63 protein-coding genes (2 of these 63 running past the window's edge) are annotated in these 56,208 nt (G+C 46.8%); 26 read left to right on the top strand and 37 right to left on the bottom strand.

Annotation, left to right across the window (positions count from 1 at the left end; translation table 11 throughout):
• The 5 genes from BUC01_RS03515 to BUC01_RS03480 form a co-directional block, all read left to right on the top strand.
• A protein-coding gene (locus BUC01_RS03515) for an alpha-L-arabinofuranosidase C-terminal domain-containing protein (protein ID WP_073312736.1) crosses the window boundary here: on the top strand, positions 1-521 show its end. The gene continues 1,960 nt to the left of window position 1, outside the view; the window shows 521 of its 2,481 coding nt (coding positions 1,961-2,481); the start codon falls outside the window, past its left edge; the stop codon is at positions 519-521.
• 76 nt (positions 522-597) lie between these two features.
• Positions 598-3,171, top strand: a complete 2,574-nt coding sequence (locus tag BUC01_RS03510; protein WP_083595429.1) for a ligand-binding sensor domain-containing protein — start codon at positions 598-600, stop codon at positions 3,169-3,171.
• 934 nt (positions 3,172-4,105) lie between these two features.
• Entirely contained in the window at positions 4,106-4,690 is a 585-nt protein-coding gene (locus BUC01_RS03500) for a hypothetical protein (RefSeq protein ID WP_025830715.1), read from the top strand.
• Between the two features lie 15 nt (positions 4,691-4,705).
• Complete coding sequence (locus BUC01_RS03495) at positions 4,706-4,888, top strand: hypothetical protein (RefSeq protein ID WP_025830716.1); 183 nt, start codon at positions 4,706-4,708, stop codon at positions 4,886-4,888.
• A gap of 907 nt (positions 4,889-5,795) precedes the next feature.
• Positions 5,796-6,182, top strand: coding sequence for a single-stranded DNA-binding protein (locus BUC01_RS03480; RefSeq protein WP_004319910.1), 387 nt, complete (start codon positions 5,796-5,798; stop codon positions 6,180-6,182).
• Between the two features lie 68 nt (positions 6,183-6,250).
• Here the strand turns inward: BUC01_RS03480 and BUC01_RS25375 are convergent, their stop codons facing one another.
• Positions 6,251-6,463: a hypothetical protein gene (locus tag BUC01_RS25375; RefSeq protein WP_175560859.1), complete on the bottom strand. Its 213-nt coding sequence runs from the start codon at positions 6,461-6,463 to the stop codon at positions 6,251-6,253.
• A 178-nt stretch (positions 6,464-6,641) separates the two neighbouring features.
• Positions 6,642-6,854, bottom strand: coding sequence for a hypothetical protein (locus BUC01_RS25745; protein ID WP_243462264.1), 213 nt, complete (start codon positions 6,852-6,854; stop codon positions 6,642-6,644).
• Positions 6,855-7,670: 816 nt separating this feature from the next.
• Here BUC01_RS25745 and BUC01_RS03465 point away from each other — a divergent pair.
• The 7 genes from BUC01_RS03465 (at position 7,671) to BUC01_RS03430 (ending at position 11,725) form a co-directional block, all read left to right on the top strand.
• Positions 7,671-8,237 (top strand): hypothetical protein, encoded by a 567-nt coding sequence (locus BUC01_RS03465; RefSeq protein ID WP_025830717.1) that lies wholly within the window; start codon positions 7,671-7,673, stop codon positions 8,235-8,237.
• Positions 8,234-8,464, top strand: coding sequence for a hypothetical protein (locus tag BUC01_RS03460; protein ID WP_243462265.1), 231 nt, complete (start codon positions 8,234-8,236; stop codon positions 8,462-8,464). The genes BUC01_RS03465 and BUC01_RS03460 overlap by 4 nt, the downstream gene beginning before the upstream one ends.
• Before the next feature lie 52 nt (positions 8,465-8,516).
• Entirely contained in the window at positions 8,517-8,942 is a 426-nt protein-coding gene (locus BUC01_RS03455) for a single-stranded DNA-binding protein (protein WP_073312733.1), read from the top strand.
• A 119-nt stretch (positions 8,943-9,061) separates the two neighbouring features.
• Positions 9,062-9,817 (top strand): ParA family protein, encoded by a 756-nt coding sequence (locus BUC01_RS03450; RefSeq protein WP_025830719.1) that lies wholly within the window; start codon positions 9,062-9,064, stop codon positions 9,815-9,817.
• A gap of 7 nt (positions 9,818-9,824) precedes the next feature.
• Positions 9,825-10,103: a plasmid partition protein ParG gene (locus BUC01_RS03445; protein WP_025830720.1), complete on the top strand. Its 279-nt coding sequence runs from the start codon at positions 9,825-9,827 to the stop codon at positions 10,101-10,103.
• Between the two features lie 560 nt (positions 10,104-10,663).
• A complete protein-coding gene (locus tag BUC01_RS03435) occupies positions 10,664-11,230 on the top strand; it encodes a ribonucleotide-diphosphate reductase subunit alpha (protein WP_025830721.1) in 567 nt (188 codons plus the stop codon).
• A gap of 3 nt (positions 11,231-11,233) precedes the next feature.
• Positions 11,234-11,725 carry an SLOG family protein gene (locus BUC01_RS03430; RefSeq protein WP_025830722.1) on the top strand — a complete coding sequence of 164 codons (492 nt, stop codon included), beginning with the start codon at positions 11,234-11,236 and terminating at the stop codon, positions 11,723-11,725.
• A gap of 164 nt (positions 11,726-11,889) precedes the next feature.
• Here BUC01_RS03430 and recD2 read toward each other — a convergent pair whose 3' ends face one another.
• The 11 genes from recD2 to BUC01_RS03375 all read right to left on the bottom strand — a co-directional run bounded on the left by recD2 (position 11,890) and on the right by BUC01_RS03375 (position 18,684).
• Positions 11,890-14,133: an SF1B family DNA helicase RecD2 gene (gene recD2, locus BUC01_RS03425; protein WP_025830723.1), complete on the bottom strand. Its 2,244-nt coding sequence runs from the start codon at positions 14,131-14,133 to the stop codon at positions 11,890-11,892.
• A gap of 12 nt (positions 14,134-14,145) precedes the next feature.
• Positions 14,146-14,709: a flavin reductase family protein gene (locus tag BUC01_RS03420; RefSeq protein ID WP_025830724.1), complete on the bottom strand. Its 564-nt coding sequence runs from the start codon at positions 14,707-14,709 to the stop codon at positions 14,146-14,148.
• Between the two features lie 8 nt (positions 14,710-14,717).
• Positions 14,718-14,921, bottom strand: a complete 204-nt coding sequence (locus tag BUC01_RS03415) for a hypothetical protein (protein WP_025830725.1) — start codon at positions 14,919-14,921, stop codon at positions 14,718-14,720.
• A 29-nt stretch (positions 14,922-14,950) separates the two neighbouring features.
• The gene (locus BUC01_RS03410; protein WP_025830726.1) at positions 14,951-15,349 is read right to left on the bottom strand and encodes a BamJ family beta-barrel-assembly machinery protein; all 399 of its coding nucleotides are present in this window, start codon (positions 15,347-15,349) and stop codon (positions 14,951-14,953) included.
• Positions 15,350-15,351: 2 nt separating this feature from the next.
• Positions 15,352-15,621 (bottom strand): DUF1294 domain-containing protein, encoded by a 270-nt coding sequence (locus tag BUC01_RS03405; protein WP_025830727.1) that lies wholly within the window; start codon positions 15,619-15,621, stop codon positions 15,352-15,354.
• A 35-nt stretch (positions 15,622-15,656) separates the two neighbouring features.
• The gene (locus tag BUC01_RS03400; RefSeq protein ID WP_073312809.1) at positions 15,657-16,214 is read right to left on the bottom strand and encodes an NADPH-dependent FMN reductase; all 558 of its coding nucleotides are present in this window, start codon (positions 16,212-16,214) and stop codon (positions 15,657-15,659) included.
• Between the two features lie 7 nt (positions 16,215-16,221).
• Positions 16,222-16,569: a TIGR04076 family protein gene (locus tag BUC01_RS03395; RefSeq protein WP_025830728.1), complete on the bottom strand. Its 348-nt coding sequence runs from the start codon at positions 16,567-16,569 to the stop codon at positions 16,222-16,224.
• A gap of 84 nt (positions 16,570-16,653) precedes the next feature.
• On the bottom strand, positions 16,654-17,361 hold the full coding sequence (locus BUC01_RS03390; RefSeq protein ID WP_025830729.1) for an SDR family NAD(P)-dependent oxidoreductase: 708 nt from the start codon (positions 17,359-17,361) through the stop codon (positions 16,654-16,656).
• Positions 17,362-17,366: 5 nt separating this feature from the next.
• Entirely contained in the window at positions 17,367-17,666 is a 300-nt protein-coding gene (gene trxA / locus BUC01_RS03385; RefSeq protein ID WP_025830730.1) for a thioredoxin, read from the bottom strand.
• Positions 17,667-17,672: 6 nt separating this feature from the next.
• The gene (locus BUC01_RS03380) at positions 17,673-18,050 is read right to left on the bottom strand and encodes a YccF domain-containing protein (RefSeq protein WP_025830731.1); all 378 of its coding nucleotides are present in this window, start codon (positions 18,048-18,050) and stop codon (positions 17,673-17,675) included.
• 4 nt (positions 18,051-18,054) lie between these two features.
• Positions 18,055-18,684 carry a recombinase family protein gene (locus BUC01_RS03375; RefSeq protein WP_004319940.1) on the bottom strand — a complete coding sequence of 210 codons (630 nt, stop codon included), beginning with the start codon at positions 18,682-18,684 and terminating at the stop codon, positions 18,055-18,057.
• 254 nt (positions 18,685-18,938) lie between these two features.
• On the opposite strand from BUC01_RS03375, the gene BUC01_RS03370 reads away from it, so the two are divergent.
• The 7 genes from BUC01_RS03370 (at position 18,939) to BUC01_RS03340 (ending at position 25,584) form a co-directional block, all read left to right on the top strand.
• On the top strand, positions 18,939-20,051 hold the full coding sequence (locus BUC01_RS03370) for a hypothetical protein (protein ID WP_025830732.1): 1,113 nt from the start codon (positions 18,939-18,941) through the stop codon (positions 20,049-20,051).
• Between the two features lie 24 nt (positions 20,052-20,075).
• Entirely contained in the window at positions 20,076-20,522 is a 447-nt protein-coding gene (locus tag BUC01_RS03365; protein WP_025830733.1) for a hypothetical protein, read from the top strand.
• A gap of 54 nt (positions 20,523-20,576) precedes the next feature.
• Entirely contained in the window at positions 20,577-21,014 is a 438-nt protein-coding gene (locus tag BUC01_RS03360) for a hypothetical protein (RefSeq protein WP_243462268.1), read from the top strand.
• A 43-nt stretch (positions 21,015-21,057) separates the two neighbouring features.
• Complete coding sequence (locus tag BUC01_RS03355; RefSeq protein ID WP_244895726.1) at positions 21,058-21,498, top strand: hypothetical protein; 441 nt, start codon at positions 21,058-21,060, stop codon at positions 21,496-21,498.
• A 79-nt stretch (positions 21,499-21,577) separates the two neighbouring features.
• Complete coding sequence (locus BUC01_RS03350) at positions 21,578-22,462, top strand: hypothetical protein (protein WP_073312732.1); 885 nt, start codon at positions 21,578-21,580, stop codon at positions 22,460-22,462.
• A gap of 209 nt (positions 22,463-22,671) precedes the next feature.
• Entirely contained in the window at positions 22,672-24,123 is a 1,452-nt protein-coding gene (gene mobV, locus BUC01_RS03345; RefSeq protein WP_025830736.1) for a MobV family relaxase, read from the top strand.
• 54 nt (positions 24,124-24,177) lie between these two features.
• Entirely contained in the window at positions 24,178-25,584 is a 1,407-nt protein-coding gene (locus tag BUC01_RS03340) for an OmpA family protein (RefSeq protein WP_025830737.1), read from the top strand.
• Positions 25,585-25,724: 140 nt separating this feature from the next.
• Here the strand turns inward: BUC01_RS03340 and BUC01_RS03335 are convergent, their stop codons facing one another.
• Positions 25,725-26,987: an ATP-binding protein gene (locus BUC01_RS03335; protein WP_025830738.1), complete on the bottom strand. Its 1,263-nt coding sequence runs from the start codon at positions 26,985-26,987 to the stop codon at positions 25,725-25,727.
• Positions 26,988-27,452: 465 nt separating this feature from the next.
• Between BUC01_RS03335 and BUC01_RS25370 the strand changes: the two genes are divergently transcribed.
• The 6 genes from BUC01_RS25370 to BUC01_RS03305 all read left to right on the top strand — a co-directional run bounded on the left by BUC01_RS25370 (position 27,453) and on the right by BUC01_RS03305 (position 31,841).
• Complete coding sequence (locus BUC01_RS25370) at positions 27,453-27,602, top strand: hypothetical protein (protein WP_175560858.1); 150 nt, start codon at positions 27,453-27,455, stop codon at positions 27,600-27,602.
• A gap of 132 nt (positions 27,603-27,734) precedes the next feature.
• On the top strand, positions 27,735-28,967 hold the full coding sequence (locus BUC01_RS03325) for a site-specific integrase (protein WP_025830739.1): 1,233 nt from the start codon (positions 27,735-27,737) through the stop codon (positions 28,965-28,967).
• Positions 28,960-29,949 (top strand): tyrosine-type recombinase/integrase, encoded by a 990-nt coding sequence (locus tag BUC01_RS03320; RefSeq protein ID WP_025830740.1) that lies wholly within the window; start codon positions 28,960-28,962, stop codon positions 29,947-29,949. Before BUC01_RS03325 ends, BUC01_RS03320 begins: the two co-directional genes overlap by 8 nt.
• Positions 29,946-30,968: a site-specific integrase gene (locus BUC01_RS03315; RefSeq protein ID WP_073312724.1), complete on the top strand. Its 1,023-nt coding sequence runs from the start codon at positions 29,946-29,948 to the stop codon at positions 30,966-30,968. The genes BUC01_RS03320 and BUC01_RS03315 overlap by 4 nt, the downstream gene beginning before the upstream one ends.
• Before the next feature lie 208 nt (positions 30,969-31,176).
• Complete coding sequence (locus tag BUC01_RS03310) at positions 31,177-31,467, top strand: hypothetical protein (RefSeq protein ID WP_025830741.1); 291 nt, start codon at positions 31,177-31,179, stop codon at positions 31,465-31,467.
• A gap of 2 nt (positions 31,468-31,469) precedes the next feature.
• The gene (locus BUC01_RS03305) at positions 31,470-31,841 is read left to right on the top strand and encodes a DUF2958 domain-containing protein (RefSeq protein ID WP_025830742.1); all 372 of its coding nucleotides are present in this window, start codon (positions 31,470-31,472) and stop codon (positions 31,839-31,841) included.
• Positions 31,842-32,242: 401 nt separating this feature from the next.
• On the opposite strand, the gene BUC01_RS03295 is transcribed toward BUC01_RS03305, so the two are convergent.
• From BUC01_RS03295 to BUC01_RS03220, 16 genes are all read right to left on the bottom strand, one after another.
• Positions 32,243-33,967: a zincin-like metallopeptidase domain-containing protein gene (locus BUC01_RS03295; protein WP_073312719.1), complete on the bottom strand. Its 1,725-nt coding sequence runs from the start codon at positions 33,965-33,967 to the stop codon at positions 32,243-32,245.
• Positions 33,968-33,972: 5 nt separating this feature from the next.
• Positions 33,973-34,578: a hypothetical protein gene (locus BUC01_RS03290; protein WP_025830743.1), complete on the bottom strand. Its 606-nt coding sequence runs from the start codon at positions 34,576-34,578 to the stop codon at positions 33,973-33,975.
• Between the two features lie 72 nt (positions 34,579-34,650).
• Complete coding sequence (locus BUC01_RS03285; RefSeq protein ID WP_025830744.1) at positions 34,651-34,833, bottom strand: hypothetical protein; 183 nt, start codon at positions 34,831-34,833, stop codon at positions 34,651-34,653.
• Complete coding sequence (locus BUC01_RS03280; RefSeq protein WP_025830745.1) at positions 34,830-36,386, bottom strand: glucosaminidase domain-containing protein; 1,557 nt, start codon at positions 36,384-36,386, stop codon at positions 34,830-34,832. Before BUC01_RS03280 ends, BUC01_RS03285 begins: the two co-directional genes overlap by 4 nt.
• A 4-nt stretch (positions 36,387-36,390) precedes the next feature.
• On the bottom strand, positions 36,391-38,841 hold the full coding sequence (locus BUC01_RS03275; RefSeq protein ID WP_025830746.1) for a MutS N-terminal domain-containing protein: 2,451 nt from the start codon (positions 38,839-38,841) through the stop codon (positions 36,391-36,393).
• 14 nt (positions 38,842-38,855) lie between these two features.
• Positions 38,856-40,658: a hypothetical protein gene (locus BUC01_RS03270; RefSeq protein WP_073312717.1), complete on the bottom strand. Its 1,803-nt coding sequence runs from the start codon at positions 40,656-40,658 to the stop codon at positions 38,856-38,858.
• A gap of 8 nt (positions 40,659-40,666) precedes the next feature.
• Positions 40,667-40,903, bottom strand: a complete 237-nt coding sequence (locus tag BUC01_RS03265; RefSeq protein ID WP_073312807.1) for a hypothetical protein — start codon at positions 40,901-40,903, stop codon at positions 40,667-40,669.
• Between the two features lie 68 nt (positions 40,904-40,971).
• Complete coding sequence (locus tag BUC01_RS03260; protein ID WP_025830748.1) at positions 40,972-41,793, bottom strand: M23 family metallopeptidase; 822 nt, start codon at positions 41,791-41,793, stop codon at positions 40,972-40,974.
• 15 nt (positions 41,794-41,808) lie between these two features.
• Positions 41,809-42,471 carry a hypothetical protein gene (locus BUC01_RS03255; protein ID WP_073312715.1) on the bottom strand — a complete coding sequence of 221 codons (663 nt, stop codon included), beginning with the start codon at positions 42,469-42,471 and terminating at the stop codon, positions 41,809-41,811.
• A 102-nt stretch (positions 42,472-42,573) separates the two neighbouring features.
• Positions 42,574-43,260: a hypothetical protein gene (locus tag BUC01_RS03250; protein WP_025830750.1), complete on the bottom strand. Its 687-nt coding sequence runs from the start codon at positions 43,258-43,260 to the stop codon at positions 42,574-42,576.
• A gap of 17 nt (positions 43,261-43,277) precedes the next feature.
• Positions 43,278-43,979: a hypothetical protein gene (locus BUC01_RS03245; RefSeq protein WP_073312713.1), complete on the bottom strand. Its 702-nt coding sequence runs from the start codon at positions 43,977-43,979 to the stop codon at positions 43,278-43,280.
• Positions 43,960-44,445, bottom strand: coding sequence for a PH domain-containing protein (locus tag BUC01_RS03240; RefSeq protein ID WP_025830751.1), 486 nt, complete (start codon positions 44,443-44,445; stop codon positions 43,960-43,962). The genes BUC01_RS03245 and BUC01_RS03240 overlap by 20 nt, the downstream gene beginning before the upstream one ends.
• The gene (locus BUC01_RS03235; protein ID WP_034523978.1) at positions 44,442-45,584 is read right to left on the bottom strand and encodes a toprim domain-containing protein; all 1,143 of its coding nucleotides are present in this window, start codon (positions 45,582-45,584) and stop codon (positions 44,442-44,444) included. The genes BUC01_RS03240 and BUC01_RS03235 overlap by 4 nt, the downstream gene beginning before the upstream one ends.
• 23 nt (positions 45,585-45,607) lie before the next feature.
• Positions 45,608-47,203: a hypothetical protein gene (locus BUC01_RS03230; protein WP_025830753.1), complete on the bottom strand. Its 1,596-nt coding sequence runs from the start codon at positions 47,201-47,203 to the stop codon at positions 45,608-45,610.
• 37 nt (positions 47,204-47,240) lie between these two features.
• Entirely contained in the window at positions 47,241-47,465 is a 225-nt protein-coding gene (locus BUC01_RS03225; protein ID WP_025830754.1) for a hypothetical protein, read from the bottom strand.
• Positions 47,466-47,488: 23 nt separating this feature from the next.
• Positions 47,489-48,250 (bottom strand): DUF4099 domain-containing protein, encoded by a 762-nt coding sequence (locus tag BUC01_RS03220; RefSeq protein ID WP_025830755.1) that lies wholly within the window; start codon positions 48,248-48,250, stop codon positions 47,489-47,491.
• 376 nt (positions 48,251-48,626) lie between these two features.
• On the opposite strand from BUC01_RS03220, the gene BUC01_RS03210 reads away from it, so the two are divergent.
• On the top strand, positions 48,627-49,112 hold the full coding sequence (locus BUC01_RS03210) for a M23 family metallopeptidase (protein WP_243462273.1): 486 nt from the start codon (positions 48,627-48,629) through the stop codon (positions 49,110-49,112).
• Positions 49,113-49,179: 67 nt separating this feature from the next.
• Here BUC01_RS03210 and BUC01_RS03205 read toward each other — a convergent pair whose 3' ends face one another.
• The 7 genes in view from BUC01_RS03205 to BUC01_RS03175 are tightly spaced (at most 25 nt apart) and all read right to left on the bottom strand, a layout consistent with a single transcriptional unit that may run on beyond the window.
• Entirely contained in the window at positions 49,180-49,362 is a 183-nt protein-coding gene (locus BUC01_RS03205) for a hypothetical protein (RefSeq protein WP_025830757.1), read from the bottom strand.
• Between the two features lie 18 nt (positions 49,363-49,380).
• On the bottom strand, positions 49,381-51,099 hold the full coding sequence (locus tag BUC01_RS03200) for a hypothetical protein (protein WP_139261791.1): 1,719 nt from the start codon (positions 51,097-51,099) through the stop codon (positions 49,381-49,383).
• Positions 51,100-51,124: 25 nt separating this feature from the next.
• Positions 51,125-52,699 carry a hypothetical protein gene (locus BUC01_RS03195; RefSeq protein ID WP_139261790.1) on the bottom strand — a complete coding sequence of 525 codons (1,575 nt, stop codon included), beginning with the start codon at positions 52,697-52,699 and terminating at the stop codon, positions 51,125-51,127.
• A complete protein-coding gene (locus tag BUC01_RS03190) occupies positions 52,674-54,188 on the bottom strand; it encodes a BACON domain-containing protein (protein WP_034523981.1) in 1,515 nt (504 codons plus the stop codon). Before BUC01_RS03190 ends, BUC01_RS03195 begins: the two co-directional genes overlap by 26 nt.
• Before the next feature lie 2 nt (positions 54,189-54,190).
• Positions 54,191-54,883, bottom strand: coding sequence for a hypothetical protein (locus BUC01_RS03185; protein ID WP_034523982.1), 693 nt, complete (start codon positions 54,881-54,883; stop codon positions 54,191-54,193).
• A 2-nt stretch (positions 54,884-54,885) separates the two neighbouring features.
• On the bottom strand, positions 54,886-55,734 hold the full coding sequence (locus BUC01_RS03180) for a hypothetical protein (protein ID WP_025830763.1): 849 nt from the start codon (positions 55,732-55,734) through the stop codon (positions 54,886-54,888).
• A gap of 2 nt (positions 55,735-55,736) precedes the next feature.
• On the bottom strand, positions 55,737-56,208 hold the final stretch of the coding sequence (locus BUC01_RS03175; RefSeq protein ID WP_025830764.1) for a hypothetical protein. The gene runs 1,460 nt beyond the window's last position; the window shows 472 of its 1,932 coding nt (coding positions 1,461-1,932); its start codon lies off the right edge, out of view; its stop codon occupies positions 55,737-55,739.

Genomic DNA, 56,208 nt, shown 5'->3' with positions numbered 1-56,208 from the left:
ACGGAAAAACAGGATATCGCTACAACATCGGCATGTGGAGCAGTAATGACCGTGCTGAATTATTACGCCTGGAAGACGATAAAGAGCGTGGGGTTCTGGTCGAACACTCAGGAATGTTGATAGAGAAAGACAAATGGTATGACGTGAAGATTGTGGTATCTCCCACCAAGAGCGAGCTCTATATGGACGGAAAATCTCTTCTGACATACACAGTACAGACAATGCCGCTACAATTTATTCATTCCGGCTATGACGAAACGAATGGTGAACTGGTCATCAAGGTAGTGAATGCAGCTGCATCCGTTTATTCTACCGCCATCCATGTAGAAGGTGCCCAAAATATAGCCAAAGAAGGCAAAGTCATTTCATTAACGGCTACCAGTGGTACGGAAGAAAATTCCTATGACGAACCGAAGAAGATTTATCCGCAGGAAAATTCTTATAATGGTTTCGGAAAGGCGTTTGACTATGATTTTCCACCGTTTTCTTACACGGTATTGCGGATAAAGGCAAAAACATAAACTGGGAAATACCATAACAAGTAACCATTTTTTCATTATCTTTGTCTCTCAAGCAAGAAAATGAAGTTGCCTATTTATGAAAAACAGTATTCTTCAACTTATAGTATTTTTGTTCTTTACCATATTGATAGCCGAAAGCATACATGCTTCTTCGGCTATCAACTATTATAGTATTACCACTTCTGAAGGACTCCCAAGCAATACGGTCGGAGCCATAAAGAAAGACTCGTCTGGTTTTATCTGGCTGGGAACCAGACAGGGGCTTTGCCGTTTTGACGGATGTGAAATCAAAACATATCCGGCGTTGTCGGAGGATGATATATGGTCTATAGAAGAATTGGACAGTGATACTTTGTTGATCGGTACAGTTTCCAGTCTGAAATATTTTAGCCGAAAAGCGAATACGACAGTAAAGCTGGAACTTCCAGCCACCATTGTCAAAACAATCCAAAAGATTTCCGAAAACCAATTTCTGGCAGGCACGGAAGCCGGACTATATTTAATAAGTAACCATACTCCCCGCCAGATACTTCTGGAGACAGGGCTCTCCTCTTGTAATCACATCACCTCTATTATTCGTGAAGACAAAAATATCTATTGGTTCTCCACAGCCGACGGATTGGGACGGATTGACATCCGCACGATGAAACCCGTCATCTACCGAATGCCGGAAAACATATCAAACAGTAATTTCTTCATTTGCCTGACACGGATCGGTAACCATATCTATTTAGGTAGTTTTAATAAAGGAATATTCCGGTTCGATATGTCCGAGAAAAAATTCTCTAAAGTAGACGGCTTCGAACATAATCTGATAATGACTATAGATTGGCAGGATAATAAATTATTTGTAGGAACCAACGGACAGGGACTAAAAATAATGTCTCTGGAAGATGGAAGTATTAAGGTCGTTTCGCACAAAGAGAAAGCAAAAAATTCTATCAGTTCAAACACTATTACTTCATTTCTGTATGATAATGGTATCTGCTGGGTAGGTACCCAGTTTGGCGGAGTTAGTTATACACCGCGTATCGGTGCTAAATTTTCCTTTTACAACAAAAGTGACTTTTACTCTACGGATTACCGAGTGCGAAGTTTCTATATGTTTCCTAATAGTGATAAGCTAATCGGCACAAGGACAGGACTTTTCTACGTTCAAGAGAAAACAGGAAAAGTCAGACAATATACAATCGAGAACCGTACGTCCAACTTACGCTCAGACATTATTTTATATATAAACCGGATATCCGATAAAGTGTTGGTCGCTACGTATGGAGGAGGCATACACATCTTCGATGAAAAAAGTCTTTCCTTGAAAGATTTGTCACAGGAAGAACTCTTTCTTTATGGCTGCATCTTCCATTTCACTCAAGATGCAAAAGGTAATTTATGGTTTGCGTCCCAAAACGGACTTTATCAAAGTACTCCCGACGGGCATATTTTAAAAAGATATGATACCATGAATTCCATTTTGCCTACCAATGCCATATTCTATTTATGTTTTGACTCCATGGGACGGCTATGGATAGGCACCAAATTCGGTTTACTTTTACTGGATATTTCTACAGGAAAAATGCGGAATGACTGTTTCGGAATTCCCATTAAAAGTGAAATCAAATACATCATGGAAGACTCCCGGAAAGATATATGGGTTTGTACGGACGCCGGATTATATAAAATAGGGACAGATCTAACTGTCACTGAACATTTTACAGTCAATGACATATTACCGGACAATCAGGTAGTAAGTATTCAGGAAGACAGTCAGGGAGTTTATTGGATTGCTGCCCGGAAGGAAATTGTCCGATATGACCCTGTCGAAAAAAGGCATTATACGTATCAACGACAAGACGGATTAAGCGATATGGATTTTAATAATGATGTTTTCGTATCTAATGATAGTGTTATCTGGTGGCCCAATGAAGGTGGTTTGATTTGTACTTCAGAAAAAAACATTGATACGGGACATCCTTATATGGGGAAGCCCATTATTACTTCTTATTCCATTTCAGATGTAGAATATGATTTTCCGTATCTGGATATGTCAAACGGTATTCTCCTTCCCTCTTCTGAAAATAGTATCCGCTTCAAATTCTCTAATATGGACTACGCCCTGCCCTATGCTAACTTTTATGAGTATAAATTAGAAGGTTACGACGCTGACTGGGTGAAGCAAACTGGCATCAACGAAGTAATTTATAAAGATCTGCCCGGCGGACATTATACCTTTAAATTGCGCGATTTGAATAGTGGAGATCAAGTAGAGTCAATAGATATTCAGGTCAGAAAGTCATATTGGGTGATAGCAAGTGTACTGTTAGTAGTTATTATAATCAGTTGCCTGATCGTTTATTTCTGCTATCGGATATGGAAACTCAAGAAACGAATGAACAATGAACGCCTGATTTTAACTGCTGCCCAGGAACAAGGTAAAACTAGAAAAGTGGCATTACCTGAAACAAAAATCAGTGGAATACTCGATAATCTGCTCTCATATATGGAGCTTGATAAACCATATCTCAATGCGAAATTGGGTATAGGTGAGGTTGCTACAAAATTAGAGTGTACAGAGACTGAACTCTCCCAGTTACTTAACAATCATATGAACGTGAACTTCGCAAGTCTAACTACATATTTTATAAATATCTGATATTCATATAATTATATCTAATCATAAACTTTTGAGAAACAAAACAGAAACAAAAGTGGCAAGAACCACGATTTTGTTCCTTTACCTGTTTCCCTTGCTTTCTTTCCTGTCAGATACCTTCATTTTTGTGTTTGGATGAAAAAACGATTATTCGTTTTGTGGGCTTGATATGTTTCTTGCGGACTACTTGACTCGGTGTTTCTTTTCCCTATGATCAATCTGGTTGTCGAAATCCAAGTGTGAAATTGGCGATAGCCTTATCACTGGTGCGAAGATTTTTTGCAGTCAAAGGAAGAAAGACTTCCTGCTCCTCTTCTACGGTTCTTTGCTTCTTTGCTTCTGTTACTGACGTAAGCGACTCATGCGGTTTTCGAGTTTTAGACGGACATATATACAGTTTACTTTAGGTTAGCATATATATAAGAGCTAACCAAGGTAAACTAAAGTGTTTTTCGACCTCTTGTTTCACCTCTTTTTCGATATGGTAAGCAGACGTTGTTTCTGCCTACCTATATACAGTTTACTTTAGGTTAGCATATATATAAAAGCTAACCAAGGTAAACTAAAGTGTTTTTGCCCTGTCGATACTGCACTTCGTGGACTCTTTTCTCCTTTGACTGCAAAAACCTCTTATAGCCTTATCTCCACCTGTAACGTTCAGTCACACTGCTGTACCATGCTGTCTGCCATGTACCACCCCATCGGGCTTTGACAAGAATTGTGTTGCAAAGGTACCTGTCATGGCGTTCATCCTGCAAGGTCGGTGCCTGTGGTTTGTCCGTGAAATCTCCACGCTCTGATCATGTCAGAGGTAGTATTTGACGGCAAAACCTTGCATTGATGAGCCATAACACCTTTTGTGGCAACATAATTCTTTAATCAATCCCGATGGTAGTTGGTTCTACATAAGGGAAGAAAATAAAAATTTTATCTTATGGCTAACATTTGCGACACTCAGTACAAGGTGACAGGCTCACGCAAAGCCGTGGCTGACCTTTGGAACACACTCCAAGAGTTGGAGGTGAACAGTAAGAATGTGTATCTGTATCTCTTGGAAGAACACTATGGCATTGACTACGAGAAGAAAGGTATCTCGGTGAGAGGACACATCTATTGGGCAGAGTATGAGGAGAACGTGGAAGACGATTATGCTCTCTTGTCCTTTGACACCGAAAGTGCTTGGTCTTCCTGCGACTTGTTCTTTGAGGAGGTGAACAAGGCACTTGGCGACGAACTTTCAATCAGTTGGCGAGAGGTTGAGCCTGGTTGCGACATCTTCTATACGCACGATGAAAACGATTTCTTCCCCGAAGAGTGTTACGTCACTGCATACGGAGAACTCTTTGAGGATTGTGAGGGTGCTTACTCCACCTTTGGCGATGCTATCAAGTTGTGGTGTGAGAAGACAGGTATCTCACAGGACGGAAGAAGCGAACAGAAGATGATTGACTTCATCAATGAATACGAGTATGAGGCAGAGGACACGAACTTCTGCATCAATCCAATAACATTCGGCTAACAAGGAGGAACGGATATGGCAGCGATAGACATGGAGCAGTTGGACGGCGTTGTAGGGTGTTTCTGCACCTTGCTTTATCCCCGAAGAGGTCAGACAGAGGGAACGATTGTCGAGGACTTGGGTTGTGAGGTCATTGTCCAGCTCATCAACGGCAAGGAGGTGACAGAGTACAAGGATGACGTTGTCATCTGTGAATAATCAAGAGAAAGAGTCTGTTGGCTATGTGGCTTGCAGACTCTTTCTTCCTTTGACTGCAAAAAACTCTTTTAGGACAATCCTCAAATGAGGTTATGGCTGTTGTAACTGAAACACCTTGGGAGCAAGTTGTTCGGTTTGCTCACTTGCTCCAGTCCTGTTATAGAAGCGATGCTTCGACACCTGTATAGCGACACGCCGCAAAAGTCCCTTCGCCATTTTAAGCGACCCGTCACCTTGTTAGAGGAATGGTCATTTCGCCTCTTGGTTTTACTCGTCTGTCTTTGGCGACTCTTCCTTGTCGGACACAGAACTTGGTCTTGTCATGATGACAATGCTATCGGCAATCCTCTGATGTCTGTCCTCCTTTGGCTTGTTGCCTCTGTTGGTAAGCTGACCCTTTGGCTTGTCGTTCGTAGTGCATCAACGTTCATGCTCCTCCATCTTCTGTAGATACAGCTGTAAGGTCGGATTTCCAGCTTCGTTTCTTCAGGCAAACCGCCATAGCAGTGCCCCTGTCAGTTGGCTTCGCCTTCTTCCGTCACGACTCGGGATAGCCCAAGCAAGCTTGGGTCTCTCCTCTCGCTGCTCCGTCAGTTGCATACGGATTGCCTCCTTGCTTACAACCTTTGTTCCATTGTTTTGCCCCGTCTTTTTCTGAATTGAGCTATTTGAAAGCCACTTATTTTTACCATGCAAAGGTAGCGTGATGCTGCGAAGGACTTCCTCCTTCTTGTGTGGCCGCTGTCGCTGTGACCAATAAAATAGTGCGTAATCTTCCTTTTTCTCCCTTACCGCCAACGACAAAAAGAGTATTGCGAACGATTTTCATGGTGCTTCCCACATGATGCCACATCCCTGCTTTTGAATGCATGTAAAAATTAAGTTTCACTTTTAAATTCAATTCAAAATGAAAAAGATCGAGAACAACTTCACAGTATCAGGTTTCGTAGGTAAGGATGCAGAAATCCGTCAGTTCGCAAACGCCAGCGTAGCACGCTTCTCATTGGCAGTAGGCCGTCAGGAGAAGAACGGCGAGGAAACCAACCGCGTATCGGCTTTCATGAATATGGAGGCATGGCGCAAGAACGAGCACACCGAATCATTCGACAAGCTCACAAAAGGCACATTGCTCACCGTCGAGGGTTTCTTCAAGCCAGAGGAATGGACAGACAAGGATGGCGTGAAGCACTCCAGAATCATCATGGTTGCAACCAAGTTCTACGAGTGTCCCGACAAGGAGGAGACTCCTGCGGAAGAGCCGGCCAAGCCAGCAACCAAGAAAGGCAAGAAATAGCCTTTCCTCTCCATAACAAGGCGACCTTCGGGTCGCTTTTGTTTTGCTCAGGGACAACATTCTGGCTGTTATAGCGTTTTTCTCTTCTCAGATAACAACCGTTTTCTGTTATTGGCTATATCGGCAATGCCGTCTTCCCTTATTCTAACCACTTCGTCCCTCTCCATTTGCGAAGCGTCACCAAGATGGTTGACATACAGACATTCCTGGCTGATGGCAACAAGGTTGCTATTAGCCAAGAAAGACAGTATGCCAAGGTCTGAACGCAAGAGGACTGCCATCTATGCCACAAGCTGTCGAAGCCAGGGCTTCTAAGAATTGTGTCCTTTGCTGGCAATCCACTCGCTTTGATGTTCAGACTGGCAATCTTGCGACAGCTTCACTACCCACCCACACCAGCTTTACTATTCTTCTTCTCTTTGACTGCAAAATATCTTCTGTTATAAGCGGTGGTTCCGTCTATGAATTGAGTTTTACCGCTTCGCCCCACACCTTCAGAACGGCATTACTGTACGGACACCGCACGAATCCCATGTGACAGGCAGCCAACAATGGCACTATCAGAAACTGCCACTTCTGATAACTGCCTTTATTGCTGTCTGGCTGTCCCATTATCGGGCTTCGGCAATGACCGTGTAATGCCATTCTGCCCACCCATACCACTTTTACCACTAATCAACTGTTTTACAATATTTCTTCTGCTATACAAGAGCCACTTCTTGTCCACTCAGGCATATTGAATGTGGCAGACATGTCTGCTACGTCCAATCTGCCTCAGTGTCCTGCGGCAAGGACAAGGCACATTTGTCATGCTGACAAGAGTGCCCGATTTGTCCGTTGCGCAACTGTCTCGTCTTACCTGATATACGTTACTATCTACCTCTAAATTATACTGCTTTGCCCCACACCTTTGCGAAGCGTTACATGGTCTGTCGTCATACAGACACCCTTGGCTGATGGCAACACGTTGCTATTAGCCAAAGCTGACAGTATGCCGAAGTACCGACGCGAGAGAATTGTCTGTCCGTGCTACAAGCTATCAAGGCTGAAGCTTTGATGACTTGCATCCCGGTCAGCCAACACACTCGCTTTATGTCGGTACAGCAGACCTGCAAACGCTTCACAGCCCACCCTGTTCCTGTTTAACTCTTTCTTCTCACCTCATTATATTAGATAATGTTGCCACTCTTACAAATAGCATCAAAGATCTTCTTCCAATCAGCGCAGTGGTTGGCATATTTCCTGCAAAGTTAGCCGCCTCTGAGACAATCGTCAAATTCTGCTTGAGGTCTTGTGACTGTGAACAATCTTCCTTTTCCTCGGAAAAGAGTATTCTTCACACATAATTTGTCTTTATGTCTTTTTTGCGGCTTGTGGAAGCAGAAAATATCCCTCCACAGGCTGAAAGGCCTCGAAAGGAGGGAAGAGAAACAAGTCCAGCGACATGGGCGACAACAAAATGATTGTATCACTAAAATTTGAAAGGCAATGAAGATTATCATCCTGCATGATGCTGACGCACGCATCGAGTATCTTGACGTAGCCGACCATCTTATCGGCTCTGACATCGAGGAGTTCCTCACCAGACAGGGCTTCTCAGTGAACAACATCACATGGCTTGTCACATCGGCAGACCATATCCCAGTGGTTTACCACAAGTATGACATCGACCGCAAGACCGGCGAGGCAACCCACACCCAACGAGAGGCAGAACTGCAAGACCTCACTATCCACGGACAACTCCAGGCATTGAAGCACCGGGAGCAGGACGAACTAAAAGCGGCTCTTCGCAAGTACGGCACGGAAGTGGACGGAGGCTTTGAGGTGCATTTCGAGGGAGAGCAGCCCATCGTGGCAGGTTATCTCTTTGACGAGCCTCGTGATATAGTCATAGATGCAGCACGTTTGGATGCTGACGGCAACTTGTCGCTTCTCGGAGAGGACAAGGAAGTGAGGGATGGACAATACGACATAGAGGCAAGCGAAATCTTTGGCGGACAATTAAGCTATGTCACGTCGAGTATCGGAGCATGGATGAAGGAGGAGCAGTTATGACCGAGTGCATCGTATATGACGAGACCACCAAGGAGAGCGAGACCTTTTGCTCATTGACCGCAGCCAAGAAGTGGATGCGAGAGCGCATCAAACAGAAGCATGAGGTAAGCGGACAGAAGTACAGGGTATATTCCGACGGAGAGTTTGTTAATTGCGGCTCTATCAGTCTCACAGGCAGCAACAAGTCTTTTGTCGCCAATACAAGGCAGACGAAGAAAGGATATTAATAACAAGGTAACGGCAAGCCTAACCAACTTGCCACTATAACATTTTTACATTATGATTTACACTCACACTATCGGACGCATCGGAGCAAAGGATTGCCGCGTCATCACAGGTACACACGGAACATTCATGGCTGTTGACATCGCAGTGGACGACTACAGCAAGGGCAAGCAAATCACCACTTGGGTAAGGGTGAAGAGCAGCAAGGAGAACCATATCCGCTTGGCAGAATACCTTACCAAGGGTCGTATGGTGCTTGTGGAAGGCACACTGACTTCTTCCATTTGGACAGACCGCAACGGAGAGAACCACATACAGCATAGCATCATAGCTGACTCCATCGCCTTTGTCAATGCAGGGAAGAAGGATGCAGCCGACACCCCAGCAACAAAGGCACGTAAGGCAGCCAAGGCAGAGGGCGAGGCTCCCGTACCGCCAGCCGATGCACCGCAGGACAAGAGCGAAGACCTTCCCTTCTGAGGGTAGTATCAACTGAGAGTAGTACGTACTAATCGTAGTAAATCCGCTTTTACTATGGTTAGTATGTACTATCAGTAGTAGAATAGTAAAGTAGTATTCACTAATAGTAGTATCATGTTATGACACAGATAATTGCAGTATTAAATCACAAAGGTGGCGTAGGGAAAAGTACGACCGCAGTAAGCCTTGCGGCAGCTCTGCAACTGAGTAAGAAGAACGTCTTGGCTATTGACATGGATGGACAAGCTAACCTCACAGAAGCCTTGGGATTGTCCATCGAGGAAGAACAGACAGTCTATGGCGCAATGTGTGGACAGTACACCTTGCCGTTGGTCAAGTTGCACAATGGCATCACGGTTGTTCCTTCTTGCCTTGACCTTTCAGCGGCTGAGTCAGAGCTTATCAGTGAGCCGGGACGGGAGCTTATCTTGAAGGGACTTATCACCAAAGCCATCGCCAAAGAGCATTTCGACTACATCATCATCGACTGCCCACCATCATTGGGCTTGCTGACCTTGAATGCCCTCACCGCAGCAGACTACATCATCATCCCTGTTCAAGCACAATACCTTGCCATGAGTGGTATGGCAAAGTTAATGGATATTATCCGCATCGTTCAGGAGCGGCTTAATCCCAACCTCAAAGTGGGCGGTATCGTCATCACCCAGTTCGACCGCCGGAAGACATTGAACCGCAGCGTGAGGGAAATCGTCAATGACAGTTTTCACGAGAAAGTCTTCAAGACCGTCATCCGTGACAATGTGGCTTTGGCAGAAGCCCCCATCAACGGCAAGACTATCTTTGAGTATAACCCCAAGTCCAATGGTGCCAATGATTATATGTCTTTGGCAAAAGAAGTGTTGAAACTAAAATAGTATTCCCATGAGCAAGAGCAGTATGTTGAAAGAGGGAATGAAAGGTGGTCTGAACGGACTCCTTTCTTCCACAAAGAAGCCGAGTAAAGAGCAGATAGTCACAGAAACCACACAAGCCCCACCAGTGTCTGTTTCTGAGGCTACAGAAGTGCCAGTACATTGCAACTTCCTTATCAACAAGAGCATCCATACGAGGATGAAGTACCTCGCCATCAAGAAAGGAATGTCCTTGCGTGATATTGTCAATGAGGCAATGACCGAATACCTAAAGCGGCATGACACATGAGTGCCGCGCGGTATCATCGCCGGACAGACGATGATACCGCTATCTCTTCTATGAACAGGCTTTACTATCTGTAGTATGGTAGTAAACACTATTCGGCTATTGTACTATTCTACTACTCGTAGTCGATACTACTTTTAGGAAATACTATCCGAACCTAATATAAGACATTGGTGCTTGACATTTATAAATATGCATCTTGCCCGATATACGTTTTTTGTCCCATCACTTTCAAACAATTTCCTCTTTTCCCTTATATCAACTATCGTTCATACCCATATACAGCCTCACCCCACGCCATCCCGCCCGTTTTCTCTTTTACATAACAGATTTCTTTTCGCCTGCCTTGCCGCTGCGGATATTGTTTTGCAAAGGTAATGCTGGCGATTGTTCAAACACCAAATCGTCCATTGCATTGACCGAAAAATCTTCCTCTGCTTGCAGAGCGTATTTTTCGCTCCCGATTTGGTTTATTGACCGCCATCACTCTTGAAAAGCAAAAAATATCCCTTGGACAGGCAGGAAAAACCTCCGAAATAAGGGAAGAAAAAAACATCAGAGAAATGGCACATAAGAATGACTATCAAATCCAAAAGCAGTTGGACAAGCCTCAGACTTGGTTCTGCAAATACTATCCCGCACGCATCCGCAATGTGGGTGAGAAAGAGATTGCCGACAGACAATTAGTGTTCGACTTCAAGGACGGAAGAGCCTATGAGGAAGTGGCGCAGCGCACCGCAGAGAATATGCTGACACTCTATGGCAAGGGTTGCGTGAACATCGTCTTTGCCCCCGTTCCGGCATCCACAAGCGAGAGCAACGAACTCCGCTACAAGGCTTTCTGCCACAGGGTTTGTGAACTGACAGGAGCGGAAAACGGCTACGAGCACGTGAGAGTATGCGGAGAGCGCAAGACCATCCACGACAACCGCAAGAACGAGGATGAAGTCCGCAAGGCGAATGTCGTTGAGTTTGATGAGCCGTTTTTCGACAACAAGATGGTGTTGGTCTTTGACGATGTGATAACCAAGGGTCTCAGCTATGCCAAGTATGCCAACCAACTCGAAAGTCTCGGTGCATGTGTCATTGGTGGCATGTTCCTCGCACGCACACATTATAAAGTAAGGTAAAGTATGACAAAGTACGACAAGGCAGTGTCCGTATGCTTCAGCGGACACCGCAGCGTACCCTTCGCCAAGCGGAGGGAGTTGAAGCAATGTCTGAAATCGGAGATAGCCAAGACGTATGCCGACGGCTACCGGTGTTTCTATTGTGGTATGGCAATGGGATTTGACCTGCTGGCGGCAGAAGCCGCCCTTTCGTTGCAAAGCGAGTTGAAGGACTTGCAGGTGATAGCCGTTGTGCCGTTCCGTGGTCAGTCTGACAGGTGGAGCAGAGAAGCGCAAGCCAAGTACGATGCCATCCTACGCATCGTGGATGACGTTGTCGTATTGAGCGAGCGATACTACAACGGCTGCCTTCTGAGGCGCAACGACTACATGGTCAACCGCAGTTCAAGGCTCATAGCCTACTTCGATGGCAATCCCAAGGGCGGCACGTTCTACACCGTCAGAGAAGCCAAGCGGCAGGGATTGGACATAGTGAACCTATATCAGAGTGTATAACCCATAAAACAGAAAATGCTTATGGACGATATTGTTGCAATCATCGTTTGCTACTTCGTGTTCGGAGCTTTGGGCAATGTGCTCAGAGCTTTGTTCGGTGGAGAGAGACGAAACGACTTCCGCAGAGACAGATGAGCAACTCTGTATATATTTCATAGAGTGTACTACGACTTGCCTTTGTCGCCGTATTGTACCCTCTCTTCCGCTGCCATCTGAATTTCCTCAGTAGGCAGTGCGTATTGCCGTGCGCTGTTCGGGGCAGTGAAGGTGGAACCAGTGGCGGTGGGAGCAAGACGTTCCTTCAGACGGGTGTTGCGCTTCAGCACCTTCATGTTATGAATGGCGTAGGCAAGGGCTTTGGTCTGACCCACCAATACGCAAATCTTCTTGGCACGGGTGATACCTGTATAGATAAGGTTGCGCTGAAGCATCACATAGTGAGTCATCAGCACCGGCATCACTACGATGGGATATTCCGACCCTTGCGACTTGTGGATGGTGGTGGCGTAGGCAAGGGTCAGCTCGTCGAGTTCCGACGCTTCATATTCCACCATCTGACCGTCGAAATCCACCGTCAGCGTGCGCTCCTCCATATCCACGGAGCGCACATAGCCGAGGTCGCCGTTATATACATCCTTGTCGTAGTTGTTGCGCAACTGCATCACACGGTCGCCCTCCTTGAATGTGTAGCCGCCACGGGCGAGTGCCGCCGTGTTGTGGTTCAGTGCCTGTTGCAGAGCCATGTTCAGGTTGGCTGCCCCCACCACGCCGCGCTGCATGGGCGTGAGCACCTGTATGTTCGCCGTCGGCTGGCGGTAAGCCTTGGGCAGTCGGTCGCGCACCAACGAGACGATGGTCTCCGCCACCTTCTCCGGCTCTTCCTGCTTCATGAAGAAGAAGTCGGTGTGCTGACCGTTGCTGATGTCGGGAAAGCAGCCACGGTTGATGGCATGGGCACTCATTACGATGCGGCTCGACTGTGCCTGCCGGAAGATGCGTGTCAGCCTTACCACAGGGATGACTCCCGAATCGATGATGTTGCGCAGCACATTGCCGGCTCCCACACTGGGCAATTGGTCGATGTCGCCCACAAGCACTAAGCGCATCGTCGTGGGCAGTGCCTTCGTGAGGTTGTTCATCAGGATGATGTCTATCATAGAGCACTCATCCACTATCAGTGTATCCCCCTCCAAGGGGTTCTCGTCATTACGCTTGTAGCCATCCTGCGGATTGTATTCCAATAGTCTGTGAATGGTCTTCGCCTCCATACCCGTTGCCTCACTCATCCGCTTGGCGGCACGCCCTGTGGGAGCGGCAAGCAATATGCGCATACCTGCCGACTGCAGGGCGGCGATGATGGCTTTGGTCGTGGTGGTCTTTCCTGTGCCAGGACCACCAGTGAGCACCATCACTTTCGAGGCGATGGCCTGTCGGATGGCTTCCACCTGCACCTCGTCGTATTCAATACCAGTTTCCCTTTGCAACTTGGCGAGGTCGAAGCGAGCAGTGAAGATGGAACCAGTCTCTTTTGTATGAACCAAGGTGCTCAGACGGTTTGCCGTGCCGCACTCGGCATAGTAGAACGGCGGCAGGTAGATTGCAGTGTCATCGAGCATCAAGTCCTCCGTCTCGATGGCGTGGGTCATGGCGTTGCGGATGCATTCCTCGTCGGCTTCAAGCAACTGCCTTGCCGTGGCTATCAATTGCTCCTCCTCTGCATAGCAATGTCCCTCGTCAGCCAGTTGGTTGAGCGTGTAGATGAGTCCGCTGCGCAACCGCCTTTCGTCGTTCATCTCATATCCCATCTTGCGGGCGATGCCGTCGGCGGTCTTGAAACCGATGCCCCAGATGTCGTCAGCCAGTCTGTAGGGATTCTCCTTCACCTTGTCGATGCTCTCCTTGCCATACTGACGGTAGATTTTCGCCGCGTATGCCGTGCTCACTCCGAAGCCCTGCAGAAAGAGCATCACGTTCTTGATGTCCTTCTGCTTCTCCCAGCTCTCGCGTATCTTCTCCACCCGCTTCTTGCCGATGCCCGGCACCTCGTAGAGCCGCTCGATGTCTGTCTCGATCACCTCGATGGTGTCCGTTCCGAAATGCCCCACGATAAGTTTGGCGAACTTAGGACCGATGCCTTTCACCAGTCCGCTGCCCAAGTATTTCTCAATGCCGTAAGCCGTGGCAGGCATCACCTCCTCCCACGTCTCGCACTGAAACTGCTGTCCGTACCGCTTATCCACCCTCCATTCGCCTTCGCACAGCAACACCGACCCTGCCGGCACTTCCAGCAGGTTGCCCACCAAGGTGACGAGGTCATCGTACCCCTTCACCTTGACTTTCATCACCGAATAGCCATTCTCGGCATTCTGGTATGTGATGCGCTCTACGACGCAACGGAGTTTGGTCATGCTTTTCAATCCTTATTTCAACTGCTTGCCGTCTGCAAACGCATTGCCCACACGCTGCCCCAAGGCGATGTAGCCGTGATGAACAGGGTCGTAGGTGACGAGCTGCATCTTCTCCACATCAGGCTTGCCATCCTCGGCAAGATACTTTTCATCTACAAGGATGTTCACTATCTCAGCAACGATGTAATAGCCTTCCGCAGACTCGTCGATTTTCTCTTTTATACGACACTCCAATGTCATGGGAAAGTCTGTAAAGACTGGAGCGTTGACATTCTCTGCCTTCTCGATGTTCCAACCTGTCTTCGCCATCTTATCCACATCGTTCTTGGCAGATACGATGCCCACGAAATCGGCTGCCACCATGGTCTGCTTTGTAGCAAATGCCACGGTGAAGTCGGGGCAGTTGTTCAAGTTCTCCGTAGTGGCGTGTGCGCCCATGGCAATCATAATCTCCTTTGCGTCCCATTGACCGCCCCAAGCAGCGTTCATAGCATTGGGTTTGCCGTTCTTGTCGTATGTGCCGATAATCAATACCGGCTGTGGAAGCATCCACGATTTTTGTCCAAATGATTTCATTATTCTTTCTATTTGTTGTTTCTGATTTCCAGTGTTATATCCATATATGACCGCTTGCCATCAATATAATCGGCATAGAGCATTTCTTCGCTTCTGCCTTTCAGAACATGGCACTTGCCGCACAACTCACAGTTGTGCAGACATCTCCATTCATTCAGAACATAATCCAAACGTTCCTCTCGTGTCGATGATTCTATATTAGGTGCAGTCATTATTGTCCAAATCTACTACTATCCTTTATTTACGCAATCCCAAGCAGTTCTATCTCAAAGATAAGTGTGGAACCTCCGGGAATGCCTGGTTGCGAGAACTTACCATAACCCATTTCGGCAGGGATATATACCTCCCATTTGTCACCCACACACATCTGCTGCATTGCGATGATCCATCCTTCAATGAGGTCGCATAGACGGATAGCCAAAGGAGCACCTCCACGGCTGCTGTCAAACTGCTTGCCGTCGATGGTACGTCCTGTGTAATGTGCAGTGACGATGCTTCGGGGCGTAGGATGCTCTCCATCAGCCTTGCCTTCTGCCAATACCTTATAATATATATCCTTGGGGAGCTGTTTCACTCCCTCTTCCCGTGCTTTATTTACAAGCCATTCTTTGTTAGCTTGTGCGTATTCTCTTTTATTCATGTTCATTCAATATTTGTTAGCAGATAGACCGCTAAGGCAACCTGCAAGATGATTATTATGGGTATGCCATACTTAAATTTCTTGTGCATCGTCTTGTGATGCAAAAGCCTCATACCAGCCCATGCTCCTATACTGCCGCCAATGACAGCCATCATCAGCAGCGTAGCCTCTGATATGCGCCATCTTCCTTTCTTTGCCTTGTACTTGTCAATGCCGTACAAGAAGAATGTGGCTATGTTGACGGCAAGGAGATAACCAAGAATGATGTTCATAACCTCAATGCCCTTTCCGCTTCCAGTATTATCCTTTATCCAATATATTCAAGGAAAGCATCCACCTGCAATCTCAGATTCTCCCTCTGTGCTTCGGTCAGCATCATGCGCCCTTCCGTCCAAGCCTCCATGTTCAGTTGGATGCCAGTCTGCGGTTCCGTCATCACGTCTGCCTTAATGAACGGCAGCGTGAGCAGTTCGGTCAGTTTCTCACGGCACTTGGCTGTTGCAGCCGCACCTCCCGCACCGCTCAGGGCCACCTTCTTGCCGTTGATGGCAAGCGGAGTTTGACGGTCGCCAGCCACGAGCGGACGTGACAGCCAGTCAATGAGATTCTTCAAATGACCGGGATAACTGTAATTGTATTCAGGAGAAAATATCCAAAGCGCATCTACCTCTGCCACTTTTTCCCTCACCCTCTTGACTGCTTCGGGCGCAGGAAACTCGATGTCCTGATTCATCAGTGGCACATCCGAATAGTCGAGATATTCCACCGTAGCACGCCCGGCGAGCATCTGCTCCACCTCTTCAGCGAGCTTCTTGTTGAACGATTCCTTGCGCAAGGAACCGATGATGAACAGAATCTTCTTCATTGTCATATTATTCTTTTATCGGTTCATAGTCAATATGGCTCTCTTCATCGGTCGCTTCCAATTTGAAAATGACAGGACGCAGACCGTCGTTGCAACTGCATATAGCCACTCCCGGCTTGCGAATCCAATCGCCATAGTAAAACACCTGTTTCTCAGCTCCATGTGCCAAGGCAAACACATACTGATAAATGGCTTTCCATGCTTCGTCACACATTCCTTCTGGTTTTGCATAATCAGCATAGAACACTTGGCCTTCTTTTAGCATCGGACATGCAGTAAGTCCTTCAGCACCAAATTCTTTCACGAGGTCGGCATTGAATGTTTTCCTCAAAACGGTTATCTTTACTTTCTTCATTGTTATATTGTTTTAATTATTATTTGTTATCAATCAAATTATTCGCAGATGTCTGTACGCTCTGCCATACCTTTGTCTTGTTGTTTATTCCGTCAGAGACCAACCATGATCGCCATGATAAATCATCTGTCGGGTCATGCCGCCGTCGATGCAGATGTTCTCGCCTGTAATGAATCCTGCCTTGTCCGAGCAGAGGAATAGCACCATGTTGGCGATGTCCATCGGGTTGCCCACACGTCCTGCCGGCTGTTGCCTTGCATCAGAGCCATCGTATTCCTTGAAATCAGTGTCAATCCATCCCAGAGAAATGGAGTTGACCCTTGCCTTGCCCCTTAGTGTGATGGCAAGGGCATGAGTGAGGGCGGCAATGCCTCCCTTGGCTGCCGTGTAGCTCTCTGTCTGCGGCTGACTCATGCGGTCTCGCGAGGACGATATGTTTACTATCGATGCTCCTTCGGCAAGATACGGAGCAAGTAGCTTGACAAGATAGAAAGGCGCGGTCACCCCGACTGCCAAGGCATACTGAAACTCCTCCCAAGTACATTCATCCAGCCCCTTCATCAGAGGCAGGGCATTGTTGATGATGAAATCCACCTTGCCATACTTCCCGATTACTTCATCGGCAAAGGCTTCCAAAACCTCCTTCTTGGAAATGTCCCCAACAAAGTGGTCGCCCTCACGCACATCAATGACCGCAACAGAAGCCCCTCTCTTTCGGAACTCCTCTGCGACACATTTGCCGATGCCATGCGCACCGCCTGTCACTACTGCTACCTTGTCCTTATATTCCATAGCGCTTATCTTAAAAACGGGTCAATCGTTGCCAATAACTCTGATTTCTGCACCACGCCGCTCGTCCTCCACAGCACTTCGCCGCATCTGAACAACATTAATGTAGGCACTGATTGTATGCCATACTGGCTTGCAGTCACCCCATACTTGTCCACATCCACCTTGATGATGCGGATTCTGTCACCCAACACTTCCTTCACTTGCTCCAGGATGGGGTGCATCATCTTGCATGGCTGGCACCATGTGGCGAAGAAATCAACCAAGACCAGTTGGTCGCCTGATATAACGTCTTTGAATGTTTCCATTGTCATTTATATATGTAGTTCTACGTCCTTTCCAAATGGCGCGAGCGACAGCCCTGCCATCTTGAAGTGCTGTTTGGCGAAGGGAATGCCGATGATGGTGATGAACAGCAGCACTCCGAAGAAGACGTGCATCAGCCATGCCCACAGACCACCAAAGACAATCCATAGGATATTCAGCGGTATGCGGATGCAGCCGGTGGGACTCTTCGTGTCCTTCACCTCTGCTCCGAACGGCCACAGGCACAACAAGCCAATCTTGAATGTCTGCAATGCAACAGGGATGCCTATGATGGTGATGGCCATTGCCAGACTTCCCGTGAAATAACCAATGGCGGCTTCCAGTCCACCGAAAAGCCACCACAACAAATTGCCAATTATACGCATATTCTTATTCCTCTCTTTTATTCCTTTTCTTCAGCGGCCCACTATGCGGTCCGCGGTTCAGCGTCACACCATGTTTGTTGAGTATGCGGAACACGGAACTTCGGCTTGTGAAACCGCTGATGGCGAAGATGTCATCTATGCTATGCCCCTCGTTGTACATGTTCACGATGTTCTTCTCACGCTCCAGCTTCGACAGTGCCCTTTCCGACTTCTTGGGCGGACGGATATTCTGTTGCAGATGGATGATATGAGCCGATGCCTTGCGTAGCACGGCACATTCCTCAGACAGTGACCCGAACATACGGATGACCTGCGAGGGCTTGGTGTCGGGAAATAGTTCGTCAAACGTATCGATGCGGTCTTGGATGGAAATGATGCGAACCACCTTCACGCGGCAGTATTCTATGAATGTAGCCAGCTCGCGGGTGCCACGCAGTGCGTTGCTGAACCTCGACACCACCAGCTCGTCGCCACGCTCCAAACTCGATATTAGCTGCTTCCACATCGGGCGCAGCCTCTCGTGTTCGGACAGTTCCTCTATCACCTGTACACAGCCGTATTGCTGCATCCAAGCCTTGTCTTCCGCATACTCTTCGCCATTGGTGGCGATGAAGATGTAACCTACTTTTGCCATACTGTTGTACGCTATTAAATGAAATCAAGTGCAAAGGTACACTATTTTTTCGAGAAACAATCATACTTGAACGAAAAATCATACTTAAACACGATAATTTGCCATTTTCTTTTCACTTGATTTCATTGAAAATCATACTCGCAAGTATGATGTGCAAATAAGATTAAACTTAATGTCATTCTTGCAAATATATCGCTGAAACGCATTAACTTTGCACCGTCAATTTCAAAATCAGACTCAAAATAATGACAACAATGAAATATGAAACTCAACTTTTCGGAGGACAAACCTGCCTCCATTGCATGAGGCAATTATTGCTAAATGCAAAATCAAACTCGCATGGCGGTATCAGACTTGCCGTATTTATTGCCACTGTGTTTGCCGTAATCATGCTGACAGCATGTTCAGACGGAAACTCCACGAAGTCGTTCCGTTCAAGTGATGAAGCCATCAAAGAGTATCATGGCTTTCTGACCAATCTTCGACAGAGCGACAAGGTCTCAATTCAGACATTAGTTAAGATTGTCAACGAATGGCGCGTGTTGGACGATTCCGTGACATCGTGCATCTCACGTGATACTGTCAGGAAAGCCCACTCATACCCGTTCACGGTATATCATGAGTTGAACGACTCCATCCACATCGAGCTGTGCCGTATGGCGATGTCCAAGCAGCGCACCTTTCACGACCTGCTCTATCTCAAAGAACAGACCTCTTCCCATGTTGGTGATGAGGAACTACAGCAAGCCGTGAAGGAAGCACATCCGTTTTTCGCTTCCTTGGACAGCCTGCCTATATATCAGAAAGGTGGCAAACAGGCGGTACTGAAGCGTTACCTGCTGTTCCTGCAAAAATCCGCCAAGCAAGGCATCCACGACAAGGAAGACCTGCTCGCTTTCATCAAGGAGGAGCATCTGCATTTCAGAGCCTTCCTGCAATACCTGCCGGATTTTGCCGACGATGACATCGGCGACATCAGACGGATTACTGAACAATGCTGTCGGGAGATACTCCGTGCCGCCGACCGCAAGGAACTGTCCCACAAGGATGCAATGATATACCTCTCCATGCGTACCAATCTGCGTCTGCTGCGCAACGCACAAGCGGCCATCGGGGACCTGAAAAGTGGCAGGGTAAAGGACGAGCACACCATGCACGCCTACCTCCTGATGATGATGCAGCCGTTCATGTCCATGGATGACCTTTCCGTGAGCGTGCTCTCCGACAAGGACAAGGCAGACCTCTACAAGATAGCCGATGCGCTTCCCAAGGAGATGGACAACCTGGCCAAGAAACTGCACCTCGACAAGCAACGCCTGTCGGATATGCCCATGCTCATGATGAAGATTTATGTCACAAGATTATAAACACCCCAAGCAGAGAATACGATTATGTTAGAACAGTTTTGCGATGATTTTCTTGCCGTCGTGCCGTTGCAGTTGCCAGAACTGCTGGACAAGCGCAAGATGGAGAAGCCTGTCAAGTATGACGATTACGTGCTTCTTACTTTCCAGTTGAACACCCCTTTCACGATAGAGGAAGTGATGGACATGCTCGAAGACGAGATGGAAATGATAATCCTCTATCACCACATCCCAAGCCGTCAGACGGAGTTCGGCCATAGTTGCTGCGCCTATTCCAACCCCACCTTCGGACGGATGTTCAAGGTCAACGGCTTCACCGATGAGCGTGGCATGGTCAGCCAGATAAAAGTGACCATCTATGACTCGCTGGAGCACATGTCGGCAGATGTATGCCTCGACCTCAGCCTGCACTGCAAGAACGGATTCTTCAAATACGTGAAGCCCAAGGAGGAAGTCCTGCTCGACTTCATCTGAAACTTCCATTTGCCAGATGACAGTCCTGTTTTACCGCATCAAAGCTCCAGCCTGTTGTCCACAACCAAGGCTAAAGTCATGCCACAAGCTCCCAACCATCCGATGAAGGAAACGCTTTACATGAAGATTATCCATCTTCTCGACCGTCACCGTACATGGTTAGAGATTGAAAGCATCGCCACTGTCCGCAACCACACGATAGTCAGGAACGGCAGAATGACCGACATCCTCAGCCGTGTGCTTGTGGTCAAGGCCATCCACCACCATTTCCCCTACACGAGAGGGCAAGTGTGGCAGATTGCCGAGTACGACATGGAACAGGCCATCAAGAGCCTTAGGACAACCGATGGTGCTTTCCGTCAGAGAATAATCAAGGGAGAACTGACACTGGAGGATGTGGAGCGTATCATATCCATCGCCACACATGGTGTCGTCCATCCCGACCTGAGTCCACTTCCATTATTCACATGCTATACATATTATGACAAGTAAGATACTGTTTCTCATCCTGATGTCGGCGTTCTTCTTCGTGCCGATGATTCTGCACAGAAGCCGCAGACAGTTCATGACACGGTTCTATCTGCGCATGACTGCACTTGTGGCAGCAAGGAAGCTCTACCGGCTGATTCTGCTCATCCTGCTGTACGTGTTCCACTTCCTTTACCTCTGTGTACACTATAACGACATAGGCGTAGTGGCTTCCACCATAGCGTTTGCCATATTCTTTGTCTTTATGGATGTGGAGAGGTGGCTACAGCGTCTGCACGAGGAGCGGACACCCTTCTGCATTGCCGCATTGGCGGCAGTGGTGTTTGCCTTCACTCCTCATCTGTTCACGCTTGCGGTCACCGTCTCCTTTGTCCTTCTGGCAGCACTGTTCTATCCCTCGCGCATAGTCATATCGCTGTGGAAGAACAAGGCTGACCGCAAGATGCTCCTCGAAGACACTGAAATGCTCATCATATACTACTATTAAGTATCACCTGTATAATGCCGTTCCTTTTGTATAATGGAGCTGGCGACAAGCAACAGTATTCACCAAACAGATTATTGAAATGAAGAACCAGAAACATAGAACGAGTTCCGGCAAGATGTCCGAAAGGTTATCTCTGTTGGAATTCTTGAAAGAGAGGTCGGGGATAAGGCTGTCGAAGCTCGAAGCCTACCTTGACCTTGTGGACAAGGCTTCTGTACAGTACATCCCCAAGGATTTGTGCAAGCAGGAGTTCAGCCTGTCCAACGGGCAGTTTGTAATCACCATAACCGAATTGGCAGGATGCTGGCATTGGCACCGCGCCACTGTCCGCACCTTCATCGAGCAGTTGGAGAAGATGAACCAGATTTCAGTCACCCGTCTCACGAAGAGCCAGGTTATCACTATTCCAGTGTTGTCTGAGACACCTGCCGCTTCTCCCTTTGACGCAGCATTGGAGGAGTTCCGCCTGAATATGCGTACTGCACTGGACGGATGGCGAAGCGGCAAGATGTCCGCATCGGCTTGCGCCTCGGAATGTGAACAACTCTACGAAGATGCTACAGAGGAAGTAGCCATCATCTTGCAGAAAGCCGACAATGGCAATTCTATTGGAAAGGTGCCATGCGGGAGCAACATTCCCGAATCTGTCGGACACGCCTTTTGTATGACCGCACTCGCCTCTGTCTGCGAAGCCACTTTCCATCAGGTGCTTGGTCAGGAAACAGATAACGCCCTCGCCACCTCCCTTCTTCCCTTCTTTTACAAAGATCTGGGAGGAGACTGGCTCTCGTTCATCGAGGCGACAAAGGCAATATCTGAATTGGCATTGGATGGCAGCTCACCCGTCTTGCAGCAGGAAAGCGCAGCCATCAAGTCACAGTTTCAGTCGCTCTGCCGACCGTTCCTTGCCATTGTAGCCAACCAAGAGGTTTCCTGTCCATCAAAAGGCTGTATCAACCTCTAATAATCACCGTACAACGCTTCCTCTTTTCTACTGGCACCGTGCTTCACACGCCTGCCATTGCTGTAAAATAATCGGGCTTGCCCGTTGGTCGTAAATGAGGGAATTTGGGTAGCCTAATACCCCTCTTGGTCTCCGACCATCGGGAGGCTGTCTTTACAAGCAGCAAGCTGGGGACAGGAGAGTTGTACACACATAAAAAGAATAAGGTTATGGCGACACCAAAACAGGTTATGGATTTCCGACCATCTAAGGGAATCACCACAGCACAGAGCAACGAGCACCAACGCCGTTGGACGGAAAAGGGTTGGGGATCCGCTGAAGCGACAGGCAACTACGACCGCAGCCGTGAGCGGCTCAACTTCGAGATTCGGGGCGGCAAGGTCTGTCCCATTGACAAGAGCCGAAGCATCCCGGAGCGCATGGCTGACATCCTGCGGAGCCGTGGAATCAAAGACCCCAACGAGGGACTGGCAGAGCCGCGCTTCCGCACTGTGGTCAATTTCATCTTCGGAGGCTCTCGTGAGCGTATGACGGAACTGGCATTCGGTGACCAGAAGGTGAATCTGACTCATGGAGCGGACAATTCACACCTTCACCGATGCAAGGACATTGAGGAATGGGCAAAGGATGTTTACCGCTTCGTCGCGGACAAATACGGTGAGGAGAACATCGTCGCTTTCATCGTACACTTGGACGAAACCAATCCACACGTCCACTGCACCCTCTTGCCAATCAAGGACGGCAAGTTTGCATACAAGCAGATATTTGCCGGAAAGGACAAGTACGAGTTTTCTGCCAGGATGAAAGCCCTGCACAGCGAGTTCGCCGAGGTCAACAAGCGTTGGGGCATGGAGCGCGGGACTTCCGTCTCAGAGACGGGAGCACGCCACCGCACCACCGAAGAATACCGCCGCCAGCTGTCAGAACAGTGCACCACCATTGAGCAGTCCGTTGCCGCCCATCAGCGGACACTCGCCTCGCTCCAGTCGGACATCCGTCTGGCAGAGCGGAGAGTAAAAGGACTCACCTCAATGGTCAACAACCTCTTGCAGGAGAAGGCTGAGAAGGAGGCGGCACTTGCTGAATTGCATCGGCAGATTCTTGCAGGTCACGACAATCCTGATGCTCTCCGTCAACAAGTCCAAGAGCTGGAGCAGGAACTGTCCGCTATCCAGTCGAAACTGGACGACAAGCAGGAGAAGCTCTCAGAGGCTGACCGCAAGCTCGATGCCCTGCGTGAGGAGATGACCGCCATGAAGGAGCGCACGGAGGAGTTGCGGCAGGAGGCACACAGATATTCCGATACTATCCGACAAGGTGCGGACACCGTTCTCAGAAATGCCCTTCTCGAAAACATGGTCAGCGAGTTCTCCGAACGTGTAGCACAGCTTTCCAATGAGGGCAAGGACGTGTTTGACGGTTCCCTGCTTCAGGCCTTTGCAGAGAATGGAACGGAGGTGATGTACTGTGCCACGCTTCTATTCCTCGGCTACGTCGATGATGCCACCACCTTTGCCGAAGGTCATGGCGGTGGCGGCAGTTCGTCCGACCTCAAATGGGGACGTGACGATGACGAGGATGAACGCGCTTGGGCACGCCGATGCATGATGAAGGCTGCACGCATGATGCGCCCCTCTTCCGGCAAAAAGAAGAAACGATAAGCGGCACTGTCACGTATCACCTGTTATAGTATTCACCAGATTAAATTGAACAACATGAGAAAAATACTTATTCTATCCCTTGGCTTAGCCCTGTCATTGGGCTTACAAGCCAAAGACTATCACCGCACGGCGGACACCACCACCGTTGTACGCAGACTTTCGGCAGACGGTATGCTTCGTCCGCTTAAACCTTCCTACATGAAAGGGGCATTGGTCGCTTCGCCATGGACGGACAACTGGTTTGTCCAAGCGGCAGGAGGAACTACGGTCTTCCTCGGCAAACCGCTCGGATGCAACGACCTATTCGGTCGCATGAAACCGGCATTCTCCGTGTCGATCGGCAAATGGTTCACACCTTCCGTCGGCGGTCGTCTGAACTATGGCGGTATGCAGTTCAACGACTGCAACAACTCCTCGCAGGACTACCAGTACCTGCGTGCTGATTTCATGTGGAATGTCCTCGGCAACCTCTACAAGGACGATGTCCACACCCTTGCCAGATGGAGTGTCATTCCATACGTGGGCGTGGGTATGTTGCACAACAAGGATAATGCCCACAAACCCTTTGCCTTTTCCTACGGCATACAGGGACAGTATCATCTCTCCCGACGCATTGCTGTTACGGCAGATATAGGCAACATGACCACCATGCAGGATTTTGACGGCTATGGCAAGGCACACCGCCTTGGCGACCATCTGCCGTCCGCATCCCTCGGCCTCTCTGTCCGCATCGGCAAGACTGGCTGGAAGCGAGTGATAGACGCTCGTCCGTACATCGCACAGAACGAATGGCTTTCCGCCTACGCCGCATCCCTTTCTGACAGCAACAGCCGCTATCACGCCCAGCACGATCGAGACTGTCAGACTCTGGAGCAGCTGCGCAAGATTCTTGCCATCGAGGGACTTATGGACAAGTACAACTACCTCTTCTCTGACGATGCCACTTCCTCCGTCACAAATGGCTATCCTCGGAACGACTACAGCGGTCTCAACTCCCTTCGAGCAAGGATGAGAGACAAGTATGGTAATGGTCAAAAGGCAAAGGTCGTGGAGTCCGCCTCTTGTACAGAAGAATATGGCAATGCTGAAAGTGAACCGGAAGACGATTACCTTTCGCTCATCCACTCAGGAAAGGTTTGCATAGGTGCGCCCATCTATTTCTTCTTTGAACTTGGCACTGATAGGTTGCTCAACAGGTCGCAGCTCGTCAACCTTGATGAAGTGGCGCGCATCGCCAAGAAATATGGCTTGAAGGTTAAGGTCATTGGTGCTGCAGACAGTGCCACGGGCAGTGAAACTATCAATGACAACCTCAGTCGTTCCCGTGCCAGATTCATTGCAGAGGAACTGATGAAACGTGGTATGGAAAATGGCACCATCTCTCAGATTTTCGACGGCGGCATTGACGATTACTCGCCCAATGAGGCGAATCGCCATACCAGAATCCTGCTGTATCTATAGCCGGACATACAGCTCCGAACAAGAGTACTAAAACTTTTTTTTCATTGATAAATTTTAGAAAGGGAGGGCTTGTCCGTGATGGATAGGCCCTCCCTTAATCATATATGTATCAACGCATATTCTATGCGCATATCTTTTTTTTATCCGTGTTTCTCAGTACTTGACCAGTCAAGCAGGAAGTCATATATACTCATTATCTGTATGCCGTTTTCGTCGCTCCACTGCTTGGTATGTTCTCCCACGATCAGCAGTTTACGGAAAGAGTCATCAACGAGACGCAGCGACCGTTTCTCCTGTTCCATCTTTTCTGCATTGGGCATACGCCACGCCGACTGGATGTAGATTCGCTCGCTCCCTTTGTTGCAGACAAAATCCACTTCCAATGTCACCCTCTGCTGCTTTCCTTCCGCATTCCTCACTCGATGATAGACGTTGCCCACATCTACGAGCCATCCACGCATACGCATCTCATTGTAGATGACGTTCTCCATGATATGAGTCGGCTCGCTCTGACGGAACGACAGAATAGCGTTTCTCAAACCTACATCCTGATAATAATACTTGGATAGCGAACCGATGTATTTCCGTCCCTTGATGTCGAACCTTTCGGATTTTTCGATAAGGAAAGCATCCTGCATATATTCCAGATAAGCCGACACTGTCTTGTCGGTTATGCTTTGCACATTGCTTACGGACTTGAACGTATTGGCTATATTCAGTGCATTGACAGGTGCTCCTAAACTGGATGCTACGGTCTTCGACAATTCTTCAAATTCAGGTCTCAGTTCTATGTTGTTCCGCTCGTAGATATCACGTAGATATACCGTGCGATAAAGGCGACGCAGGAAATCAGCCTTCTTCTCATCCCCAACCTGTGTAAGTAGTTGCGGCAAACCTCCGTATAGTCTGTATTCAGCCCAACCGTCTTCTTTCGAACCGTCATACACCGTCATGAACTCCTTGAAGGATAGTGGCCACACATGTATCTCGTCACCTCTGCCTCGGAATTCCGTCACCACGTCAGAGGACAGGAAACGTGAGTTGGAGCCTGTGACATACACATCCGCCCCTTCGGTGACCGACAAGGAAGAGAGCACCTCTACAAAGTCTTCCACCTCCTGCACTTCGTCGATGATGATGTAATAGGTCTCATCGTCAATCATCATCTTTTCCACCCAGTCCAACAGGTAGTCCGGGTTCTTGAACTCTCTGTTCTTCCTACTCTCCATGTCGATGACGAGGATATGGTCTTCTCTCACGCCCTCATCCAACAGATGCTGACGAAAGAGTTTCTTCAGCAGGAACGACTTGCCTGAACGTCGCAATCCTGTGATTATCTTTATGAGTCCGTTGTTCTTTGAACGGCTCAAATGTTCTATGTATCTATATCTGTTTACTATCATGTTTTACGAAAAACTGTCACTTGTGACACTTTTTCGGAGGCAAAGTTATATATTTTATCTCAAACCAAAGAAAGAAATCAAGAAAAAAGCACTAAAAATCAATGATTTTCCCGTTTTGTAGTGTCTATTCCACTTGCCGATGCCCATTTTTCTTTGCAAAGTTACTGCCAGGGCGAATGGTCAAGTACCGCCATGCTAACAGGCAGAGGATTGAACGACAGCTTTCCGCAAATCAAAGATTTGGGTATTTCATTAACTCCTCCGTCTGTTTCCTTGCCTTATCGCCCTCATTCCGCAGTCTTTTGATGCACGAAAAATCAGTTCCCGGCAAGCGGAGCCGAAAGGCTTCAAAAGGAGGGAAGAAAGAAACGGTTAAGCGAACGCAGAGGGAATTTATTCACTATGCTGAGTGTGAGTTTCTTCAACGAAGTTAAAAACAAGTTGAACATTCAAACATTAAACGATATGAGGACAAGAAGATTGAGCAAAGAACAAGGAAAGCAGTGCAATATCAGCCGTTTCCCCAACTTCCACAAGAGCGGAAGCATCAGAGGCATGAAGCGCATCTATTATGGCATGGATGCCTTGTTGGTGCGTTGTTATGAGAAGCGATAAATTATGAGTAGTGATTACAGCACTGCTTATCAAGATATTTGTCAGCGAATAAATTACCTCAAAGACTTGTCATAACTACTTCTCATAATTATATTTGCTTTGAGTGATTTTGCTCATAAAACGAATACAAATATGGAAGAAAAAAACATCAACAGGCTTCTTAAGTTATGCGATGAATACTTCCTCCAGAACCGCCATTGCAAGAATTACATTCAGCACTGTAAGAATACCTGGTACAAGGGTATTCTGTCATTTATGAATGAGCTTGGGGTAGAAGATTATTCTCCTGACATTGGTCAGAAATATCTTCAATCCGCCAGTGGCGCACTGTTGGTAGAAAAGTATCCCCGTGTAATCAGAAGAGGAATCCATATGCTGGATGACCTTTTCAACATCGGGCGAATACGTCGTCGCTGTTATACAAAAACAGACTTTCCACTGGAAGGCGAAATAGGCGGATTGGCGAAAGGCTTTATTGCTTATCTACAGGTATCGGGGCGTAAAGAGCATACCCTGTATAACCATAGAAGACACCTAAGCAGACTCGTAAGTTACCTTACCGACAAAAGTATAGCGCGAGTTGCCGAGATGGAAGAAAGCCATCTCTTCTCCTATATGTCAGCCGTTCAATTGGAGAAACGTTCAGTAACCATATCTATCAAAGGCTTTGTCAGATACCTGAAGAATAATCGAATCATCGGTAATGGACTGGATTACTTTCTGGATAACTTCAAGGCACATGACAAGGAACGTATACCGTCGTTCTATTCGGAGGCTGAAATTCTCAGGATTGAGGGAATAATAAACCGGAATACATTCTTGGGGAAAAGGGACTATGCCATTGTCGTGCTCGCTTCAAGACTTGGTCTGAGGGCTGCCGATATTGCAGGTCTTAAATTCTCTCATATCGACTGGCAAAAAAGTGAAATCCGCTTGTCCACCCAGAAGACAGGGAAAGTTGTGGAACTCCCGCTTCTGGCAGAAGTTGGAAACGCTATCATAGACTATCTCAAGAACGGAAGGCCACATTCATCTTCCGAAAACATATTCCTGCTTGCGAGAGCTCCATATTGCGAGATAACCTCTCGAATTGTCAGTAATGTTGTCCAGTCGGTCATGAGGAAATCAGGCATTGACACATCTCAAAGGAAACACGGACCACATTCCCTGCGTCACGCATTGGCTACAAACATGCTGGGGTTAGGTGCGACAATGCCAACGATATCAGAAGTTCTGGGACACCAAAGTTCCGAAACGACAAACGTATATCTCAAAATCGATATACAGTCGTTAAGAAAATGCGTACTTCCGGTTCCGGAAGTGTCCAAACGGTTCTATGAGCAGAAAGGAGGATCGTATGAGTAAAAAAGTCTCCTATGAAAGCGTTTTAGGACCATATATGGAGGAGCTGCTCAGGATGAAACGGGCACAAGGCATGGACTCGACCACATTAAGCTGGATTTTTAATGATCTTGACAAATATGTGCTTAGAGCGGGACTTAAGGACACCTTCGTAACAGAAACATGGTATAATCAATGGAAGGAAAGTCAGAATAATATTTGCGAGAGAACACTCTACCACAAGTGTAGCGCATGGCGACAGCTCCTGTCTTATATGAGCAAGAGAGGCTGTCATTGCTTTATTCCACGTCTGCCAAGAAGACCCAGATCTTCTTTTGTGCCTTATATCTTCAGCAAGAAACAGATAGAGGCTCTCTTCATGGCGATTGACAATCAGAAGTACCTCTCCAATGACAAGCGTAATGGATTATTCTCAATGCCGGCTTTGCTGCGCCTCTTATACAGCACAGGTCTGAGAGTATCGGAAGCACTGGCTTTGAAGAATAAGGATGTGGATATGTCGATAGGAATAATCAAAATCAGAGACAGCAAAAATAACTCGGAAAGGATGGTCGCTCTCTGCGAGTCGATGAAAAAAGTTCTTCTTGACTATCTGGAATATAGGAACAGTCTGTCCCTGAAAGACCTGACTGACCCTGAACGGCCTCTGTTTATCCGGCTTGACGGCGATTCTCTTACCAAGACAACTGTCTACCGATTCTTTTACCGAAGCTGCGAGGATGCTGGCATTGAGCTTCAGGGGAGGTCAATAGGACCAACAGTTCACTCTCTCAGACATACATCCGCGACTCATGCACTTGCTAAAATGTCGGATGAAGGTATTGACATCTATACGGCCCTTCCCATCCTTTCATCAAGTCTGGGACATATGAAACCTTCTTCAACAGAATATTATGTCAGGCTGACCTTGTCAATGTTCCCGGATATAGAAGACCGTGTCTCTTCTATAAATGAGTTTGTCTTCCCTAAAACCAGCAGATTATGAAGACAACCACAGACTTCGCATTCCACATAACCCGGTATTTCTCACAGTATCTCCCTCACGAGCGCAATGTAAGCCCAAATACTGTAGCTTCTTACAGGAAAGCTTTCATTGACTTCATCAGATACATGGACGAGAAGAAACATATCCCGGTGGAAAAATTGAAGCTTAAGCATCTTGTAAAAGAGAATGTCGTAAGCTTCCTGAGATGGCTGATCGAGGAGCGGTCCGTCTCGCCCCAGACAAGGAACCAAAGGCTCGCAGCCATATGTTCCTTCTGCAAATACCTCCAAGTCCCTGCGGTGGAATCCCTTGACAAATGGCAGACCATATGCTCCATCCCGAAATTGAATCAGGAGAAAAAAGCTATCGAGTATCTTACGATAGAGGGAATCAAACTTCTTCTTTCTCAACCGGAAACATCCACCCGACAGGGACGGCGCCATCAGGCACTTTTGTCCCTGATGTATGATACAGGTGCGCGTGTTCAAGAAATGGCTGACTTGACGCTCGGAAGCCTTAGAATAGAATCAAAACCTTATACTGTAAAAATTGTCGGGAAAGGCCGTAAGGCCCGGATCGTCCCGCTTTCAGAACAGCAGGTCGAACTTTTGAAGGAGTACCTGAAAGAGAACCATTATCCAACAGCACCTCTTGATGTTCCCCTTTTCAGAAACAGTCAGGGAAGAAAACTTACAAGGGAAGGTATAAGCTTTATCGTGAAAACTTATGCAAATCACGCCCGAATGATAGACCCCGGACTAATACCGGAAAGAGTGAGTCCACATTCTTTTCGGCATTCAAGAGCCATGCACTTGCTTCAAGAAGGGGTAAACATAGTTTATCTCAGGGATATACTCGGACATGTCTCAATCCAGACTACTGAAATCTATGCAAGAGCTGATTCCAAAGCTAAAAGAGAGGCTTTGGAAAAGGCATATAGAGGAACAACGCCAGTACCCGAGAGAATATGGGACAAGGATAAGAACCTTCTTTCGTGGCTTCAGTCTTTAGGGAAATAAAAATATTATGAGCAGTGGAACGGAGAAGTATTTTACCCAATGATGGTGTTTGCAATGATTTCCATGTTCCACTACTCATAATTTATCGCTTCTCATAACATCTTTTATGAGAATCTTTGCATAAGCGTTGCGGAGATTATATCTACAACGTCAGCAGTGAGCCAAACATCTATTATCAGGCAAGTATTTAACTCTTAATTCAAAGGATATGAACAACAGATTATCAGAAAACGAGCAGGCATTTGTCGAGTGCTTCTCACGGTTCGTTAACGGTCAGATGGGTTCTGCCTCCAAGGTAGGCAACGCCCTTGCAGATGACCATCGCTATCTCATCAACGAAAAGGGCAAGGTGGTGTTTGCCTTCTTGGAACGCCTTGCCAACGACTATCAAAAAGGTCGTTATGACCAGCGTGACGAGTGGGTGTGCCAGTTGGCAGCAGAGACTATCGAACACCTTGTAGAGAACGGAATGTATTACAGAACACTTAACAACGATTGACTATGGCAAGCAGATTGATTACACCCGCATTGGAGGAAAGACTGAAATCCTATCCTCTGTATTCACAGGACGGCAAAGGCAAGGATGCCGTTTGTGTGGCAATATTCTTCATCGGACACGTCCGTTGGTTCGTACTTGAAGGACAGCCGGAAGGTAACGACACCACGTTGTTCACCATCGTATGCGGTCTGCATGAAACGGAGTATGGCTATACCTCCGTCAATGAAATGGAGAGCGTAAAGGTGGATGGCTCCAAATATGGAGTGGACGAGATATTTCAAGTGGAGCAGTTGGACGGCTTCAAGCCGGTGAAACTGAAGAGCATTCCAGACGAGGATTTACAGACTTTCCTGAATAGAATGGAAAAGAAGTGAACATCATATGATAACACCCAAAGACAAAAGATAATGGACAGCAATCAACTTATCAGGCATATCTGCCGCAGCATTAAACGAGACCGCTTTTGTTGGAGGAACTATCTTCAACCATCCTCTTACTATGGTCGAGAACTCGCAGTCACTCCGTTATTTTGCTCCTATGGGCAAATCGGGTACAGCATCTATTTCCCATATTCCAATTTGCCAAACATCGACTACGATTGGGAGACCAAAGAATTAACTGTTGATGACATAGATTGGAAAGAGTGGATAAGAGACTGTCAAAAGTAACTCCATAACCAAAGCAGCCGCAGGGACAATACTCCTTGCGGCTGACTATTGTTAGTACCTACTATGAGTAGTAAAGCCTACGATTAGTATATACTACGATACTACTCTCATCTTCGGAAAGCGGACTTGGCAACGTGCTCCTCTTGTACCTCTTCCTTCTGGTACTCCTCCATGTCGAGCAGTTGCTCATACGCAGAGCTGATGTTTGCATCCATAGAATGGTCATGGCTGAAAGGGAAGGAGTGTTTCACTGAGAGTCCTGTATTGGTCACAGTCCCCACATCCAGACTATCCTTATCCTTGTTATATTGCAGGTTCAGCAGACCGCCATTTGGCATCTGGAATATCGGCATCTTTCGTTGCGCCAATTCCGAAAACTCTTCGGCGGTCATCTCCCTCGCCACTGCCTTCACGTCCTCACTGGCACGTCCTATGCCATAGCGAGTGATATGGTCACGCACCTCCTGTTCCGTATGCTTTAGGAACACCTCATACGTACCACCGACACTGCCATTATATACCACTGCAAAGTCCTTGTCCTCTATCAGCAGGTCATCGCCTCTGTTCTGGCATGGCTTCCTGTAAGTATGCTCCTCGTCCATGCCGTTACCGTCATAGTAATCCTTGGCAAGTTTCAGTAGTCCATCATAGTCTCCTCGATCTTTCAGCTTATCCAGTTCCGATGTGTCATCCGTTGATTGGAGATAGGCAACGGAAGCGTAATATACCCGCCCGTCATCCATACTTCCCTCCATATTCTCCTCTTTGCCGACATTTTCCTTCTGCTCAGCCTTTTTCTCCTGGTCTATCTCCATAGCAATCTTGTCGATATGCTGCGTGAGCATTGAGGTAGCTTTTTTCACATCGAGTAGCGTGGTCTTGATGAACTGCGGTGACTCCTTCAGCGAATCCAGCCAAGACTTCAAATAGGCAGCCGAATCTCCTTTCAGATGCTTCGTCATGCCATATCGCTGAGCGGTCAGCGCAGCCGTCAGTTCTGCCACCAGTTCCTCGCGTGCATACTCTGCCGAGCCGAAGGTAGCGGGCTTGATGCGGTCCAACAGTCCCTCCGCACCCGTGGAGTGTCCCATCTCATGGAAAAGGTTCGAGTAGAAAGACTCCCCGTCCTTGAACTGCCTTTTTTCCGGCATCACAATCTCGTTCTTGCTGATGGAGAAATAGGCGGAATCACCGAACATCGGTTTGATGGGACATATCCAACGGTTGTCCGCTATCATCCTATCCACGGGTTCAAAGGCAAACTGCTCATCCTTCTCTACCTTGGGCATCGAGTATTCCTGTTCCAGTTTCTCCCAAAACTCTGGTCTGACCTCCTTCAGGTTGGTCTGCGCCACATTGAAGACATGGTAAGTCTGAAGTTTTGGATATACATTATACTTTTCGCGCTCCTCCTGAGAGAGCAGTTTGTAGTCCTCCCACTTGATGTGCTCCTTTGTTTCCTTATTGACCACCGTAAACGTAGTGAGCATCACAGGAAAAGAATGCTCACCTTTCAATACTGACACACGGGGCTTCTGTTCCTCGTTTTTCTTGCCAGTTTTGTTAAACTGCTGTATGCGGTCGAAGGTACAGAAGCGAGGAATCTTGTAACCCTCCTTCTCGCAATGCAGGAGCAACATCATAGCGTTCATGCCATTATATTCTCGTCCGTTCAGATTTTTCGGCCATTGCAGCGTGCCCTCTGTAAACCATGGCTTTTTCCATCCGTCTTTGCCCGACAGCGACTGAATACGCTCAATCATCATATCGGCAAACAGGCCGAGTGCCTTGTCTTCGGCACTCGGACCTTCTTTAGTATAAGGCTTTCCCATAGTCTTTAACCGTTATAGGGCTGCGGAACATATTCGCTCATCTCCGACACTCGGCAGGAGAAGTCCAGCTTGTCATTGAAGACACAGACAGACAACGCCCCTTTGATGTTCGCTTTCACACCCGGTTGCAGCCATGCCTCACGTTTGCCATCGAAGAGGAAGAAACTTACCCAGATGTATTCAAATCCGTCCTGTACCTTCTCTGCGCTGAAAGCGGAGAACTGGCAGTACGGCACACCATTCTTGTCTGTCTTGTCCTCAATGCTCTTGCCCACCTTGCCGCGGAACTCCATCACGCCCTTGATGTAGTCCTCTGCCTCGGCAGTCTGGTGGCTGATGCTGCTTGCCGACAGGTTGAAATAAAGGGCATCGCCCCGTTTCCTCGGTACCAATACACCGACTACCTCAATGTGCTCGCCAATGTTGCAGCTGCCTACCTCCGTCAGTGTCCCGTCCTTGATGACCGACACCTCGATAGTCTTGTTAATCCCGCTCTTCGCCGGAATGACTATGTTCATGGCAAAGCTCACAAAGGCCTTGCCCTCCTTGTTCGTGCGGCAGGTCGCTGCCTTGCTGACCGTTCCGCACACTGTTACATTACATTTGATCATTGCTCGATACTTTTTGAATTATACATCTCCATTGTCCAAGTGAAATGTCTTCGCAATGTCAATAATCTCTTTTCAATCATCATATACCGGCGCACGTATCAGTTCATAGACCATCCACGTTGCTACGATAAGTTGGAAGCCGAGATGGATGACGGCCACGGTCTGACCGAAAAGCCATTGGGTAAGCATGAAGTGCCCTGCCACTGCCAGCATACCCATCAACACTGTACACAGATGACATGCTATCCTTTTCATTTCCTTTGCAGATTTTGTTGTTGACTCTCAGCCTCCATCCCCTGCTCGAAGTTCTGCGAAGCCTGTTGTGTCGCCACGATGCCTGTCACCATTCCCGCTATCTTCATCCGTTTGCTTTCTTCCGACAGGTTGACATTGCCCAAAATGAGCGACAGGCGGTTCATCTCCGAGGAGGTCAGTTCACGGTCAATCTTCACCGTACCGCTCTCTGCATGAAGCACGGTCTTGCCGTTCTCCCCCACAGTAATGGCGCATTGCCTCATGCCTGGAACAAGCGAAGTCAGATCTACGAGCCGGTTGGCTGCCATGGCAGAGATAAGTCCCTTTTGTCGCTCTTCATCCTTGCTGTCAATCTGCGCTGCCAACATCATCAGCGACATAAAGGTGGTCATCGCCATGTCGAGTATTGGATCATTCGTTCCCGAAATGCCAACGCCGCTGTCCTCTGAGGAAAGGAGTTTCTTCATCCAGTCCTCCGACGAAACCTTCTGCTCCTGCGGCACGTCACTTTTGTATTTCGCCAATAGGTCATTGCCGTTATGCAGGGCCTGTAGCTTGATGTTACCTTTCTGTCCGATTTCTGCCAGATAAGCGGCTGGATCCATATCCCTTTTTGAGCCGTCAGCCGATACGCTCTTCACTCCAAAATGCAGATGTTCGCCAGTGGTTCGTGTGCCGGTATTTCCAGACATCCCCAACTTCTGTCCGGCATTAACCACGTCGCCTACCTTTACTGCTATGTCGGAAAGATGCAGGTAGGAGCATTGCACCTTGCTGCCACCCTCACGGCTGTATTCCACGGTAACGGATTTCCCTCCTGACGTGTTCGCATTATGGTTCACCGCAACCACCTTTCCGCCGTTCTCAGTAGCCAGCACCGCCTCATGGTTCGTCTTGATGTCAATGCCCTTGTGCATCTGCTGCTTGGTGGCATCCATAGGGTCTTGGCGATTACCGAAAGGCGAGGTGATGAAGAGAAATTCCTCTCGCTCTACAGGAAAGGAATACCCGGCAGACTGCGGTACATGGGCAGCAGGCATTTCTCTGCGATGATTATTCTCCACGCCGAACGACCGACCTTCTGCTCGCATCTCTGCCATCACCTCACGGTCATACTTGTCCAGTCCGTTGGCTTCAATGACGCGTTGCAGACTCGCTGCATAACCGCCGCCAGTGGCATAGCCAGCCTTCTCAATGCCCTTCGTCCATCCCTTGTAGTCGTCAGGTGAAAGCGTGAAGCACTGCGCATAACGCTTGTTCTGCTTCAAGAACTGCGAGTGATGCTCATAGCTGTCACCCACGCTTTTGTACTTGCAGAACTTCTCATTAGGCTTGTCGTCCGTATAGACTCCATACTCACCGCCATTCTTCAGCCACGAATCCGTAGCCTTGATGCCGAAGTGATTGTTGCATTCACGAGACAGTTGACTCTGTCCGTTGCTGCTTTCCAGAATGGCTTGCGCCAAGATGACGGAGGCGGGAATCCCATACCTCCGCATCTGCTCTTTGGCTTCCTCCGCATATTGTGCGGCATACGCTGCGTTCTTTCCCATAAGACTATCTCCTTAGACTGGTGTGTTGTTCTGTTTCCTGGTTCTCCTGTGCCATCGGCCTTCCAGCCTCTTTTCCCGGTGACACCATCTCCGTTATTCCACGCTTCGACGATGTTGTCTGCTTCGGCACCTCCAGCTGGTCACAGATGGCTACCCGTTCTCCCGCACGAATGAGCTTCGGCAAATAGGTATCGAGAGCATGATATGGGAATCCAGCCATTGCCAACGGCTTGCCTTCATCATCCTTACGCCCATTGCTCTTTGTCAGCGTAATGCCCAATATCTTGGATGCCTTTACTGCATCATCCTTGTAAGTCTCGTAGAAATCACCGCAACGAAAGAGAAGAATAGCATCAGGATGTTTTTTCTTCAAGTCAAGATATTGTTGGACAAGGGGAGAGATAGCAACCTTGACAGCCTTTTCTTCCTTCTTCTCTTCCCTTTGTTCTGATGCCTGTTCTTTCTGGTCTGAAGGTTTATCTTCCTGCTGTGCCATTTCTTTCTGTTCATCATGCTTCTCAACAGTTGCCGTTTCCGCTTGCTTCACCTCCGTCGCTTCTTCCTGCTTCTCCTGTGTACTTTGCTCGACGTTGTTGTCTTTCTGCAATACATCGGCAAACAGCGAGGCGGCAAGGCTCTGCTTATATGAATCCCTGTCAGGAGCCACCCACAATCGTTGCCATTGGGACGGACTGACACTTCTCGGCTGCAATTTCTTGCCGTCGATAGTGGCTGCACACAGACATTCGCCCGACTTGGCACGAAACACCGCTACACGCTGGATGCGGTTCAGATCAACCTCCTGCTCATTGCCACCAAAGATGTCAACCTTCAGGTCGGGTTTCGCCTCTGCCATAGCATAATACTTCTGTGCCAATTCCTCACGCACACGCTCAATGTTGTCCATCGACTGCTTCAAGGTGGTGAAGAAATGATTGAGGTCTCCTTTGTCGGGATAGACGGCAAAGCCTTCCTTGCCTTCGGGCTTGATGTACAATGCCCACCGCTCCTTGTCGTCCTTCACCAACTGCACATTATCGAAACCGATGTCACGGCTGTGGATCACGGCTTCCGTGGCATCTAATGAGGAAAGGTCTTCGATAGACCAGTTGCGCAACCTCGATACCGTGATTTTCTTGTCTGCGAAATAACTGTCATCGGGACGGAAACCCAAGGCACCATCGGGATTATAGAAACGCACGTTGTCATAGCCTTCTTTCTGCAAGGCATTGGTGAAGCGTTGCTTGTTCATTCCCTTGATCTCGTTATTCACCTCCAACGACGCACCCTGTGGCAACACCACATCGGCGGTCTTATTAGCATCATCGCGCACGATAACCACGGTACGCTGCTCCTCATTGGGATGCTGCTTGATTTCGTCAGCCACGAAATAATGGTTGGGCAACTGTCCCTGCATCTGCGCCGTCTCTCGCTGATGCTGGTTGGTGGCATACTCCACCTTTTCACCCAGTTCGGCTTTCTTCAACACCTTCAGCGCACCGTTCACCTCACTCTCGATGGCATCAATCAGGCAAGGGTCTTCCTTCAGTTCCCTCGTCCAATAATCCACCATGCCCAAGCTGTCCTTCGACAAGCGAGCGGGCAGTCCCAGTTCGAGCATCTTCACACCCGAAGCAAGTTCCGTGATGAGCTTCTCCTTCTTCACGGCATCCTCAGACGGGGCTTTGCCGTTCTTCATGACCATGCCCTCACGTGCCAACCGCTGCTGATGACCAGTGGCAGACACCAACTGACGCATCATCTCCTGTACATAGTCGTTGTAGTGCTCGAAGTCTCGTTGCCGAGGAAGGTAAATAACATCTTTCTCAGTGTCGTAATGTGCCACACCCGTACCGTCTTGACGGACATTCACAAGGTTGTCCTTCATCTTTTGAAGGAAACCGTTGACGCGCCCATGAAGCTGCTTGTCCTCCTTATCGCCATAACCTCTGTCTTCCACCGTGCCGTCTTTCTTCAAGACTGTAGTGTAGGCAGTTTCGTTGGCCATTGGCAGGAGCGTCTGGTCGATATTGAAGAGCACACGTATCTCACGGTTCTTCACTCCCTTATACTGTTGCTTGTCCTGGTCCGACAGCTCAGCGTATGCCTCCTTAGTAATGACATCGTCGGGATTGTTGCGGTTGACGTACTTGTTCCAATTGTAATACAAGAACGGCACGCCTTTTTCATGTTCCCTCACGCTCTCACCCCGTGCCTTGGCTTCGGAGAACTGCGTAAACAGATTGCTCTTACACCCCTTGGCATCTGAGTCGAGGGCAAGGATAAGGGCATTGAACGGACTGACCGAAAAGCCCTTGGGATAGAGTTTCGGATATAGCTTCCCACTTGCGTTCAACCAATGCCCCTTCGCATCTACCGCACTCGTCAGTGCCTCAGTAAGCAGCGACACCTGTTTCTCCGCCGCCCGCTTCTCAAAATCTGATTTCTCTTTCATGCTTTTATTTTTTGTTATTGTATTCCTCTTGGTCGTATCATTGTTTCCCGTGTCTGTTCCTCATATTGAGTCGCTGCCATCTGACGCATCTGGTCGTTCTTGGCGAGTATGGCGTTAGCCAATGTATTCAGTGGCAATGCCCCCGACTGATACGCCCCAATCACGCTATCAGGCAGTTGGATGGTACAAGGCACATGGTCGATGTTTGCAACCAGGCATCGACCTTGCAGCTTCGGGTTGCTGATGCGAGGATTGAGTGGCTCATCGGGATATTGTCGGTACTGCACACGTGACGCACCAGCACCCACCACAGTTGGTGCAATGCCTTCCTGCTGTTTCCTGCCCAGCACCTCATGTCCCGCCTTGTTGAGCAGATTGGCACCTCCCATGCCTATCAACAGCATCTTCAGTATGGGATTCTTTACGAACATACCAGCCACGATGGAGGCCAAAGGAAGCAGACTGTTGTCCATATTGAGCGACTTCGTCTTGCCCGTGAACAGTCCTACAAGTACATCGGGCAGCATCGCCAACACATAGCCAAGGTTCTTGCCAATGTCTGAAAAGCCGTTCAGCCCGAAGCTCTGTAAAAGTCCGTCCCATCCACTTTCATTGGTCTGCAAGGCGGCTTGCTCTGGCGATTCTACAGATGGTGTTGCCTCTTCTGTCGATGAATCAGGAGTTTCCTGCGGTTCTGCTTTCTTCTCCTTCTCAGCCTCTGCATCCAGTCTCGCCTTAACCTTCAGATACTCGTCTTCCTGTCCGGGTGCGACTATCAAGGGCACATCCTTGTACTTGCCTGTACGTTTGGCTGCTTCGTTTCTCTGAGGGTCAAGGAACGTACCTTTATTCCATGGGAAGGAGGTCTGTTCAGTTTGTTTCGTCCAATCCATAAATGTGATATTGCTCGTGGGAATCTTGTTCTTGAAATGGCTGTTGGTAGCCTTGATATAGTTGTTCTCGTGGTTCTTGATGACCTTTGCCTGTTTGCGGAATGAGGCGAAGACATTGGTGTCCGTACCGAAAACTCCCTTGCTGATACACTCCTCGACACTGACCTCTTGTTTGCTGCCTTTTTTGCCAAGGCGTTCCATGCCGACATTCATCACCATATCGATGCCGACAAACTTGGCGAAAGTCGCCCATGAGCCGATACCTCCCATGGCCACGGCATCGGCACTCGCACCGGCAGCCCATCCCGCTGCCTTCTCTGTTCGAGAGGGCTTATAGGCTGCCTCTCCTCTCGCTTCTATTTCTGCAGCAAGTGGTGACTTGTTCAGTTCATAGGGCAGACCGAACAGACTGCTCTGTGCCGCTTTGCGGATGATATAGTCGGCAGAGGATTTTGGCAGACGGTCTTTCACTAGTTTTTCTATCATCATCTGTTCCATGCGGTGGTCGATATAGGCGTATGCCAAATCACAGCCGAGTTGTTTAGATAGTGCATCGTACCGTTCGCGTCCTATCTCCGTTACCACCGCCTTGCGCCATTCCTCTGCCATCACGGCAAGGTCACGCTGCATGTCCTTGTTGCCGATAATAGCCTCCTTGCACATCGCCAGATAGTCTTCGGCGGTCTTGCTGTTCCACTCGCCTGTAATCCTCAGCGTGGCGTATGGGTCATCACCGGGCATATTGGCAGTGGCCAATGAGCGTAGGATGCCAGCCGCGCTGTTGGAGTAGGCTCGCATCTCGTCTGCCTGTCTGTTAGACAAGTCCCGCTGTACCCTGCCCATCACGGGGGCAAGGTGACACCCGAAATAGTCGCCCATCAGACGCTCTATCTCTGCGAATCGCTGACTGTTCTTTACTGCCATATACCTTTTTATATATTATACTGCTGTAATATCTGTTCCTTTGTCTGCTCGATGGCATTGTGATATATCTCCATCTGCTTAGGATAGTGTTCCTCCAACCATGCGTCCTTGTCCACTTGGCGGTGGATGAACTGCACAGCCATACGCTCCTCTATCTCCACGGAAGGTTCTCCATCTTCCTTGCCGTTGAACCATGCCTTTGTCCACCATCTCACGCCAGCCCGGTCGGGATAGACGCTCACCATCCTCGGTATGTCGAAGCTCTGGATATCCACGTCCAAGTCGGCAAGCGGATCGATGATGCCGTCATGCGTCAGGGCTTGCTCTTGGAGTTTTTTTTTAATACCTCGTCCATCGTGGAGAGATACACCTGATGTCGCATGGCAAGATAGTTGAGAAAGTCGGCAATGAGCAGGTTCTGCACCTTAGCCGCCAAAGGCATACAGCGGTTGCCGATGCCCAAGGGATTAGCCATGCTCGGCATGGTCTCGTAGAAGTAATGCTTGCTCGCTCCCAACGAGAAGATGTTTCTCAACGACTGCTCCATATGCTCGGGCACACTATATGCCCCCTGTTGCAGGTCCTCGAAATAGGAGGGGAGGAAGCGGAGCATCAATGTCTCTATCTCCTGACGGTCGGTGTCGTAGGGTGAAGGGATGTTCATGTTCAGTTCATTGATGCCCATTTGGGAATTGTGCTCCAATGCCTTGATATTGCCGTAGAGCATGGTGAGGAACTCCAACGGATTGATTTCCTCTCCGTCAAACCTCACCTCCATGTGCAGCAGGTCACCGCTGATGGCAATGGTCTGACCGGCCTTGACGCTTTGGGAAAAGTTGGCGAAGACATTGGAGAGATGTCTGTAAGTCACTTCGTATTTGCCGTAGCGGATGGTCTGGTAGATGCCATGCTCCGCGTCAGACCCGATGGCTGACACGGTTCCCGTAGCCACCGCCGACAGCAGGTAGTGGTTCACAGAGAAGTCTATGCCGTGATGGAAGAACGTTTCTCCCGTCACGGGATGTTTCTGCTCTCCGTAACCCAAGGACATCTGCACGTCCTGCTTTGTTGGCTCCTCAAACGGCATACAGTAGCCGCTCGATGAGCGTAGTATCATTTCTTCTGTATATCTCATATCGCTGTATATTGGTTATCGTTTCATCCCTCTGTTCTGTGTCTCTTCCTCTTCCATGTTCTGCCCATGCGAAGATGTGCCGCCTCCGTTAGGCAGAGCTTGCGCCACCTTAGAGTTGTTCCCGATGATCATCGCTCCAAGCAGCGCACCTGCAATCTTGCTCATCCAACCAAAGCGTCCGAATACCATGAAGGCGGCAGCCACCAGTCCGACGATGCTCATACCAGACACGTTGCCTTTGCCGATATTGCCAAAGAGATTGCCTATCATGTCGCATCCTCCGCCACCGAACATATTCCTGAAGAAGTCACTGATACCGCTAAACTGGGTGTCCATCTTTCCGGCTACAGTGTTCACAGCATCAACGGCTTCACCAGCCTTGCCCGTCAGACGTTGCACATCGTTGGCAGTTTGCGCCACCGCTTCCGTGGCATTCTCGCCGATGACTGCATCACCTACTATGCGTGCCACGCTCTTGTCTGTGGTCAGCTTCTCCCATGTCACATAGCCTGCGGCACTACCCACTGCGGCTGTCTGCATAGCCTTGCCGGCTCCCATAAGGGTGCGTTGCGGGTGGAGTGCTGCGCTGCCTAAGGTCTTTCCAGTTACTCCGATGACATGGCCGGTACCTCGTGCCGCCTTGCCACCATATTTCAATAATGAGCTCCAAAATCCCATATATCTTTATTTTATGATGATTGTTGTATCAGTTGTCTCTGTTGTCGTAGGAATAGCCACCGTTCCCGACAATTTTGTTGTCGGGTTTCAGTGTCCAGTCCTTTACGGTTTCACGTTCTTGCCCACCTGCTTCCACCGCCTCTTGGCAGCCGCCGCTATCTCGGCTTTGTTCGCTTTGGCGGGTCTTGCCCCTTCATCTATCTCCATCCAGACATCGCCCATGGTGGTGTATTTCACCGCCCTCGTCAGTCGCTTCAACTGCTTGTTCATCTTCTTCAGTTTGGGTCGGATGCCGAAGACTATCTCCACACGCTCCTTCTCGGTCATCTTGTTGCCCGACAGGCATACCGTGCGAATGTCATTAACTATCTCGATGCTATTCATAATCAGTTCTCGGTATATCTTGTTGCGCTTGGCAGACAGGGCTACGGCAAGTCCATTAGCTGGATGGGCATCCAATTGAGCCACCAATCCTCCCATGTTGTCCACCAACTGACCTATCTCGTGATAGAAACCATATATCTGTGCGGCATAGCTGACGATGGAACGGAAGGAGTCCAAATAGTTGTTGAACTCCCGTTGCAGGTCGGTAGTGGCTTCCACTTCCTCCTTGGTCCAGATATGACCGGTGGATTGTAGCAGCATCACCTTCTCCTGGTTCTTCAGTTCTTTCTCTGCTTTATTGGTGTACATTAGAATCATCCCCGCAAGAGTCGGGTCGTTCTGCGCCCGCACTCCTGCAAAAGATGATATAAACATAAAAATGGCAATTGATATGAAATACTTCATGACTGATTCCTTTATCGTTAATCACTGATGGTCATACGTCCTGCTCTGCGCCATCTGCTAAGGGCTTGGGTGGCAATCTCCCCGTTGCTGCGGTCTATCATCCCTGCCGTCACGCTGTTCCACACATCGGTCAAGGTGTAATATCGTATAGACAGATAAAGACGATGCAGTTTCTTACTGAAGGCACTTAGCTTGTCGTTCAGTGCCCACAGGGTCTTGCTCCTTTCCGCACCAGTCAGCATATTCTCTTTGCCTCCTTTGGCGACGGCATCCTTCAGTAAGGTGAAGACAGACACCAATTCCGTAGCGGTCTCCATATACAGGTTGTTCATCGAGAGGGTGGCAACGATGCCTTGAGGATTGTTGCTGATGGCCTTGCGCATCTTACACAAGGTGATGAATATCTTCACACCATCATCGTACAGATAGGTACAGGCTTTGAGGGAAGAAGCATAACCGCTGGCGGTCTTCAGATAACTGTTATACATCTTCTCCCATTCGTGTATCTTTGTGAACTCTGCGGCGATGGTGTTCTGCAACAGGGCTGTCTTGGTCTGACCCTTGATTTCCTTCTCTATTTCACCGTTGATGGCTTCGTTGCCCTCAGCCAGTGCCATCCATTCCAAAGGGTTGGCTGTAACAATCTGTGCATGGGCTGACGGAATGACAAGTACCAATGCCACGACAACGATCCAAATCTTATCTATTCGTAATCTCATATACGCCCTTTCTTCGTTTGTTCGTTTCTACTTTTGTCCTTATCAAACTCACCACATCATAGCTGTTCTTGATGCCTGTCATATCCAGTTTCGGTGTCGTTCTGTCCATCGACAACACGGTCACGCTTTTCAGTCCGCATAACTGCTGCATCAAAGTCTGGTGCTCGGCAAAATCTACTACTCGGTACAGCTCCATATAGTTCACGCTCCGCTGAAACACTCCGTGCTCACAGATGAGTTGCTCGCTCCCGATATGGTAGCGGATGCTCCTCAGATAAATGAATCGGTAGAGTAAAGAGAGGGAGGCCAAGAGACTGAGGACAAGCAACAGGGTACTATATGCACAGTCTGGCAATCCTCCAACAAGGAGCATTGCCAAGCACAACAGCAACAGTGGCAGCTCGTTAATGAAATACTGCCCGATGCTGGGTTGTAGGGAGATGATGCTGTTATCTTCTTGTCTCATACGCTTCTACGATATGTGTTCTTTTCTTCTTTTTCCCTTTGTTTTTCTGCCTTGCCGGCTGCGATGAACTCGGCATAGTCGAAGGTGTCTGGTTCGCCCTTGGCAATCAGTTGAGCCGACTTCTTGTTGAGCAGCGCATCGTTCCAGTCCTTGTAGCAACCCAATGGCTGGTAAGCTTGCACATGCTCGTGACGGAAGCCCATTTCTGCCGCCACCTTCCTGAAGTTTGCCACAAACTGCCGCCCTGCATCGTCCTTGTCAAACCCCAAATAGTGCCGTGCGTTGGGAGTGACGGACAGTAGTCCTCGCATCTGCCCTTCAGTAGGAGTACCGCCCGTAGATACATATACCATCTTCACAGGGTTTATCTGATACTCTGCCATGGCATCGTAGGCACTCTCAAACCATACTATCTCGCTTACTTTATCCAACGGCTTTCCCGTCAGATTGGCAATCCACAATCCTTCACTGCTGTTGCTCCCCTCTGCCTTGCCCTTATAACCGCCGCTTCCATCTATCTTTGGTCGCCCTCGTTCCTCAAAACCTACGGTCTTATCGGACTCTTTGGGCAGCACAAGTGGAAAGGCAAGGTTGGCAAAGGTGAGTCCATCTGTCCGATGCTTGGTAGCCAGACAGAAATGACGATGAAAGGCATACTGCGTATAGAGGTCGATGCCTCGATATTTGAAATAAGGATAAAACTTCTTCTGCGTCTCTCTGTCCTGCGGATTGAACTTGTGGATGTCGTAGTCATTCAGGTTGAATGGCTTTCCGTCCTTTCTTGGTTCTACTATTTTCGAGGGTCTGTCCTCGATGGGTTGGTTGAGCAGTCGGTTGCAGACAAGGTTGACGAGTCGGTCTGGTGCCATACCTGCCTTATGCTCAGAAAACATTTCTGGATGCTCCTTGATGAACGAAATGACATTATACACCTTCTGCTGCGGCGGTTGGAAGCAGCACTTCCCGTTCTGCGTGACGATGAACTTATCACCACGCACCCGTCTGCCCTCACTGTCAGTACGTACATACGACGGATAACGCAAGCCATCCCTCTTGTTCAGATGATACCCTGCGTCCACCAGCACTTCCTGTATGCTCAACCTGTCCAGAAAGTCATCGTATGTCAGCTCGTTGTTCATTATAAATTGTAAATTATAAATTGTTAATATCCTCTCCTTATCTCCGTGGCAACATGATTGGCTTCTGCCTCAAAGTATCTTGCCGCAATCTCCTGAGGTGAATCCACTCCTGGTTTGAAGTAAGGACGTGGAGCGCCATGATGCTCCGCATACAACTCCGGGGCAGGAGGGTGATGATGGTGGTTCATGTCATGAGCTACCTCTGCCGTAACGACTGCTCCTGCCGTTAGTGCCGCCAGTATCTTCGTGCCCAGTCCGGCATTGGCCTCTGGACGTGTCTTCATATCGACCTCATTGAATACCTTCGAGAACAGTTTCATTCGATGGTAATCATCCACCGCCAAAAACTTGTCGTAGTCCTTCTGCTTGATTTCGTGCGTGATGGCTTCACCGTTGATGATGGCGGTCATGCGATACTTGTCTTCGCCTTTTTTTTCTCCCTCTGTTTGTGGAACTTTCTCCACCACGATGTCACCGATTTCCACCTCACGCCCATGCGCTCCCTCACGATACCAGCCTTTGTTCTCATTGAGCAAGGCAAGGTCTTCACCTCTCACCATGGCATCGCCTTGCAACACGTCATGTCTGACAGTCTCGTCCTCTTCCAACGGAAGCAACAGTTCCTCGTCTTGTTGCTGTCGCTGCTGCAACTCCTGTTCAAGTTCGGGATCCAGATGCAGGTCGATACGCTCTTTGCTATTCAGTGTGTCCATCAGGATTCTGTCAGCAAAGTCGTCCTTGATGATGCCATTCAGCAACTCCAAGCGTTGAACGACGGACACTTCCTTGATGGAGTTGGAGGTGAGCTTCTTCAGTTCCTCGTCCGTCAGGTCATACACCATATCGGCATTGACGCTATTCGATTGGATGGTCAGCGTTTTCGCATTCTCATTAACGATGATGCCATGCGAAGCCAGACATTCCTGCCACTTCTCATTGGTAAAATAGACAGGTGAGGTAATCAGCTCTTTATAGGGCTTGGCAGGTTCCATGCTTCTTGGTCTGTTGATGGATGGTGTGATGATTCCTTCCAGATCTTTCAGCACATCCTGTTGCTGTGGACTATAACTCTGCTGTTGACCCTTGTAATAGAACCCGTAACCGCCGCTCTGTAACTCGCCCGGCTTCATCCTGCCGTCCCAGCGTTCAGGCACAATCGGTGCTTCGGGAAAGAAAAGTCGTCCTCCAACTCTGCGAAGATGAAATCCTTCCTGACTGCGAGGTGTCCAACCTAAGAAGGGTGGTGGCATACCGATGCGCCCCATTCGTCCATACTCACCGATGCCAACACGATAACCGTGCAGCCCCATAGCCACACGACCATTGGCATTGCGTGCATGGACGAAGTTTTTGGGCATATAGAAGTCGTTGCCCACAATGCCCGTGAAGGTATTGTAGGCTAACTTGTTGGCATGATTCGTTCCCCAGTCGGTCAGAGCCAACATCTGCTTCTCGGTGATGTTATAGGTGAGCAGCGGACTGTCATGACCTTGCACCACAAGCTGATAGCCGCTGCCATTGCTCACCACATGAGCCTGCATACCATTGCGCATGAGCAGGTCACGCATCTCTGGCTGCAGGTCCATCTGTCGGGGATTCGTATTCTTTCTTATCGCCATACTTATTCTTCACTCTTCATTCTTCACTCTTCATTTATCATGCTTCTCCGTTCTCTATTGCCTCCTCCAGTTCCTCATCCTTGTGATGTACAAACTGCTCCGCACTCTCTTCACAAATGCAGAGTCCGTTCTTCAGACAATAGCTCTCATATTCTTCCTGCCATTCAGCAGAATGATGGTTGACATACTCCAACCAACCGTACTCGCCGCTTTGTATCTTCTCGACGAGCACATCCTCTGGATAATATTTATTTGCTGCCATATACTTATTATATTATGTGTAGATTACTTGTGCATGGAAAAAGAGGCACGGTTGCGCTCACCGTTCTTCTTCTGCTCATTCCAAAGTTCTTCCGTGTATTCCTCTTCAGGCACATAGTCAAGATTACCATCATCGCCCATTACCCAACAGCCATAGCAACCAAAGGTGTATTTGTCCCACTCTCGCTTGGTGTTCTCCTTCCACTTCTGACTGTCGCCTTGGTTGATGCGGATTCCTGTCTTGTCGTTCAGGTCAATGCCCACCGTCACCTGCTCATCCTCAATGATAATCGTGAGCGGCTCTCCCTTCTGCATCACGGTCAGCTCTGCCGAACTCAGTTTCAGCTCGTCCTTCAGCACTTCCAAGTTGCGCCCAATGACAGGCGTAGGCACGGACATCACTTGATTGGTCTCCGTGTCAATCTGCACGAAAGCCTTGCTGCTTCTGCCTTCCGCATCCTTCACATCGGCAAGGATAGCCTTTCCAGCCAGCAAGTCCTCCTGCTGTTCCTGGGTGAATGCCTCCAACGGCGACGTCTCCAGCTGCGGATAGAATACCACATCCACCTTGCCATCCTCCATACGGACCAACGCAAATCTGGTGCGGCTCTTCTGCGTCTCGCCCTCATCATTAGTCACCTGAATGGGCAGCAACGGCGAACGTCGTCCCTGACCAATATCTTCCAATGCCCACAAGGGCAGGTCTTCAATCTTTTCTTGTGTGAGACCAAAACGAGCCAGTGTCTGATAAGGCACCTCGCTCTCTTCAAATCGTACTTGCTTCATACTTTAACTTTGAATTTGAAATTAAACTCATGCAAAGTTACTCCTACTATTATATACAATCACTCTATGGCTTCTCACATCCTCAATCTTTTGACGATTATTATTATTTGAGTTTGATTTCTGCTCAAAAATCAAACTCGATTGCTATATTATGTTACAATCTACTTGTCTTCCCTTTGTTCTTTATGCCAGTCAAAGAATTGCTTGTTACTTTTGCGCCATGAAACGATTTATACTCATCACAATAGCAGCAATATTCTGTTCATCAGCAACAGTATTCGCCCAGTTCAACACCGTCACGCAGACCAACGCACGCCGCAAGGCTGTGCCAAAAACGACGCAGTCCGCAACATCCGATCAACAGCCCCCGTGCTCGATGCATCAGCAGCGAGACTCTCTTGCCTTTACCCAAATACAAAACCAAACGGAGCAGACCGACCGCCTCCCGGCACTTGTCAGTCCACTCCGTCATATCTCTGTCACCAGCCCTTTCGGCTATCGCAGAGACCCATTCACAAAAAGAAAAGCCCTACACAACGGGCTTGATCTGAAGGCTGATTACGAACCTGCATACGCCATGATGCACGGCGAGGTCATCAAGGTAGGCAGGGACAAACGTTCAGGCCTGTATGTCACCCTCCGTCACGGTGACTTCACCGTCAGCTATTGCCACCTCTCACAAGTCCTCGTCACCAAAGGCATCCACGTACATCCCGGCACCATCGTCGCCCTGACAGGCAACAGCGGTCGCAGTACAGGGCCGCATCTTCATTTGACATTAAAAAAGGATGGCAAGAACATCAATCCTGCCATCCTTCTTAGTGTTTTGGAAGACCGTATAGGTTACCTAGTACCAAAATAATACCCATTTGCTATTCTTACTTGAAATCACATTTATTATTTTTACTCAACTAAAAACAAAATCAAACTCAAGCAGCTGATAAACGCAATATAAATCCTACCAAAAAACCACCTAATGCAGCAAATAAATAGGAAGAAGCATTTTCAACCTTATTCTTGTTGACAAAATAACAAATGATTCCAATCAAAGGAATTAGGAATGAACAGATGAGAGCAAACACGCCAGCTTTTTCTGATTTTTCTTCAGCCATAATTTTGATGTTTAAAAGTTATTTGAATTTTACAGATTCGAGCAACTCGTCCACATAGTCGGTAGAGTTATCCAAATCATAGAAAGAAGCCACAAACACTTTACCTGTTTCGTCATCAAAAAGAAGATAATAACGCCAATAAACATAAATACCATTCACATAGTGTTTGGTAACCCTATACAAACAGTCATTACCATTTACGTTTATGGCCCCTCTATTGACATTGTCTGTACTATAATTCCTTATATCTTCATCTTTCCAACTATTCCAATAACTATCAAAATTTTCAATTGATTTGTCTGAATCATAATCTGAGCACATAGTACAGCTGCCTATTTCATCATTATTGATACTAAACACGGTTGCACTTGTCCCTTCGATATCCACCACTTGACTTTCACACTCAAAGCTATCAGGAATAGTAAAAATCACGCGTCCGTCTGTTCTTTGATTATATGAAAGTTCTGTTTTTCTCAACTCAGTTTCCTGGTTAGTTCTTGAATCTACCAAAGAGTTAATTTGAGAATAGCCTACAATAAATAAAAAGACAGGAAGAAGTACAGAAGCTGCAACTAGTGCCCAATCGGTAGAAGATACTTTTCTGAATGACTTAGGTAAAACGTCTTGAACCTGATTAGAGAATGTCAGATATAAGAACCAAATAATTCCCCAAATGAAACTTCTTACGACCTGTGTTACACTCTGGAGTCCATTCTCTTCTGTAGATCCACTAATTAAAACAAATAGATTGGTCAAGAATACAAGAGCTACATATGTTTTACCCCAGAATACCGCATTTGGCTTTCTATTTACAAATGAATAGACAGTAAATCCTGCCACAGCTAAAATGAGTAATCCAGTAACAATATCTACAGCGCCTAAACAGAAATTGCCAGCATAATCAGCAGCATTAAATGTGGCTATAGGATATATCGCACTGATTAATCCTCCAACGATAATGGCAAAAAAGAAAAAGGACAGCCATCCATGAATTTCTGTATTTGATTTTAACCATTCACTAGTAATTTCAACAGGTTGAGAATCATTAGATAGTGGAGTCTCACCAGATGGCTCTTTTGTTAAAGTAGTGTAATCCTCGACTTTGTTTATTTTTTCAGTAAACTGTTCTTTAATTGGCCGCCAGTTATTGATGGGATAGTTTGTTAAATCAGTATGTAGGTCTTTGTTTGCCACAGACTGATCATCGATAGCTAAGAAGGTGTATTGATATTGAAAATAATAATCTTGAAATAGATTATTCAAAACATTCACTAGTGACCCATTACCAGTTCCGCTATTAACAATTCGATAAGCATAATTATTAATAATGCTCTGACTAGGTTTTTCATCGATTAAAATTTCATATTCTGTTTTAGAGACAGAACTTAAACATGAACTAACGGCATCCTTTCTATTCTGTGCTAAGGCTGATATTACGTCAAATACTATACCTTGCAAAGAATCCCCAGAAATATCCATTCCGTAAGGAATATTGAGGTAAGCTGTAAGATTATCTCCAAGTCGATTAGGTATTATTTTGCTTACAATAAGCATGATACCCGTCTTAACAGGAGATAATAATAATATGGATGTACCTGATGTTTTACCAAACAACTTGTCATAACAGGTTCTTACATCCATGACATGATTTAACCATTCTGCTTCTCGATTAGAAGCATAAATCATCTGACGTCCACCTGAACAATGGAAACAAGCTGTTTCTATATGACCTTTCATTTTGCTTAAATCTTATTTGTATTTATTATAGGAACCACGTAAAGAAACATCCAATTCGTTGATCATAGTCATTGGTATACTTGAAAAGACCTTGATCTTTTAAGTATTTCTTGTAATAAATACCGAAATCAAGATTCTTGCTAGCAAAGCCTACCTGAGGTTCAATCGATAAAGTTTGTTTATTTACACCGAAATATTCACCTTCTGAAAAGTTGAAACCGAATGCTGCATTACAGCCAATATAAAATTTGCTATATGTGCCAGTTTTAAAGAGATTAAATCTTAAACCTACAGGCACTTCTACAGCATGAGCAACGGTAAGCACAGAAGAGTCGTCCCAATAGTAATCGGCATCACTGTCTAGATACATCAGATATGAATACTCAGCCCCGAAAAGCAGATTAACAGGATCATCCCATCTACCGAATCTGAACTTTAGACCCGTACCAACAGCCATTATATCGTCAAGGTAGTCTAAATGAAATACATTCCATCCTACCATAAAGCGGTTCCTCCACCAAGCTTTATGAGCTGCAACCTTTCTCTGATGTTCGTAATATGCTTTGTCTGATTTTACTTTATTGATGTAACGTTTTACCAAAGCTTTGGTATCATCATCCTTTGCATATGACATAGCTTCATTCATATTATACTCTGATGAATAAGTAGAAAGAGAAGCTCCGAGTAAAGCCGCTAACCTGTTTGACGTTGGGTTGTAGTAAGGATTTGATATTGAAAGAGAATTAAGATACCTTCTTACTTTTTCAACATCAGAACTTGAAATTACGTCATCAAACTCTTTCTTGTCGTTAATAGCCTTAAGGTGCTGAGCAGGAAGTCCAGACAAAGTCTGAAAGTTATTTGCATCTTTCAAATATGAATAAGCCAATGTGTAATTATTGGTTGAAAAATACCTCTCACCTTTAAGTATATTGAGTCGGTATTTAGCTTGATTGACATACGATGAAGAAGGAAAACTCTGAATAAATGAATTTAATTTGTCTTCATCGTTGGTATTCTTGCAATTGTTCCATTCTATTTCAGCCTGAATGTTCTTTATAGCTTTGTTTGCATCTTCCTTATATGCAAGGATTGAGGAATTAGACAAATATGAGTTATAAGCACTAATTGTATTTTGTTCCTTAGCCTTTTTCCACATATTATAATCCTCGATACGTTTCTTTGCTTGTAAAACGTATTCGCTATTAGGATATTTTGATATGAAGTTCTCTAACGAACTTATTGTACCAGCGTTACATGCATCTAAATAAGCTTGATAAATCAGTTGTTTCTGTTTCTTTATTCCAGACTCACAACTTTCCAACAATTCCTTTGCTTTAGAATTGTTAGGATCAATTTTTAGCAAGCTATTTAATGTGTTTTGAGCAGCCACATAATCGCCTTTTGCAATATAATTTTGAGCATCAGATAACTTTTTATTTATCATCGTGCTCTTGTCAAATTGCTGCATGGCCATAGTACCAGCGAACACATTATTTGCACTTGACATTGTAATCATGCCAAGTACAAAAAATACGATTATGAATTTATTAAACTTCATATCAATTGGATTTCTACATGTTATAGCAATACGCTTCATTCTCATTCGTAATCAGATAAGTACCACTGTCGGTAAAAGTAATCTTATCCGGCTTAAATGATATAGATTTCAGTTTGACTTCTAAGTTATTTGGAATGTTACTATAGAAGATGCCGTTCTGACAAATTACAACTAAAGCGCGATTGGTTACACAAGCATATTTAATATGTCCATATTTATCGCTCGCCTTATTTAGATTTGATTTATCTGTAGAGTTTGAAGCATATATGTGTTTGTCTGTAATGATGACAAAATCCCCATTCTCAGCTATTGAAACACAATAAATATCTTCTCGGTCATTATTGAACTGATTTAGCTTTAACTTCATGTCATCAGGAACATATCCGTACCATCCATTGCGTCCATAAACTATGCAATAATATCCAGAACTTGTCGCCGTAACAGATTTAAATGTTTCTTTGTTACCATTCAATTCTTTTATTTTTGCGACAAATGAGCTATTAAGATTTCCTGTTGTTGCATATCCATTGCCACCATAGACGGCAACACCTGCTCCACTTTCCGTTAAAGCACCTAATCTGCATTTTCCCCAACCTTTAATGCATGTTGTCAAATAAGAAAGTCCTGACGCATTATCTGTATACGCTCTTGTAGAGCCAGACATCGAAACTCCGTTCTTTGCATAGGTTTGAGATTGTGTTATATTGATTCTCTTCTCAACACCACCTGCGGAAAGAACAAAATAATCAGTACGTTGATTACCTGTATAGTTTGCATCAACAGATAAAGTGAGGGTATTACCTTCTTGCATTAAATGCCCCCAGGAATTTGTATTTGTGGAAATCTTCCAAGTGTTGTTGGTGCTAATCGTGATAGATTCTTGACCACCTTCTGAGGCAAAGAACATTTCTGTCTTTGTAACATTCAGATACGGTGAGCTTGAATAAGATGAACCGGATTGAGAAACATTAATTTTTATCTCTTGGCTCCCTGATTTTAGCTTGAAATAGTCGGTTCGTGAAGACGTGCTGGAATTAGCATCAACTTTCAGTGTCAATGTATTGCCACTTCGGGTTAAATGTCCCCAACTAGCAGGATTAACAGAGATTGACCATGAAGGTCCAGACACTGTAATTGTTTCAGTTCCTCCATAAGAACTGAAAGACAAGTTAGATTTAGAAGCAGAAAGGGTGCTACTATATGAAGTTCCTCTATTAGTCGAATTTGAGCTAGAACTAGAGCTATTGCTACGAGATGATGCAACAGGCTTTCCCCCATTATTACATACAGCCAAAAGTTCCTTGGCTTTTGCATTATTTGGATCAAGTTTCAGAACACCATTCAGGTAATTTTTAGCTGCTGAATAATTCCCATTATTGATGTACTCTTGTGCCTTCTTCAACTTCTCCTTTATCATAGTTGATTTGTCAAATTGACAAATACCATTTACAGAGGTCGAAGCAAAAGCCAAAGAGGCAGATTGACCGGTCAGTAGTGCAATCAATATGATTGCATGGGAAAGTTTCATAATCAGTTCATTAGTTCTAACAGATGTAATTCTTTACTCTCTTTTGGATTAAAAACTTTAATAGTCTCGAAGCATTTATCTATAAGGTTGTTGAGATACGGAATAGTCCAATTCTCACTATAGACATCTCTATAATAACGAGTATTCTTTATCTTATCAATGTAAGTTAATGCTTGCTTTTGACCAGTAAAAGGATTACCCAATCCCTTATCGTTCTGAGCCTCTATAAATATAGCATTAAGTTCCTGTGTAAACTTACCATATTCATTTAGCAAGAACCTCAATCTTCCAAACTTGCTTTTCAATTCTGGAGAATACATCTTCTCAAAGTTTTCCATTGCCTGATTCACTCGGTTCTGGTCATACTTCTTTCGCAAACAATCATTTGATAATCGAGCAACAATTGTGTCTGCAAAAAGAAGATAACTATTAAGCCTTTCAATCTTTTTGTTCTGAACCTTAATTGTTTGCTCATAATCATAAAGCTTACCATTTAATGAGGTCTCTGACTGCTTGTACTGTGCAATTAGACCTTTTAAACGATCTATTTCATGTTGAAGAGAGTCGACTTTAATAACCTCAACGGGAGTCTCGGCAACAACTTCAACTGTGTTTTTTAGTGTATCTTGTTCCTGAGCATTTATACCTAAAGGGAACATGACCACAGAAAATAGTAAAATGCTGAATTTCTTCATAATTAATTATTGAACGTTGCATTTGAGTAATAACTTCCAGCACGGCTTTCGAGTGAACTTATATCAGATACTCTTCCATATGTGCTTCTTGCATTATTCTTATATTCATCAAATTTTTCGGAAATGCTTAACGCTATTTTGTCATATTCTGTTTGACTGTAATTATAGTAAGGTCGTAGCCTTTCTACTTGCCCAGCCAAATAAGAATAATGAGCTTGTTCCAAACGAGTAGATACGGAATTTAAACGTGAAACGAGTTCTGTACAATTATTAATAGGTGACATTGAAGCATACTTCTTTGCTGTTGCAATTTTCTGCTTTGCTGCTTGAATACCATTATAACCACTAACAGAAGCGGCTCTCTTTGCTTCGTAATATGCTACAATCACATTATGAACTTCATTTAGAGAAGAATTCGCAACGCCCTGAATAACGATTTTATTTTCCGTAGTTACAAGACCTTGCAATTCTGAAATACGAGTATTTATTTTCTGTAATTCTCCCTCATTCCATACAGATTTACTAAATTTTGAATTACATGCAGACACATAAGTTGGAACGTACTGCGTTGCAAATAACTCCAATAATTCATTTCTTTCTTGATTGGTTAAAAAAGAGTTGGCCAGTTGCAAATCAAGTTCATGAGTAATAGCAACATAGAAAGAATCTAAGGCTAAGTCTGTATTTGCAGACTTAACCTGAGAAATATCTTTCTTGTCGGAATTGACATATTGATTTTTAAATTCCAGTTTACCAGGAGGAGACACAATGGTCTTATAATATGCCATTACGCCACCAACCGCAAGTAATATGGCAACTACGAGCAATATGATTTTTATTGATTTATTCATAATTATAGTCCTCCATTTGTAGTCTTTTCACTTTTTCCTGTTCCTTTCTTAGCTGGTGAAGCACCAGATTTACCAGATGTAGAACCAGATTTGCTCGCATTTTTCCCACTATTGGCACCTACATTAGGATGAAATCCTCCATTATTAGAAGAAGGTTTGGGAGTCTGATCTCGATCCAGCCAATTAATATAATTTGTAAGACTTATCTGCTCATCATCAGGCTTATTATATGTTGGATTGTGTGAGCCTTGTTTTGGATTCCAACCATTACTTAATGTCTTATTCGCAGATTCACATACTTTCTTAAATTGTTGAGATTTTGAAAGTTTATCATACCAATCATTTAAGAGACTGGACAAATCAAAAGTATTCATATCCTCAAACAGGCCTATTAGGTCGGGATACGTCTCCATATCTGACTTCGTCCAAGTAGAGTTGCCATCAAGATATTTAATAGCAGCATCAAGAGAGATG

This window comes from Bacteroides stercorirosoris (assembly GCF_900142015.1).
Classification (GTDB): domain Bacteria; phylum Bacteroidota; class Bacteroidia; order Bacteroidales; family Bacteroidaceae; genus Bacteroides; species Bacteroides stercorirosoris.
The sequence above is the reverse complement of the archived record's forward strand: the minus strand, read 5'-3'. Positions and strand labels throughout refer to the sequence as shown.

What these genes read in the sequence shown, in the direction of transcription:
- BUC01_RS03195 (WP_139261790.1), bottom strand. Translation starts at nt 52,699, where the DNA reads ATGAAGCGTATTGCTATAACATGTAGAAATCCAATTGATATGAAGTTT.
- BUC01_RS03315 (WP_073312724.1), top strand. Translation starts at nt 29,946, where the DNA reads ATGAAGACAACCACAGACTTCGCATTCCACATAACCCGGTATTTCTCA.
- BUC01_RS03435 (WP_025830721.1), top strand. Translation starts at nt 10,664, where the DNA reads ATGGCACATAAGAATGACTATCAAATCCAAAAGCAGTTGGACAAGCCT.
- BUC01_RS03280 (WP_025830745.1), bottom strand. Translation starts at nt 36,386, where the DNA reads ATGGGAAAGAACGCAGCGTATGCCGCACAATATGCGGAGGAAGCCAAA.
- BUC01_RS03230 (WP_025830753.1), bottom strand. Translation starts at nt 47,203, where the DNA reads ATGGCGATAAGAAAGAATACGAATCCCCGACAGATGGACCTGCAGCCA.
- BUC01_RS03240 (WP_025830751.1), bottom strand. Translation starts at nt 44,445, where the DNA reads ATGAGACAAGAAGATAACAGCATCATCTCCCTACAACCCAGCATCGGG.
- BUC01_RS03455 (WP_073312733.1), top strand. Translation starts at nt 8,517, where the DNA reads ATGATTTACACTCACACTATCGGACGCATCGGAGCAAAGGATTGCCGC.
- BUC01_RS03380 (WP_025830731.1), bottom strand. Translation starts at nt 18,050, where the DNA reads ATGCGTATAATTGGCAATTTGTTGTGGTGGCTTTTCGGTGGACTGGAA.
- BUC01_RS03245 (WP_073312713.1), bottom strand. Translation starts at nt 43,979, where the DNA reads ATGAGATTACGAATAGATAAGATTTGGATCGTTGTCGTGGCATTGGTA.
- BUC01_RS03205 (WP_025830757.1), bottom strand. Translation starts at nt 49,362, where the DNA reads ATGGCTGAAGAAAAATCAGAAAAAGCTGGCGTGTTTGCTCTCATCTGT.
- BUC01_RS03395 (WP_025830728.1), bottom strand. Translation starts at nt 16,569, where the DNA reads ATGAAGAAAGTAAAGATAACCGTTTTGAGGAAAACATTCAATGCCGAC.
- BUC01_RS03405 (WP_025830727.1), bottom strand. Translation starts at nt 15,621, where the DNA reads ATGAACATCATTCTTGGTTATCTCCTTGCCGTCAACATAGCCACATTC.
- trxA (WP_025830730.1), bottom strand. Translation starts at nt 17,666, where the DNA reads ATGGAAACATTCAAAGACGTTATATCAGGCGACCAACTGGTCTTGGTT.
- recD2 (WP_025830723.1), bottom strand. Translation starts at nt 14,133, where the DNA reads ATGACCAAACTCCGTTGCGTCGTAGAGCGCATCACATACCAGAATGCC.
- BUC01_RS03460 (WP_243462265.1), top strand. Translation starts at nt 8,234, where the DNA reads ATGACCGAGTGCATCGTATATGACGAGACCACCAAGGAGAGCGAGACC.
- BUC01_RS03305 (WP_025830742.1), top strand. Translation starts at nt 31,470, where the DNA reads ATGGCAAGCAGATTGATTACACCCGCATTGGAGGAAAGACTGAAATCC.
- BUC01_RS25375 (WP_175560859.1), bottom strand. Translation starts at nt 6,463, where the DNA reads ATGGCAGTCCTCTTGCGTTCAGACCTTGGCATACTGTCTTTCTTGGCT.
- BUC01_RS03185 (WP_034523982.1), bottom strand. Translation starts at nt 54,883, where the DNA reads ATGAAGAAATTCAGCATTTTACTATTTTCTGTGGTCATGTTCCCTTTA.
- BUC01_RS03420 (WP_025830724.1), bottom strand. Translation starts at nt 14,709, where the DNA reads ATGAAATCATTTGGACAAAAATCGTGGATGCTTCCACAGCCGGTATTG.
- mobV (WP_025830736.1), top strand. Translation starts at nt 22,672, where the DNA reads ATGGCGACACCAAAACAGGTTATGGATTTCCGACCATCTAAGGGAATC.
- BUC01_RS03180 (WP_025830763.1), bottom strand. Translation starts at nt 55,734, where the DNA reads ATGAATAAATCAATAAAAATCATATTGCTCGTAGTTGCCATATTACTT.
- BUC01_RS03235 (WP_034523978.1), bottom strand. Translation starts at nt 45,584, where the DNA reads ATGAACAACGAGCTGACATACGATGACTTTCTGGACAGGTTGAGCATA.
- BUC01_RS03265 (WP_073312807.1), bottom strand. Translation starts at nt 40,903, where the DNA reads ATGGTGAGCGTCTATCCCGACCGGGCTGGCGTGAGATGGTGGACAAAG.
- BUC01_RS03415 (WP_025830725.1), bottom strand. Translation starts at nt 14,921, where the DNA reads ATGACTGCACCTAATATAGAATCATCGACACGAGAGGAACGTTTGGAT.
- BUC01_RS03480 (WP_004319910.1), top strand. Translation starts at nt 5,796, where the DNA reads ATGAAAAAGATCGAGAACAACTTCACAGTATCAGGTTTCGTAGGTAAG.
- BUC01_RS03225 (WP_025830754.1), bottom strand. Translation starts at nt 47,465, where the DNA reads ATGGCAGCAAATAAATATTATCCAGAGGATGTGCTCGTCGAGAAGATA.
- BUC01_RS03290 (WP_025830743.1), bottom strand. Translation starts at nt 34,578, where the DNA reads ATGATCAAATGTAATGTAACAGTGTGCGGAACGGTCAGCAAGGCAGCG.
- BUC01_RS03390 (WP_025830729.1), bottom strand. Translation starts at nt 17,361, where the DNA reads ATGGAATATAAGGACAAGGTAGCAGTAGTGACAGGCGGTGCGCATGGC.
- BUC01_RS03325 (WP_025830739.1), top strand. Translation starts at nt 27,735, where the DNA reads ATGGAAGAAAAAAACATCAACAGGCTTCTTAAGTTATGCGATGAATAC.
- BUC01_RS03210 (WP_243462273.1), top strand. Translation starts at nt 48,627, where the DNA reads ATGCATCAGCAGCGAGACTCTCTTGCCTTTACCCAAATACAAAACCAA.
- BUC01_RS03335 (WP_025830738.1), bottom strand. Translation starts at nt 26,987, where the DNA reads ATGATAGTAAACAGATATAGATACATAGAACATTTGAGCCGTTCAAAG.
- BUC01_RS03370 (WP_025830732.1), top strand. Translation starts at nt 18,939, where the DNA reads ATGAAATATGAAACTCAACTTTTCGGAGGACAAACCTGCCTCCATTGC.
- BUC01_RS03250 (WP_025830750.1), bottom strand. Translation starts at nt 43,260, where the DNA reads ATGAAGTATTTCATATCAATTGCCATTTTTATGTTTATATCATCTTTT.
- BUC01_RS03350 (WP_073312732.1), top strand. Translation starts at nt 21,578, where the DNA reads ATGAAGAACCAGAAACATAGAACGAGTTCCGGCAAGATGTCCGAAAGG.
- BUC01_RS03310 (WP_025830741.1), top strand. Translation starts at nt 31,177, where the DNA reads ATGAACAACAGATTATCAGAAAACGAGCAGGCATTTGTCGAGTGCTTC.
- BUC01_RS03510 (WP_083595429.1), top strand. Translation starts at nt 598, where the DNA reads ATGAAAAACAGTATTCTTCAACTTATAGTATTTTTGTTCTTTACCATA.
- BUC01_RS03445 (WP_025830720.1), top strand. Translation starts at nt 9,825, where the DNA reads ATGAGCAAGAGCAGTATGTTGAAAGAGGGAATGAAAGGTGGTCTGAAC.
- BUC01_RS03340 (WP_025830737.1), top strand. Translation starts at nt 24,178, where the DNA reads ATGAGAAAAATACTTATTCTATCCCTTGGCTTAGCCCTGTCATTGGGC.
- BUC01_RS03430 (WP_025830722.1), top strand. Translation starts at nt 11,234, where the DNA reads ATGACAAAGTACGACAAGGCAGTGTCCGTATGCTTCAGCGGACACCGC.
- BUC01_RS03410 (WP_025830726.1), bottom strand. Translation starts at nt 15,349, where the DNA reads ATGAATAAAAGAGAATACGCACAAGCTAACAAAGAATGGCTTGTAAAT.
- BUC01_RS03275 (WP_025830746.1), bottom strand. Translation starts at nt 38,841, where the DNA reads ATGAAAGAGAAATCAGATTTTGAGAAGCGGGCGGCGGAGAAACAGGTG.
- BUC01_RS03220 (WP_025830755.1), bottom strand. Translation starts at nt 48,250, where the DNA reads ATGAAGCAAGTACGATTTGAAGAGAGCGAGGTGCCTTATCAGACACTG.
- BUC01_RS03500 (WP_025830715.1), top strand. Translation starts at nt 4,106, where the DNA reads ATGGCTAACATTTGCGACACTCAGTACAAGGTGACAGGCTCACGCAAA.
- BUC01_RS03285 (WP_025830744.1), bottom strand. Translation starts at nt 34,833, where the DNA reads ATGAAAAGGATAGCATGTCATCTGTGTACAGTGTTGATGGGTATGCTG.
- BUC01_RS03295 (WP_073312719.1), bottom strand. Translation starts at nt 33,967, where the DNA reads ATGGGAAAGCCTTATACTAAAGAAGGTCCGAGTGCCGAAGACAAGGCA.
- BUC01_RS03200 (WP_139261791.1), bottom strand. Translation starts at nt 51,099, where the DNA reads ATGAAAGGTCATATAGAAACAGCTTGTTTCCATTGTTCAGGTGGACGT.
- BUC01_RS03450 (WP_025830719.1), top strand. Translation starts at nt 9,062, where the DNA reads ATGACACAGATAATTGCAGTATTAAATCACAAAGGTGGCGTAGGGAAA.
- BUC01_RS03190 (WP_034523981.1), bottom strand. Translation starts at nt 54,188, where the DNA reads ATGAAACTTTCCCATGCAATCATATTGATTGCACTACTGACCGGTCAA.
- BUC01_RS03465 (WP_025830717.1), top strand. Translation starts at nt 7,671, where the DNA reads ATGAAGATTATCATCCTGCATGATGCTGACGCACGCATCGAGTATCTT.
- BUC01_RS03270 (WP_073312717.1), bottom strand. Translation starts at nt 40,658, where the DNA reads ATGGCAGTAAAGAACAGTCAGCGATTCGCAGAGATAGAGCGTCTGATG.
- BUC01_RS03365 (WP_025830733.1), top strand. Translation starts at nt 20,076, where the DNA reads ATGTTAGAACAGTTTTGCGATGATTTTCTTGCCGTCGTGCCGTTGCAG.
- BUC01_RS03320 (WP_025830740.1), top strand. Translation starts at nt 28,960, where the DNA reads ATGAGTAAAAAAGTCTCCTATGAAAGCGTTTTAGGACCATATATGGAG.
- BUC01_RS03255 (WP_073312715.1), bottom strand. Translation starts at nt 42,471, where the DNA reads ATGGGATTTTGGAGCTCATTATTGAAATATGGTGGCAAGGCGGCACGA.
- BUC01_RS25370 (WP_175560858.1), top strand. Translation starts at nt 27,453, where the DNA reads ATGAGGACAAGAAGATTGAGCAAAGAACAAGGAAAGCAGTGCAATATC.
- BUC01_RS03375 (WP_004319940.1), bottom strand. Translation starts at nt 18,684, where the DNA reads ATGGCAAAAGTAGGTTACATCTTCATCGCCACCAATGGCGAAGAGTAT.
- BUC01_RS03400 (WP_073312809.1), bottom strand. Translation starts at nt 16,214, where the DNA reads ATGAAGAAGATTCTGTTCATCATCGGTTCCTTGCGCAAGGAATCGTTC.
- BUC01_RS03355 (WP_244895726.1), top strand. Translation starts at nt 21,058, where the DNA reads ATGATTCTGCACAGAAGCCGCAGACAGTTCATGACACGGTTCTATCTG.
- BUC01_RS03495 (WP_025830716.1), top strand. Translation starts at nt 4,706, where the DNA reads ATGGCAGCGATAGACATGGAGCAGTTGGACGGCGTTGTAGGGTGTTTC.
- BUC01_RS03260 (WP_025830748.1), bottom strand. Translation starts at nt 41,793, where the DNA reads ATGAGATATACAGAAGAAATGATACTACGCTCATCGAGCGGCTACTGT.